Source organism: Pseudarthrobacter sp. TE9888 (assembly GCF_056279345.1).
Genome location: NZ_JBWBRD010000002.1, coordinates 3,685,858 through 3,743,528, shown reverse-complemented (window position 1 = coordinate 3,743,528; position 57,671 = coordinate 3,685,858). Strand labels below are relative to the sequence as shown.

At 67.0% G+C, this 57,671-nt stretch carries 51 protein-coding genes (2 of these 51 only partly in view); 40 read left to right on the top strand and 11 right to left on the bottom strand.

The window, feature by feature from the left end:
• The 6 genes from ruvA to ACZ9J7_RS17775 all read left to right on the top strand — a co-directional run.
• Window positions 1–509 carry the 3' portion of a Holliday junction branch migration protein RuvA gene (gene ruvA / locus ACZ9J7_RS17800; RefSeq protein WP_476211275.1) on the top strand. Its footprint begins 136 nt before the window's first position, so only the last 509 of its 645 coding nucleotides appear in the window; the start codon falls outside the window, past its left edge; the stop codon is at window positions 507–509.
• Entirely contained in the window at window positions 502–1,587 is a 1,086-nt protein-coding gene (gene ruvB, locus ACZ9J7_RS17795; RefSeq protein WP_476211274.1) for a Holliday junction branch migration DNA helicase RuvB, read from the top strand. Before ruvA ends, ruvB begins: the two co-directional genes overlap by 8 nt.
• A gap of 209 nt (window positions 1,588–1,796) precedes the next feature.
• The gene (gene yajC, locus ACZ9J7_RS17790) at window positions 1,797–2,204 is read left to right on the top strand and encodes a preprotein translocase subunit YajC (RefSeq protein ID WP_476211272.1); all 408 of its coding nucleotides are present in this window, start codon (window positions 1,797–1,799) and stop codon (window positions 2,202–2,204) included.
• Between the two features lie 99 nt (window positions 2,205–2,303).
• Window positions 2,304–4,058 carry a protein translocase subunit SecD gene (gene secD, locus ACZ9J7_RS17785; RefSeq protein ID WP_476211271.1) on the top strand — a complete coding sequence of 585 codons (1,755 nt, stop codon included), beginning with the start codon at window positions 2,304–2,306 and terminating at the stop codon, window positions 4,056–4,058.
• Complete coding sequence (gene secF / locus ACZ9J7_RS17780; protein ID WP_476211270.1) at window positions 4,058–5,065, top strand: protein translocase subunit SecF; 1,008 nt, start codon at window positions 4,058–4,060, stop codon at window positions 5,063–5,065. Before secD ends, secF begins: the two co-directional genes overlap by 1 nt.
• A 148-nt stretch (window positions 5,066–5,213) precedes the next feature.
• Window positions 5,214–7,604 (top strand): RelA/SpoT family protein, encoded by a 2,391-nt coding sequence (locus tag ACZ9J7_RS17775; RefSeq protein WP_476211269.1) that lies wholly within the window; start codon window positions 5,214–5,216, stop codon window positions 7,602–7,604.
• On the opposite strand, the gene ACZ9J7_RS17770 is transcribed toward ACZ9J7_RS17775, so the two are convergent.
• The 3 genes from ACZ9J7_RS17770 to ACZ9J7_RS17760 all read right to left on the bottom strand — a co-directional run bounded on the left by ACZ9J7_RS17770 (window position 7,485) and on the right by ACZ9J7_RS17760 (window position 10,831).
• Complete coding sequence (locus tag ACZ9J7_RS17770) at window positions 7,485–8,258, bottom strand: hypothetical protein (protein ID WP_476211268.1); 774 nt, start codon at window positions 8,256–8,258, stop codon at window positions 7,485–7,487. The genes ACZ9J7_RS17775 and ACZ9J7_RS17770 overlap by 120 nt on opposite strands.
• Before the next feature lie 100 nt (window positions 8,259–8,358).
• Window positions 8,359–9,948, bottom strand: coding sequence for a DUF349 domain-containing protein (locus ACZ9J7_RS17765; protein ID WP_476211267.1), 1,590 nt, complete (start codon window positions 9,946–9,948; stop codon window positions 8,359–8,361).
• Between the two features lie 64 nt (window positions 9,949–10,012).
• Window positions 10,013–10,831 (bottom strand): peptidylprolyl isomerase, encoded by an 819-nt coding sequence (locus ACZ9J7_RS17760; RefSeq protein ID WP_476211265.1) that lies wholly within the window; start codon window positions 10,829–10,831, stop codon window positions 10,013–10,015.
• Window positions 10,832–11,058: 227 nt separating this feature from the next.
• Between ACZ9J7_RS17760 and hisS the strand changes: the two genes are divergently transcribed.
• Window positions 11,059–12,429, top strand: coding sequence for a histidine--tRNA ligase (gene hisS, locus ACZ9J7_RS17755; RefSeq protein ID WP_476211263.1), 1,371 nt, complete (start codon window positions 11,059–11,061; stop codon window positions 12,427–12,429).
• Between the two features lie 24 nt (window positions 12,430–12,453).
• On the opposite strand, the gene ACZ9J7_RS17750 is transcribed toward hisS, so the two are convergent.
• A complete protein-coding gene (locus ACZ9J7_RS17750; RefSeq protein ID WP_476211261.1) occupies window positions 12,454–13,707 on the bottom strand; it encodes an APC family permease in 1,254 nt (417 codons plus the stop codon).
• A gap of 95 nt (window positions 13,708–13,802) precedes the next feature.
• On the opposite strand from ACZ9J7_RS17750, the gene aspS reads away from it, so the two are divergent.
• Window positions 13,803–15,599: an aspartate--tRNA ligase gene (gene aspS / locus ACZ9J7_RS17745; protein ID WP_476211259.1), complete on the top strand. Its 1,797-nt coding sequence runs from the start codon at window positions 13,803–13,805 to the stop codon at window positions 15,597–15,599.
• 123 nt (window positions 15,600–15,722) lie between these two features.
• Window positions 15,723–16,487, top strand: coding sequence for a GNAT family N-acetyltransferase (locus ACZ9J7_RS17740; protein WP_476211892.1), 765 nt, complete (start codon window positions 15,723–15,725; stop codon window positions 16,485–16,487).
• Between the two features lie 17 nt (window positions 16,488–16,504).
• Here the strand turns inward: ACZ9J7_RS17740 and ACZ9J7_RS17735 are convergent, their stop codons facing one another.
• Window positions 16,505–17,173 carry an acVLRF1 family peptidyl-tRNA hydrolase gene (locus ACZ9J7_RS17735; RefSeq protein ID WP_476211258.1) on the bottom strand — a complete coding sequence of 223 codons (669 nt, stop codon included), beginning with the start codon at window positions 17,171–17,173 and terminating at the stop codon, window positions 16,505–16,507.
• A 64-nt stretch (window positions 17,174–17,237) separates the two neighbouring features.
• Between ACZ9J7_RS17735 and ACZ9J7_RS17730 the strand changes: the two genes are divergently transcribed.
• From ACZ9J7_RS17730 to nusB, 14 genes are all read left to right on the top strand, one after another.
• Entirely contained in the window at window positions 17,238–18,692 is a 1,455-nt protein-coding gene (locus ACZ9J7_RS17730; protein ID WP_476211256.1) for a replication-associated recombination protein A, read from the top strand.
• 169 nt (window positions 18,693–18,861) lie between these two features.
• Window positions 18,862–19,488 carry a 30S ribosomal protein S4 gene (gene rpsD / locus ACZ9J7_RS17725; RefSeq protein ID WP_009357431.1) on the top strand — a complete coding sequence of 209 codons (627 nt, stop codon included), beginning with the start codon at window positions 18,862–18,864 and terminating at the stop codon, window positions 19,486–19,488.
• Between the two features lie 145 nt (window positions 19,489–19,633).
• Window positions 19,634–20,008 carry a DUF948 domain-containing protein gene (locus tag ACZ9J7_RS17720; protein WP_476211254.1) on the top strand — a complete coding sequence of 125 codons (375 nt, stop codon included), beginning with the start codon at window positions 19,634–19,636 and terminating at the stop codon, window positions 20,006–20,008.
• Window positions 20,009–20,025: 17 nt separating this feature from the next.
• A complete protein-coding gene (locus ACZ9J7_RS17715) occupies window positions 20,026–20,256 on the top strand; it encodes a DUF6167 family protein (protein ID WP_476211252.1) in 231 nt (76 codons plus the stop codon).
• Window positions 20,257–20,383: 127 nt separating this feature from the next.
• Window positions 20,384–23,062, top strand: a complete 2,679-nt coding sequence (alaS, locus tag ACZ9J7_RS17710; RefSeq protein WP_476211250.1) for an alanine--tRNA ligase — start codon at window positions 20,384–20,386, stop codon at window positions 23,060–23,062.
• 7 nt (window positions 23,063–23,069) lie between these two features.
• Window positions 23,070–23,669 carry a Holliday junction resolvase RuvX gene (gene ruvX / locus ACZ9J7_RS17705; RefSeq protein ID WP_476211248.1) on the top strand — a complete coding sequence of 200 codons (600 nt, stop codon included), beginning with the start codon at window positions 23,070–23,072 and terminating at the stop codon, window positions 23,667–23,669.
• Window positions 23,666–25,363: an endolytic transglycosylase MltG gene (mltG, locus tag ACZ9J7_RS17700; protein ID WP_476211246.1), complete on the top strand. Its 1,698-nt coding sequence runs from the start codon at window positions 23,666–23,668 to the stop codon at window positions 25,361–25,363. Before ruvX ends, mltG begins: the two co-directional genes overlap by 4 nt.
• The gene (locus ACZ9J7_RS17695; RefSeq protein ID WP_476211244.1) at window positions 25,360–26,220 is read left to right on the top strand and encodes a shikimate dehydrogenase; all 861 of its coding nucleotides are present in this window, start codon (window positions 25,360–25,362) and stop codon (window positions 26,218–26,220) included. The genes mltG and ACZ9J7_RS17695 overlap by 4 nt, the downstream gene beginning before the upstream one ends.
• 23 nt (window positions 26,221–26,243) lie before the next feature.
• Window positions 26,244–27,443, top strand: coding sequence for a chorismate synthase (aroC, locus tag ACZ9J7_RS17690; protein WP_476211891.1), 1,200 nt, complete (start codon window positions 26,244–26,246; stop codon window positions 27,441–27,443).
• Window positions 27,443–28,012, top strand: a complete 570-nt coding sequence (locus ACZ9J7_RS17685) for a shikimate kinase (protein WP_476211243.1) — start codon at window positions 27,443–27,445, stop codon at window positions 28,010–28,012. The genes aroC and ACZ9J7_RS17685 overlap by 1 nt, the downstream gene beginning before the upstream one ends.
• Window positions 28,009–29,100, top strand: a complete 1,092-nt coding sequence (aroB, locus tag ACZ9J7_RS17680; protein WP_476211241.1) for a 3-dehydroquinate synthase — start codon at window positions 28,009–28,011, stop codon at window positions 29,098–29,100. The genes ACZ9J7_RS17685 and aroB overlap by 4 nt, the downstream gene beginning before the upstream one ends.
• Window positions 29,100–29,618 carry a tetratricopeptide repeat protein gene (locus tag ACZ9J7_RS17675; protein WP_476211240.1) on the top strand — a complete coding sequence of 173 codons (519 nt, stop codon included), beginning with the start codon at window positions 29,100–29,102 and terminating at the stop codon, window positions 29,616–29,618. Before aroB ends, ACZ9J7_RS17675 begins: the two co-directional genes overlap by 1 nt.
• 171 nt (window positions 29,619–29,789) lie before the next feature.
• The gene (efp, locus tag ACZ9J7_RS17670) at window positions 29,790–30,353 is read left to right on the top strand and encodes an elongation factor P (protein ID WP_141160347.1); all 564 of its coding nucleotides are present in this window, start codon (window positions 29,790–29,792) and stop codon (window positions 30,351–30,353) included.
• Window positions 30,353–30,763: a transcription antitermination factor NusB gene (gene nusB / locus ACZ9J7_RS17665; RefSeq protein ID WP_141160348.1), complete on the top strand. Its 411-nt coding sequence runs from the start codon at window positions 30,353–30,355 to the stop codon at window positions 30,761–30,763. Before efp ends, nusB begins: the two co-directional genes overlap by 1 nt.
• A gap of 70 nt (window positions 30,764–30,833) precedes the next feature.
• Here nusB and ACZ9J7_RS17660 read toward each other — a convergent pair whose 3' ends face one another.
• Window positions 30,834–32,105: a PrsW family intramembrane metalloprotease gene (locus tag ACZ9J7_RS17660; protein ID WP_476211237.1), complete on the bottom strand. Its 1,272-nt coding sequence runs from the start codon at window positions 32,103–32,105 to the stop codon at window positions 30,834–30,836.
• Window positions 32,106–32,283: 178 nt separating this feature from the next.
• Here ACZ9J7_RS17660 and pyrR point away from each other — a divergent pair, with 178 nt between their 5' ends.
• From pyrR to ACZ9J7_RS17595, 13 genes are all read left to right on the top strand, one after another.
• On the top strand, window positions 32,284–32,871 hold the full coding sequence (gene pyrR / locus ACZ9J7_RS17655; RefSeq protein ID WP_141160350.1) for a bifunctional pyr operon transcriptional regulator/uracil phosphoribosyltransferase PyrR: 588 nt from the start codon (window positions 32,284–32,286) through the stop codon (window positions 32,869–32,871).
• A complete protein-coding gene (locus tag ACZ9J7_RS17650) occupies window positions 32,868–33,893 on the top strand; it encodes an aspartate carbamoyltransferase catalytic subunit (protein ID WP_476211235.1) in 1,026 nt (341 codons plus the stop codon). The genes pyrR and ACZ9J7_RS17650 overlap by 4 nt, the downstream gene beginning before the upstream one ends.
• Window positions 33,893–35,233, top strand: a complete 1,341-nt coding sequence (locus ACZ9J7_RS17645; RefSeq protein WP_476211234.1) for a dihydroorotase — start codon at window positions 33,893–33,895, stop codon at window positions 35,231–35,233. The genes ACZ9J7_RS17650 and ACZ9J7_RS17645 overlap by 1 nt, the downstream gene beginning before the upstream one ends.
• The gene (locus tag ACZ9J7_RS17640) at window positions 35,233–35,751 is read left to right on the top strand and encodes a PH-like domain-containing protein (RefSeq protein WP_476211232.1); all 519 of its coding nucleotides are present in this window, start codon (window positions 35,233–35,235) and stop codon (window positions 35,749–35,751) included. The genes ACZ9J7_RS17645 and ACZ9J7_RS17640 overlap by 1 nt, the downstream gene beginning before the upstream one ends.
• Window positions 35,732–36,973 (top strand): glutamine-hydrolyzing carbamoyl-phosphate synthase small subunit, encoded by a 1,242-nt coding sequence (carA, locus tag ACZ9J7_RS17635; RefSeq protein ID WP_476211230.1) that lies wholly within the window; start codon window positions 35,732–35,734, stop codon window positions 36,971–36,973. Before ACZ9J7_RS17640 ends, carA begins: the two co-directional genes overlap by 20 nt.
• Window positions 36,973–40,287 (top strand): carbamoyl-phosphate synthase large subunit, encoded by a 3,315-nt coding sequence (carB, locus tag ACZ9J7_RS17630; protein WP_476211228.1) that lies wholly within the window; start codon window positions 36,973–36,975, stop codon window positions 40,285–40,287. Before carA ends, carB begins: the two co-directional genes overlap by 1 nt.
• Window positions 40,280–41,158 carry an orotidine-5'-phosphate decarboxylase gene (gene pyrF, locus ACZ9J7_RS17625; protein ID WP_476211226.1) on the top strand — a complete coding sequence of 293 codons (879 nt, stop codon included), beginning with the start codon at window positions 40,280–40,282 and terminating at the stop codon, window positions 41,156–41,158. The genes carB and pyrF overlap by 8 nt, the downstream gene beginning before the upstream one ends.
• 111 nt (window positions 41,159–41,269) lie before the next feature.
• Window positions 41,270–41,587 carry an integration host factor, actinobacterial type gene (gene mihF, locus ACZ9J7_RS17620; RefSeq protein ID WP_210411227.1) on the top strand — a complete coding sequence of 106 codons (318 nt, stop codon included), beginning with the start codon at window positions 41,270–41,272 and terminating at the stop codon, window positions 41,585–41,587.
• A gap of 46 nt (window positions 41,588–41,633) precedes the next feature.
• On the top strand, window positions 41,634–42,227 hold the full coding sequence (gene gmk, locus ACZ9J7_RS17615; protein WP_476211224.1) for a guanylate kinase: 594 nt from the start codon (window positions 41,634–41,636) through the stop codon (window positions 42,225–42,227).
• 15 nt (window positions 42,228–42,242) lie between these two features.
• Complete coding sequence (gene rpoZ / locus ACZ9J7_RS17610) at window positions 42,243–42,503, top strand: DNA-directed RNA polymerase subunit omega (protein ID WP_003800778.1); 261 nt, start codon at window positions 42,243–42,245, stop codon at window positions 42,501–42,503.
• A 33-nt stretch (window positions 42,504–42,536) separates the two neighbouring features.
• Complete coding sequence (gene coaBC / locus ACZ9J7_RS17605; protein WP_476211218.1) at window positions 42,537–43,775, top strand: bifunctional phosphopantothenoylcysteine decarboxylase/phosphopantothenate--cysteine ligase CoaBC; 1,239 nt, start codon at window positions 42,537–42,539, stop codon at window positions 43,773–43,775.
• 76 nt (window positions 43,776–43,851) lie between these two features.
• Window positions 43,852–45,087, top strand: a complete 1,236-nt coding sequence (gene metK / locus ACZ9J7_RS17600) for a methionine adenosyltransferase (protein WP_476211216.1) — start codon at window positions 43,852–43,854, stop codon at window positions 45,085–45,087.
• Window positions 45,088–45,198: 111 nt separating this feature from the next.
• Complete coding sequence (locus ACZ9J7_RS17595; protein ID WP_476211214.1) at window positions 45,199–47,334, top strand: primosomal protein N'; 2,136 nt, start codon at window positions 45,199–45,201, stop codon at window positions 47,332–47,334.
• 24 nt (window positions 47,335–47,358) lie between these two features.
• Here ACZ9J7_RS17595 and ACZ9J7_RS17590 read toward each other — a convergent pair whose 3' ends face one another.
• Genes ACZ9J7_RS17590 through ACZ9J7_RS17575 form a run of 4 tightly spaced genes read right to left on the bottom strand, consistent with a single transcriptional unit; the run spans window position 47,359 to window position 51,227 of the window.
• Window positions 47,359–48,438, bottom strand: a complete 1,080-nt coding sequence (locus ACZ9J7_RS17590) for a glycosyltransferase family 4 protein (RefSeq protein ID WP_476211213.1) — start codon at window positions 48,436–48,438, stop codon at window positions 47,359–47,361.
• On the bottom strand, window positions 48,435–49,364 hold the full coding sequence (locus ACZ9J7_RS17585) for an alpha/beta fold hydrolase (RefSeq protein WP_476211212.1): 930 nt from the start codon (window positions 49,362–49,364) through the stop codon (window positions 48,435–48,437). Before ACZ9J7_RS17585 ends, ACZ9J7_RS17590 begins: the two co-directional genes overlap by 4 nt.
• An 8-nt stretch (window positions 49,365–49,372) precedes the next feature.
• Entirely contained in the window at window positions 49,373–50,242 is an 870-nt protein-coding gene (locus ACZ9J7_RS17580; RefSeq protein ID WP_476211211.1) for an aldo/keto reductase, read from the bottom strand.
• 19 nt (window positions 50,243–50,261) lie between these two features.
• Window positions 50,262–51,227, bottom strand: a complete 966-nt coding sequence (locus ACZ9J7_RS17575; RefSeq protein ID WP_141160366.1) for a sugar-binding transcriptional regulator — start codon at window positions 51,225–51,227, stop codon at window positions 50,262–50,264.
• A 125-nt stretch (window positions 51,228–51,352) separates the two neighbouring features.
• On the opposite strand from ACZ9J7_RS17575, the gene ACZ9J7_RS17570 reads away from it, so the two are divergent.
• The 3 genes from ACZ9J7_RS17570 to glpK all read left to right on the top strand — a co-directional run bounded on the left by ACZ9J7_RS17570 (window position 51,353) and on the right by glpK (window position 55,565).
• Complete coding sequence (locus ACZ9J7_RS17570; protein WP_476211209.1) at window positions 51,353–53,167, top strand: glycerol-3-phosphate dehydrogenase/oxidase; 1,815 nt, start codon at window positions 51,353–51,355, stop codon at window positions 53,165–53,167.
• A 91-nt stretch (window positions 53,168–53,258) separates the two neighbouring features.
• Window positions 53,259–54,008, top strand: coding sequence for an MIP/aquaporin family protein (locus ACZ9J7_RS17565; protein WP_476211207.1), 750 nt, complete (start codon window positions 53,259–53,261; stop codon window positions 54,006–54,008).
• Window positions 54,009–54,050: 42 nt separating this feature from the next.
• Window positions 54,051–55,565 (top strand): glycerol kinase GlpK, encoded by a 1,515-nt coding sequence (gene glpK, locus ACZ9J7_RS17560; protein WP_476211205.1) that lies wholly within the window; start codon window positions 54,051–54,053, stop codon window positions 55,563–55,565.
• Window positions 55,566–55,652: 87 nt separating this feature from the next.
• On the opposite strand, the gene ACZ9J7_RS17555 is transcribed toward glpK, so the two are convergent.
• Window positions 55,653–57,164 carry an FAD-dependent oxidoreductase gene (locus ACZ9J7_RS17555; RefSeq protein WP_476211203.1) on the bottom strand — a complete coding sequence of 504 codons (1,512 nt, stop codon included), beginning with the start codon at window positions 57,162–57,164 and terminating at the stop codon, window positions 55,653–55,655.
• A gap of 288 nt (window positions 57,165–57,452) precedes the next feature.
• Between ACZ9J7_RS17555 and leuS the strand changes: the two genes are divergently transcribed.
• Window positions 57,453–57,671, top strand: the 5' portion of a protein-coding gene (gene leuS, locus ACZ9J7_RS17550) for a leucine--tRNA ligase (RefSeq protein WP_476211202.1). 2,307 nt of this gene lie beyond the right edge of the window; only the first 219 of its 2,526 coding nucleotides appear in the window; its start codon is at window positions 57,453–57,455; its stop codon lies off the right edge, out of view.

Below are 57,671 nucleotides of genomic sequence, written 5' to 3'. Positions count from 1 at the left end.
TGTTCACGTCCTTGATTGTCCGGGAGGACTCGCTGACGCTCTTCGGCTTTTCTTCCGACGACGAACGGGAAGTCTTTGACGTCCTGCTCAGCGTCAGCGGGGTCGGCCCCCGGCTGGCACTCGCCGTGCTTGCCGTCCACGATCCTGAAGCGGTCCGGGTTGCCGCGCATACCGGGGACAGCAAGACCTTCACCAAGGTTCCCGGGATCGGGCCCAAGGTGGCCGGCCGAATCGTGCTGGAGCTGGCCGGGAAGCTCGTCCCGCACGGAACCCCCGCAGCTGCCGGCGTCGCCACCCCTGCCGAAGCTGCCTGGAAGCCCCAGGTGGTGGCCGCCATGACCAGCCTTGGCTGGTCCGAAAAAGACGCCTCAGCCAGCATCGACAAGGCCCTCGCCGATGATCCGGAAGTATCGTTCCGCGGCAACGTGCCGGAAATCCTGCGGACCACCCTCCGGTGGCTGGGCCAGGACGGGGCCCGGGCCGGCAACCGCGTAGGCACCCGTGGCTGAACCGTCACTGGTCGCAGCGGGGGAGGAGCCGGAGGAGCGGGCCATCGAAGCGGCCCTGCGGCCCAAGAACCTTGATGATTTCGTGGGCCAGCACCGGGTACGGAAGCAACTCTCGCTGGTGCTGCAGGCTTCCCGGATGCGTGGACGCACCGCGGACCACGTGCTGTTTTCTGGTCCGCCGGGCCTGGGCAAGACCACCCTCGCCATGATCGTGGCCGCGGAAATGAACGCTCCCTTGCGCCTCAGCAGCGGCCCTGCCATCCAGCATGCCGGAGACCTCGCCGCCATCCTGTCCTCGCTGTCAGAGGGCGAGGTCCTGTTCCTCGATGAGATCCACCGCATGTCGCGGCCCGCCGAGGAAATGCTGTACATGGCCATGGAGGACTTCCGCGTCGACATCGTGGTGGGCAAGGGCGCCGGTGCCACCGCCATTCCACTGGAGCTGCCGCCGTTCACCCTGGTAGGTGCCACCACCCGGGCCGGGCTGCTCCCGGGGCCGTTGCGCGACCGGTTCGGCTTCACCGGGCACCTCGAGTTCTACTCCGTCGCGGAGCTGGAGCTGGTCCTGCGCCGTTCAGCCGGACTGCTGGACCTCAAGGTCAACTCCGCAGGATTCGCCGAAATCGCCGGCCGTTCGCGCGGCACGCCGCGTATCGCCAACCGCCTGCTGCGCCGGGTCAGGGACTGGGCACTGGTGCACGGAGTCGAGCAAATCGACGCCCGGGCCGCCTCCGCCGCCCTCGACATGTACGAGGTGGACAAGAAGGGGCTGGACCGGCTGGACCGGGCCGTCCTCGACGCCCTGATTACCAAGTTCGGCGGCGGTCCCGTTGGCCTGTCCACGCTTGCCATCGCGGTGGGTGAGGAAACCGAAACGGTGGAAACCGTGGCCGAGCCTTTCCTGGTCCGCGAAGGCCTGCTGGGACGTACGCCCCGGGGCAGGATCGCGATGGCGCCGGCCTGGACCCACCTGGGGTACGCCATTCCGTCCGGCGTCTTCGCGCAGGAACAGCTGGACCTTTTCGAACCCGGCGGGGACGCCGAAGCAGCCGGGGACTGGGCCCCGGAGAGCCAATAGCAGGCTCCGTTCAGCTTTTCCCTTTAGACTGGTATGACGCCCGGCACGCTCGGGTCTTTGTTTCGCGGGTGGCCCTGACGCCCCCGTCGCTTGGGGAAGGACTTGTCAGGCGTCCTGCCTGCGCAGCCAACCACCCCGGCCGAAGCGAGGCCGACGTCGCTGGAAAACCAGCAGCACCACGCAAAAGAACGGAATTCCCCTTGGATCCAATGTCAATTCTCCTGTTCGTCATGCTCGGCGTGTTCATCTTCATGATGTTCCGCCGCAACAAGAAGACGCAGCAGCAGCAGGCAGAGCTCCAGTCGAAGTTTGGCCCGGGCGTGGAGGTCATGACCAGCTTTGGCCTTTTCGGCCGGATCGTAGACATCGACGACGCCGACAACAAGGTCACCCTTGAACTTTCCCCCGGCAACCTGGCCACCGTCCACCGCCAGGCAGTCACCAAGGTCGTCGAGCCTGCCGCGGAGGCCACTGTCGAACCTGCCGAGGCTGCGCCGGTAGTGCCGGATGACGCATCCTCACTGACCGCCCCGGAAGCCGGGAGCACCGCCACGGGTACCGAGATCCCGGAAGAAACCCTGAAGCGCCTCAACGATGAGGGCAAGAAGGACAGCTAGGCCTGCCGGCCCCTTCCACCCTCTACCGCTGCGGACCGCCGCCGGCGCAGGTAACAACCCGCGACGGCGGTTCTTCCGCGAATAAGAGAAAGATCGACAATGGCACGAACTGGCCGCAAGAAACCAGGGCTCCGCGTCCTGGTCTGGCTTGGCGTACTTCTCGCAGCGCTGACCGCAGTCCTGGCCGGCGGCACCGTCGCTGGGCAGGCCAGCTGGGCACCCAAACTGGCCCTGGACCTCGAGGGCGGCACCCAGATGATCCTGGCGCCCAAGGTGGAGGGCGGTTCGGACATCAACGAACAGCAGCTCAACCAGGCCGTGGCGATTATCCGGCAGCGCGTTGACGGCTCCGGCGTGTCCGAAGCCGAAATCAGCACCCAGTCAGGGCGCAACGTGGTGGTCAGCCTTCCCGGCACGCCCTCAGCGGAAACCCGGAACCTGATCCAGGCTTCCGCGGACATGAACTTCCGTCCGGTCCTCCTCAACGGCGACGGCGCAGCGGTGCCGCCGGAGAAGCAAACCCCCGACGACCAGCTGCCCAAGCCCACGGCCGAGCCGGCCAACAGCAGTGACACCAACTGGATCACTCCGGAGATCTACAAGCAGTTCGAAGCACTGGACTGCAACAGCGCTCCAGAGAAGTCCCAGCGCTCCGATCCCACCAAGCCCCTGGTGACCTGTGAGCCGGCCACTGACAAGTCCCCGGCCATCAAATACATCCTTGGCCCGGTCGAGGTAAAAGGGACGAACATTGTTACCTCGTCCTTCCAGCTGCAGCAGGGTGCGCAGGGCGCCGTTACCAACGACTGGGCTGTCAACATCCAGTTCGACGCCGACGGCACGGCCAAGTTCAAGGACGTTACCCAGCGCCTGAACCAGTTCTACGTGGCTGCCGGCGGCGAGTCCGGCACCGACCCCAAATCCCAGTTCGCCATTGTGCTGGACGACCAGGTCATTTCCGCCCCGCGTTCGCTGGCCGTCATCACTGACGGGCGCCCGCAGATCACCGGCGGCTTCACCGAGCAGACGGCCAAGGCGCTGTCCGACCAGTTGAAGTTCGGCGCCCTTCCCATCAGCTTCGACATCCAGAGCGAACAGCAGATCTCCGCGACGCTCGGTGGTGAACAGCTTCGCATGGGCCTGCTGGCCGGCCTCATCGGGCTCCTGCTCGTGGTGGTCTATTCACTGTTCCAGTACCGGGCCCTGGGCTTCGTCACCATTGCCTCGCTGGTAGTGGCCGGTGCCCTGACGTACCTGGCAATCGCGATCCTGGGCTGGACGGAGAATTACCGGCTGTCACTGGCAGGCGTTGCCGGCATCATCGTGGCCATCGGCCAGACCGCCGACTCCTTCATCGTCTACTTCGAGCGGATCCGCGACGAACTGCGCGAAGGGCGCGGACTGGTGTCCGCCGTCGAAAACGGCTGGAAGCGTGCCAAGCGCACGGTTCTTGCCTCCAAGGCCGTCAACCTCCTGGCCGCCCTCGTCCTGTACTTCGTGGCGGTAGGCAACGTCCGTGGCTTTGCGTTCACGCTGGGCCTGACGGCCATCGCCGACCTCATCGTGGTATTCATGTTCACCCACCCCACGCTGCAGCTGCTGGCCCGTACCCGGTTCTTCGGTGAAGGCCACAAGTTCTCCGGCCTGGACCCGGAGCGGCTGGGCGCCGTGCCGCTGTACCGCGGCGCAGGCCGTGTCCGCACTAGCGAGGACAAGCCCGTGGTGGTCCGCACCAAGAACACCGGCGCAGCGGCCGAAGCCGAGCGCCGCATGACCATCGCCGAACGGCGCCTTGCGGAGAAGCAGGAACAGCTTGCCGGCTCCTCCAAGACGTCCGCGAAGGAGGACAAGTAATGTCAGGCTTCGCTACATTCGGCAACCAACTCTACACCGGAAAGCGTTCCTACGACTTTGTAGGGGCCAAGAAGATCTGGTTCATCATCGCCCTGGTGGGAGTGGCACTGTCCATCATCATCCCGGTGGCCAAGGGCGGCTTCAACCTCGGCATCGAGTTCCGCGGAGGCTCCGAGTTCACGGTCTCGAACGTCAAGACAACGGACGCCACCATCGGCGAGAAGGCCGTGACCGACGTCGTGGCCGGCAGTGTTCCGCGCGTGGCCAACGTGGCCGGAAACACCATGCGCATCCAGACGGACAAGCTGACCGACGATGAAACCCTGCGGATCAAGCAGGGCCTCACCGGGGCCTACGGGGTGACTGACAACGAGGTGACCTCAACGTTCGTTGGCCCCACCTGGGGTGCCGACGTGACCAAGCAGGCGCTCATCGGCCTGGTGGTGTTCGTCCTCCTCGCGGCGCTGCTCATGGCCTTGTACTTCCGCACGTGGAAGATGTCCCTCTCGGCGCTTGCCGGCATGGCCGTGACCATGTTCATCACAGCGGGCGTTTATGCCCTCAGCGACTTTGAGGTCACGCCGTCAGCCATCATCGGGTTCCTGACCGTCCTCAGCTACTCGCTGTACGACACGGTGGTGGTCTTCGACAAGATCCGCGAGAACACCACCGGAATCGACGCCTCCACACGCCGGACATTCGGTGAGGAGGTCAACCTCGCCGTCAACCAGACCCTGGTGCGCTCCATCAACACCATGATGGTGGCAATCCTCCCCGTGGGCGCCATCCTGTTCATCGGGGCCGGGCTCCTCGGCGCCGGAACCCTCCGCGACCTGTCCCTGGCCTTGTTCGTCGGGATCCTGATCGGAACCGCGGCGACGATCTTCGTCGCCGCCCCGTTGTACGCGTGGCTCCGCCAGGGCGAACCGGACCTGGTCAAGCAGGCACGGCGTGTCCAGCAACGGCGTACGGAACGTTCAGTTCCGGCCTCGCCGGCCAAGGCCTGATCAGCGGCCGACGACAACCGTCGTTCCTTCAAAGCCGGGCAACGCGCACTCCGCGCTTGCCCGGCTTTTGTGCGTCAGCACCCGGTTATAAAAGTCGCTGCCCGGAGGAATAGACTGAGGTAATTAAACGGTGGTGAGGGGTACTTCATTGGAAGAGCGTTCGGCGTCGGTGCCAACGGCAGAGGAAGAAAAGAGTGCTGCCGGCGTGCAGGCCGGTGCACCATCCGCCGCGCGCCAGGGTTCCCTGGTTCCTGTTGACAACTCGGGTTCACGCGCCACGTTTCCGGGCCGCAGGGAGCGCACCCGGTCCCGGCTGGCCCGCCTGACCGGCCGCGGAACAGCCACCTATTCGCCCATCCTTGAACCGCTCCTGCGAACGGTCCGGGCCAATAATCCCAAAGAGGACTTCGACCTCATCCAGCGCGCCTTCGACGTTGCCGAGCGCAGCCACCGCGGGCAGAAGCGCAAGAGTGGCGACCCGTACATCACCCACCCGGTGGCGGTGGCCACCATCCTGGCCGAGCTCGGCCTCAGCGGCACAACCCTGGCTGCGGCACTGCTGCATGACACTGTCGAGGACACCCCCTATACCCTCGCTGACCTGAAGCGGGACTTCGGCCCGGAAGTGGCCATGCTGGTGGACGGCGTGACCAAGCTGGACAAGGTCAGCTTCGGCGAGGCTGCCCAGTCGGAGACTGTCCGCAAGATGGTCGTGGCCATGGCCAAGGACATCCGCGTCCTGATGATCAAGCTTGCGGACCGGTTGCACAACGCCCGCACCTGGCGCTTTGTGTCGGCAGAATCATCTGCCCGCAAGGCCCGCGAAACCCTGGAAATCTTCGCTCCGCTGGCGCACCGCCTGGGCATGAACACCATCAAGTGGGAGCTGGAGGACCTGTCCTTCGCCGCGCTCTATCCCAAGGTGTACGAAGAAATCGTCAGGATGGTGGGGGACCGGACCCCCGAGCGGGAAAAGAGCCTGGGCGTCATCCGTGACCAGATCACCGAGGACCTGCGCGCCGCCAAGATCAAGGCCACCATCACGGGCCGGCCCAAGCACTACTACTCCATCTACCAAAAGATGATTGTCCGCGACAAAGATTTTGACGACATCAACGACCTCATGGGTGTACGCGTCCTGGTCGATTCCGTCCGGGACTGCTACGCCGCCTTGGGCACCATGCATTCGCGCTGGAACCCCCTGCCGGGCAGGTTCAAGGACTACATCGCGATGCCCAAGTTCAACATGTACCAGTCCCTGCACACCACCGTGATCGGTCCGGGCGGGAAACCCGTGGAGATCCAGATCCGCACGCATGAAATGCACCGCCGCGCGGAGTATGGCGTGGCCGCCCACTGGAAGTACAAGGACCAGCCCAACCGCACCGCGGTGGGTCCCGGAAGCCCCCGGGATGGTGACATGGGGTGGCTGCGCTCCCTGGTGGACTGGCAGCAGGAAACGTCCGATCCCGGGGAGTTCCTGGACTCGCTGCGCTTTGAGATCAACGCCCGTGAAGTATTCGTCTTCACGCCCAAGGGGGAGGTCATGGCGCTGCCCGCCGGCTCAACCCCGGTGGACTTCGCCTACGCCGTGCACACCGAGGTGGGCCACCGCACCATCGGAGCACGGGTCAACGGCAAGCTGGTCCCGCTCAACAGCGAACTGAACCACGGCGACTGGGTGGAAATCTTCACCTCCAAGGCCGAAGGGGCCGGACCCAGCCAGGACTGGCAGCACTTCGTTAAGAGCGCCCGCGCCCGCAACAAGATCCGCCAGTGGTTCAGCAAGGAACGCCGCGAAGAAGCGATCGACCGCGGCAAGGAACTGTTGACCCGCGCCATGCGGAAACAGAACCTGCCGCTGCAGCGGTTGATGACGCACGAGGCCCTGGCCGTGGTGGCCGAGGAATTCAAATACGCGGACATCTCCGGCCTGTACGCCGGCGTCGGCGACGGGCACACATCCGCCCAGTCCGTCATGGAAAAGCTGATCGAAAGCCTGGGCGGCAACGAGAGTGCCGATGATGACGTCGAAGAGGTCAGCATCCCCAGCCAGGTCAGCAAGGCCCGCTTCTCCGACTCCGGTGTGGTGGTCCGCGGCGTTGGCGACGTGTGGGTGAAACTGGCCCGCTGCTGCACACCCGTTCCGCCCGACCCGATCCTGGGCTTCGTGACCAGGGGTTCGGGCGTCTCCGTGCACCGCACCGACTGCACCAACATCTCGGACCTGAAGGACCAGCCTGACCGGATCGTGGATGTGGACTGGGCGCCCACCCAGTCGAGCGTCTTCCTGGTGGAAATCCAGGTGGAGGCGCTGGACCGCAAGTCCTTGCTCTCGGATGTCACACGGGTCCTGTCGGACAACCACGTCAATATCCTGGCCGCCAGCGTCCACACCTCCACGGACAGGGTGGCCATCTCAAAGTTCGCTTTCGAGATGGGGGACCCCAAGTACCTCAGCCACGTCCTCAGCGCCGTCCGCAGGATCGACGGGGTGTTCGACGTCTACCGCACTACCGGAAACAAGCGCCGGAGCTAGCTGGGCGAGCTTCTCCAGGGCAGCCCGCTTGTGTGGGACCCGCGGTGTTGCCTCGATGGCAAGCACCAGGAGCCGCAGCCGCACATCCTGCTGGGGCCGGCCCAGCAAACCGGCGAGGGCGGGCACGGCGCGTTCCGGTTCCACATGCAGGGCGATGTCGAGGGCGGTCCGCAGGGGGCTGGAGACCATGAGTCCGCCCAGGCTGACCACATCGAATGGTCCGAGCTTTACTTCGTGCAGTGTGCAGCCGCGGGTATTCCGCAGGCTGGAGACGCGCCGCTTGGCGTCCACCAGCAGCGCCAGCCTGTCCGGTTCTGCCGCGCAGCCGTAGATCCAGGCGGCCGTCATCCGGCCGGCCACCACACGTTGCCGGATGGCCGCCGGTACGGCTCCCGCGGCCGCCCGTGCCCTTAGCTGCGGCGAGGCGGGGAGCCCGGGCAGGGTGTAGCCATTGTGGTGGAAGCGTGCCAGCAGTCCGTCGGCCGCCAGAGATTGGAGTTCAGGGCCGGCGAAGGGCTTCCCCGGCGCATAGAGTTCGGGAAACCGTGGCGGGGCGGCAGTTTCCGTCCCGCCGGCCGGGCATCCCTGCCGCGGCGCCGCAGCGGAGAGTTCCCGGCCCTGGCCGGCGGTGGATGAACCTGGAGGTGTGCCCATGGCTCCATCCTGCCCGGACCGCGATTAACGGGAACAGGCCCGCTCCGGGTTATGTGGATAACCGGGACCGGGCCTGTTCCGACAGCTCAGGGCTGGAAGGTCAGGACAGCTCGCTTGCCGACCGCTGGATCTGGTCAAGCCAGGCCTGGCGGGCTTCGAGAGCCTCCTGGGCGGCCTTGATCTTGCGCTGGTCCCCGGTCTTCTCGGCATCGGCGAGGTCTTCCTGGAGCCCGGCGATGGCCGATTCCAGCTGCGACAACGCGCTGTTGGTGCGTGCCTTCCGCTCCGGGTTGGACCGCTGCCACTGCTCTTCCTCGGCGTGGCGGACGGCGTCCTCCACCTTGCGGAGGCCGGCCTCGATCCGGCCCATGTCAGCGCGGGGCACCTTGCCGGCCTCTTCCCAGCGGTCGCGGACGGACTGGAGCGCCTTCTTGGCGGCTGCGAGGTCCTTGACCGGCAGGATGCCGTTGGCCTCGGCCAGCAGCGACTCCTTCACCGTAAGGTTCGCCGCGTACTCCTGGTCGATTTCGTCGTTGGCAGCCTGGCGGGAGCTGAAGAAGACGTCCTGGGCGGCGCGGAACCGTGCCCACAGGGCGTCGTCATCCTTCCGGCTGGCGCGCGGTGATGCCTTCCACTGGTCCATCAGCCGACGGTATTCGCCCGCGGCATAGCCCCAGTCGGTTGACGTGGAGAGGGCTTCAGCCTCGGCGATCAGCTTCTCCTTGGCAGCCTTGGCGGCGGAATTGTTGCTGTCCAGCTGGGAGAAGTAGGCGCGGCGGTGGCGGTCGAAGACCGTACGGGCCGCCCGGAAGCGCTTCCAGAGTGCGTCCTCGTTGCTGCGGCCAAGCCGTACGCCGCTCTTCTGGGCGGCCTTCCAGTTCTCGAAGAGCTCGTTCATGCGGGCGCTGGAGGTCTTCCACTGGGTCTGCGCGGGATCCTGGCCGGAAATCTGCTCAGCCTCGGAAACAATGGCTTCGCGGGCTGCAAGCTCGGAGGCGCGGACGGCATCGTGCTCGGCCTTCTCAGCCTGCTCCAGCTCGGTGATCTGCCCGGCCAGCTGGTCCAGGCGCGCTTCGGCGGCCCGCAGGTCGCCCACCATGTTGCGTTCGGCGAGCTGCTCACGCAGGTGCGTCACCGTCTTCTGCATGTCGGTGCTGGGCGCCTTGGAGCTGACGCGCTGTTCCAGGAGCACAATCTGGGCCACGACATCGTCGTATTTGCGGGCGAAGTAGATCAGCGCTTCATCGCCGCTCACGCCGGGGTACTGGCCCACGGGGTGTTCTCCGCCGTCGATGGTCAGGTAGACGTGGCCGTCGCCTTCCACGCGGCCCCACTTGGAGGCCTCGGCGACGGAGGTGCTGGGCGCGGCGGGAGCCGGTGCGGCAGCAGGGGCGGCGGCAGCGGGCTTGGGGCGCGAAGCAAAGGCAGCGGGCGAGGGCGCGGACGGCCGGGGCCCGGGAGCGGGTGCGGCCGTTTCAGCGGCGGTGGCCGTGCCGGCCTGGTCGTCGGGCTGCGCAGCGCCGTCCGCAGCGGCGTCCACGTCCGCGGTGCCTTCCTCCGAAGCCGTGGCTTCAGGTGTTACGGGTGCCTGCTCGGCAGCTGCAGCAGGAAGGTTAGCGTCGTCGGCGGCCGGTGCCGTGGTGTCGCTTGCGCCTGTTGCTGTTTCGTCGGATTTCTGACTGTCTGTCACCGCTAAAAGTCTTTCGCTTGGAGGGAAATACTCACGTACTGCACCGTAGCCATGCGGGCCCGGGCTACTTCAGAGAAAACGAGTCTATCGTGACTGGTTGTTTTGGCGCTCCGTCCGTGTCGCTCGCACCCGGCGTGATGCCGGCGGCAGCGATGCCCGTCACCACATCGAGCCCCGACGTCACCTTGCCCACCACGGTGTAGCCGCCCGCGGCATCGGCCGGAATGGCGGTGTCCTTGTAGACGATGAAGAACTGTGTCCCGTTGCCGTAAGCGTTGTTGCCGGTACGGGCAACGGCAATGGTCCCTGCGGGATACATGTTGTCCGCCGGGGTGTTTTCCAGCGGGCCCCACGTGTAATTGGGGTCTCCCTGGCCGTCGCCGTTGGGCGACCCGCACTGCAGCACGCCGAACTGGTCTGCGGTGGTGAGCCGGTGGCACGTCTTGCCGTTGAAATAGCCTTCGTCGCTGAGGGACTTGAAGACGGCGGCGGCCTGCGGAGCCTTGGTTCCGTCAACCTCCACGCCCAGGGGACTGCCGTTCAGCAGCAATTGCCCGGTGAAAGTCTTGCCGGCCGCCGTGTCCGCCGCCGGAATGTTAGGACCGTTGGTCGCCGGGGCCGATGGAGTGGCGGACGCACTGGCGGAGGCGGACGGCTCGGTCAGCCCCGCTTTCGCCGCGGCATATTCGTCCTCGGTGGGGTTTCCCGCGAACGCGGTGAGTTGAAGGACGACGGCGAGCACCACGGCGGCGGTTCCGGCGCCGGCGGCCACGAGGTTGTCGCGCCTCCGCCGCTTCTCCTGGTCGCGCCGAAGGTCACGCTTGGCTTCCATTTGCTGGATGCGCCGTTTCGTTTCGCGGGCACTGCGTGAACTGGCCGCCAAGGGTCCTCCTCATCGTCGGGCTCCTGCGCGCCGCGGGCAGCCGCGGGGCGCAGGAAGTAAAAGGCCAGGCTGTGCGCGCCCGCTGCATTAGAGATGCACACGGATGACGCATAAACTGGCTGCCGCACATAGTTTATGCATGGCTGGCTGTGCTGCCGCCGTACGCCGCCTGAGCGGTGTGGCCGCGAGTGCCGCCGCGCCTTCCATCCCTAAGGAGAACCTTCCCCATGGCACGCACCGCCTCCCTGTCCGGATTCCCCGAGTGGCTTCCCGAGGAGCGGCTGGTGGAGCTGCACGTGCTCGATACCCTGCGCAGGGTCTTTGAACTCCATGGTTTCGCCTCCATCGAAACCCGCGCCGTGGAAACCGTGGGCCAGCTGCTCCGCAAGGGGGAGATCGACAAGGAAGTCTATGGGCTGAGCAGGCTCCAGGAGGATGAAGGCGACAACCCGGTCAAAGCCGGCAAGGCCGACCCGAACGCGCTTGCCCTGCACTTTGACCTCACGGTGCCGTTTGCCCGCTACGTCGTCGAAAACGCGGGCTACCTCGCCTTCCCGTTCCGCCGGTACCAGATCCAGAAAGTGTGGCGCGGCGAGCGGCCCCAGGAAGGCCGGGCCCGCGAGTTCACGCAGGCGGACATCGACGTGGTGGGCGACGGCGACCTTCCGTTCCGTTACGACGTCGAAATTGCTCTCGTCATCGCCGAGGCCCTGAGCGCCCTGCCCATCCCGGACTTCCGCCTCCGCATCAACAACCGTAAGCTCGCCGAAGGCTTCTACCGCGGCATCGGCCTCGATGACACCGCAGGCGTGCTGCGCAGCATCGACAAGCTTGAAAAGATCGGTCCTGCCAAGGTGGCCGAACTGCTGAAGGCCGAACTGGGTGCTTCCGATGACCAGGCCGCCAAGGCGCTCCAGCTCGCTGCCATCCGCACCGAAGATACGTCCTTCGTGGCGCAGGTCCGGGCCCTCGGCGTCAGCAACGAACTCCTGGACGAGGGCCTGGACGAACTGGAACAGGTCATCGATGCCGCCGTGCAGCGGGCTCCCGGCAAGGTGCTGGCAGACCTCAGCATCGCCCGCGGCCTGGACTACTACACCGGTACCGTGGTGGAAACCGTGCTGGTGGGCCATGAGCAGCTGGGTTCCATCTGCTCCGGCGGCCGGTACGACGCCCTGGCGTCCAAGGGCGACCGCAAGTTCCCCGGCGTGGGCTTGTCCATCGGGGTGACCCGCCTGGTGTCCCGCATCCTGAGCCAGGACCTGGCCAAAGCTTCCCGTTCGGTTCCCACTGCCGTGCTGGTGGCCCTGAACCACGACGACAGCTGGGGCGCGGCCCAGGATGTCGCCGCCCTGCTGCGCAGCCGCGGCATTCCCACCGAAGTGGCGGCCAAAGCCGAGAAGTTCGGCAAACAGATCAAGTTCGCGGACCGCCGGGGGATCCCCTTCGTCTGGTTCACTGACGACGACGGCACCCACCAGGTCAAGGACATCCGCACCGGCGAGCAGGTGCTGGCCGCCCCCGAAACCTGGATGCCGCCCGTCGAGGACCTCACCGTGCAGGTTGAAACAACGGCGCCGGCTGCTGCTTCCGCCTAGACCGGGAACTCCAGCCCCGGGACGCTAAGGCTTGGGCTGGTGCTGCCGGAAACGCAGCACCAGCCAGCGTCCGGCTACGCCTGCGGCGAGGACCGCGGCCATGGTCAGGACAGCAGCCGGGGGCAGGGTGAAGGCCAGGACGACGCAGCCGAGGAAACCGACGATGTTCAGCCAGCGGGGAGCGTACCCGGGGTGCGCCGCCAGCGTAAAGGCGGAGGCGTTGGCCACGGCGTAATAAACCAGCACACCGAAGCTTGAAAAGCCCACCACCGTCATCACGTTGGTGGTCACCAGGAGCAGGATCACGACGCCGGCCACGGCGAGTTCGGCCACGTACGGAACGGTATGGGTGCCGCCCACCTTTGCCAGCGCGCCCGGAAGGTCGCGTTCCCGCGCCATGGCCAGGGTGGTCCGCCCCACGCCGGTAATAAGCGCGAGGAGGGCGCCCAGGCACGCGGCGGCAGCGCCGGCCTGTACCAGGGGCGCCGCAGGGGCAAGACGGGAATCGAGTACTGCGTCCAGCAGCGGCGTCCCGGATGTTCCGAGACGCTGTCCGAGGTGGGCCAGCAGGAGCAGTGCCAGCAGCAGGTAGATGGCGAATGCGGCCGACAACGCTGCCAGGATGGCCCGGGGGATGGCCCGGGTGGGGTCCTTGACTTCTTCACCCAGCGTGGCGATCCGGGCGTAGCCGGCAAAAGCAAAAAACATCAGGCCTGCCGCCGGCAGCACCCCCGCCGGCTTGTCCGACGGCGGCCCGGCCAGGTCCGCCCCGGCGTGCGGGCCCAGCCACGCAGCAACGGCGACGAACACCAGCGTCGCGAGGACCATGCACAGCAGGATGCGTGTCAGCAGGGCGGTCCGGGTGATGCCGAGCAGGTTGATTCCGGTGAGGGCCACGACGGCAGCCACAGCAACCGGGACTGCATAATCCCGCGCCGCGTAGCTGCCGAACGTCAATGCCATGGCTGCGCAGGAGGCTGTCTTGCCGGTGACGAAACCCCAGCCCGCCAGGAAGCCCGGCCATTCGCCCAGCTGGTTCCGGCCGTACACGTAGGTTCCGCCGCTGGTGGGGTACCTGGCGGCCAGGGCGGCAGACGCGACGGCATTGCAGTACGCCACCACCCCCGCGATGAGCACGGAGAGGACCAGCAGGTTTCCGGCCAGCGCGGCGGCCGGAGCGAAGACCACGAACACCCCGGCGCCCAGCATGGACCCGAGCCCGATCGCGGTGGCGTCAAAGGTCCCGAGCCTGCGCTGCAGCTGCTGCGGTTCGCTCATGCGGTGGCATTGCCTTTCCAGCGGGTAAACTCGGACGGGATCGTTCCGCAACGATCATATTGAATTCCCACTGTTTTCCCGCAGAAAGGCGTGCTGTGCTGCGCACACATGACCTCGGATCCCTTCGTTCCGAGCACATTGGACAAACCGTAACCCTGGCCGGCTGGGTGGGCCGCCGTCGTGATCACGGTGGTGTGGCATTCGTTGACCTGCGCGACGCTTCCGGCGTGGCCCAGGTGGTGGTCCGTGAGGAGGAAGTGTTCCACGGGCTGCGCAACGAGTACGTCCTGCAGGTCAAGGGCACCGTATCCAAGCGCCCGGAAGGCAACGAGAACCCGGCGCTTGCCACCGGTGAAATCGAGGTCATCGCCGAGGACGTCACCATCCTCAACACCTCCGACCCCCTGCCGTTCCAGATTGACGAGCACGTGGAAGTCGGCGAGGAAGCCCGCCTCAAGCACCGCTACCTGGACCTGCGCCGCCCCGGCCCCAGCCGTAACCTGCGCCTCCGCTCAGAGGCCAACCGGGTGGCGCGCGACCTGCTCCACCAGGAGGGCTTCGTGGAGATCGAGACTCCCACGCTGACGCGTTCGACGCCGGAAGGCGCCCGTGACTTCCTGGTTCCGGCACGCCTGGCCCCGGGTTCCTGGTACGCCCTCCCGCAGTCCCCGCAGCTTTTCAAGCAGCTGCTGCAGGTGGGCGGGTTCGAAAAGTACTACCAGATCGCCCGCTGCTACCGCGACGAGGACTTCCGCGCGGACCGGCAGCCGGAATTCACCCAGCTGGACATCGAGGCCAGCTTCGTTGACCAGGACGACATCATCCGGCTGGGCGAAAACATCGTCAAGGCAGTGTGGCAGCTCATCGGCGTGGAGATTCCCACGCCCATCCAGCGCATTACCTACGCCGACGCCATGGCACGGTACGGCTCCGACAAGCCGGACCTCCGCTTCGGGCTGGAGCTGACCGAGCTCACCGAATTCTTCAAGGACACCAACTTCGGCGTGTTCAAGGCACCCTACGTGGGCGCTGTTGTCATGCCCGGCGGTGCTTCCCAGGCCCGCCGCGCCCTGGACGCGTGGCAGGAATGGGCCAAGCAGCGCGGCGCCAAGGGCCTCGCCTACGTCCTGTACAAGGAGGACGGCGAGCTGGCGGGACCGGTGGCGAAGAACCTCACCGAGTTCGAGCGTGCGGGCCTGGCCGATGCCGTGGGCGCGAAGCCCGGCGACTGCATCTTCTTCGCCGCGGGCGAGAAGACCCCGTCGCGTGCCCTGCTGGGCGCGGCCCGCGTGGAGATCGGGCACCGCACCGGCCTGATCGATCCCACTGACTGGGCCTTCTGCTGGGTTGTGGACGCGCCCATGTTCGAACCCGCCGCCGCTGCCGTGGCGTCCGGTGACGTTGCCGTCGGCGGAGGCCAGTGGACTGCGGTGCACCACGCCTTCACCTCGCCCAAGCCGGAATTCCTTGACACGTTCGACAAGGATCCCGAGTCGGCGCTCTCCTACGCGTACGACATCGTCTGCAACGGCAACGAAATTGGTGGCGGCTCCATCCGTATCCACCAGCGCGAAGTGCAGGAGCGCGTCTTCGAACTGATGGGCCTGGACAAGGAGGACGCCCAGACCAAGTTCGGGTTCCTGCTGGAGGGCTTCAAGTACGGCGCGCCTCCGCACGGCGGCATCGCCTTCGGCTGGGACCGCGTGGTCTCGCTGCTGGCAGGAGTCGAGTCCATTCGCGACGTCATCGCCTTCCCGAAGTCCGGCGGTGGCCACGACCCCCTTACCGAGGCCCCGGCCCCCATCACGCCGCAGCAGCGCAAGGAAGCAGGCGTGGACTTCAAGCCCGAGGCCAAAAAGCCCGAAGTGAAGAAGACCGAAGACCAGAAGTAGTCAACGGCCGCACGGCAGGAGGTTCCCCGGTCCGCCCGGGGGACCTCCTGCCGTTAAGGAAGGAACAGCCCTGTGACCACAGCGAGCCCGGTCCAGCCCCTACCCCCGGGCCTCGAAGAAGCCATGGACGCGGCGTGGCCCGCCCTGGAACGCCATGACGCCGGCGGCTGGACCCTTCGGGCGGCCGCAGGCGTCACCCAGCGGGCCAACTCCATCTGGCCGCACAGGGCAGCGGGCAGTGGCGAAGAGGGCATTGATGGTCTCGCGGGCATGCTCAGGGAGGCCAGGGCCTGGTACCGCAGCCGCCGCCTCCCGATGATCTTCCAGCTCTTCGAAACCCCGGCAACGTCTGCGCTTCACAGGCTGCTGGACACGGAAGGCTTCACCCGCCAGTCCGAGACGCTGGTCATGGCCCGCGGCGCCATTGACGTCCGGCTTCCCGCAGGCGAAGCGCCGGCCGTGGAGTCTTCCACGGAACCGTCGGGGGAGTGGCTGCGGGTCTGGTGGGACGTGGACGGCCGCGGCGGCAACGATGCACTGGAGACTGCAAGGAAAATCCTCGAGGGCTGTCCCGCCGTGTATGCGCTGGTGCGGGACCACGGTGGCCGGCCCGCCGCCGTCGGGCGCCTTGCCCTCCCGGACGGCAGCGGCCAGGGCGGCCTGTACTGCATGGCCACCCTTCCGGAAGCCCGCCGCAAGGGCTTCGCGGCCGCCATCCTGCAGGCCCTGCTTCAGGCCGGCACGGAGCGCGGCGTGGACGGCTTCTGGCTGCTGGTCACGGCAGCGAACCACGGCGCGCAGGAGCTGTACGCGAAAGCCGGGTTCCGTGAAGCCGGCCGATACCTCTACCGGCAGGAGCGCCCCCGGCGCGCACCCACCGGTTGCTGACAATCCGGGACGGCCGGCTAACCCGCCGGATCCGCCACTGTGACCCGCACGGAGCAGGCATCAGCCGCGGCCTTCTTCAACACCGCGGCCCGGGGTTCGGCAACGTCCAGGTAGGCAAGGCGGGGCAGGCGTGCGTATTCGCGCAGCAGGGGCTCGGCCAGGACGAGGTCCGCGAGGGTCCTGTCGCCCCCAGGCACCACATACTCGAAGGCGGTTGAGCGGAACACCTCCGCGGCCTGCTGTGCCACGGCCCCCACCAGGGCGTCCGCCTGGTTGGAACGGCGACGGGCAAACCGCTGCTGGGACTGGCCGCCCGCCGCGGTGCGGGACTGGACGTACCTGGTGCCGGCCTTGGACGCGAGCAGGGTGCCTTCGCTTGCCACCCCAACGCCATAACCACCCCGCCTTACCAGCAGCAGTCCCAGCCGGCGTGGTTGCGAGGCCAATGCAGCCAGCCGCTCCAGCGGCCCGGCGCCGCGGCCCGGCCGCCCATCAGCCGGCCACGGAGCCTGCAGGAGCGCCTCGGCGCCGTCGGCCGCCACAAGGAGCAGGCCGTCGTCGCCATCCTGGAGCCGGTAACCCCCGTGGGAGGTGCCGAAGCGCTCCGCCCAGCCCGCCAGCCGGGGACCGGACACGAATGCTGTCCGCACGGAAGACTGGGCGCCTGAGTGGCCGGCGGCGGGCATGGCGGTTCCTTTGGGTTTGGGGGAGGGGGAAAAGCAGGTGCTGGACTGGAAGTAGCCTATCTATGTGGATGATCTCTTCGGGAACGGGCCAGAAAACGACGACGACGACCGTCCCGCCGCGGGGGAGAGCGCCGGTTCCCGGGGCAAGGGTTCGCCGCGCAGTCCGCTGGCCGTCCGCATGCGGCCCCGCACCCTGGACGAGGTAGTAGGCCAGCAGCACTTGCTCGGCCAAGGGTCGCCGCTGCGCCAGCTGGCGGCCGGGGCAGGCGCGGACGCCGCCGGTCCGGCCGGACCCAGCTCCCTGATCCTGTGGGGCCCTCCGGGTACCGGCAAGACCACGCTGGCGCACGTCATTGCGCGCGGACCGGGTCGGAAGTTCGTTGAGCTGTCCGCCATCACTGCCGGCGTCAAGGATGTCCGGCGCGTCATGGACGACGCCCTCACCGCCCGCGACCTGTACAAGACCACCACGGTGCTGTTCCTGGACGAGATCCACCGCTTCAACAAGGCCCAGCAGGACGCCCTGCTGCCCGGTGTCGAAAACCGGTGGGTGGTCCTGGTGGCTGCCACCACGGAAAACCCCTCCTTCTCGGTGGTCTCACCGCTGCTCTCCCGCTCCCTGCTCCTGACGCTTAAGCCCCTGACCGATGCGGACATCGAGGGCCTCCTGGTGCGGGCCGTGGAGGACCCGCGCGGGCTGGGCGGCAAGGTCCGGCTCAGTGACGAAGCCCTGGACCACCTGGTCCGGCTTTCCGGCGGTGACGCGCGGCGGGCGCTGACTGCCCTGGAAGCCGCGGCGGGCGTCGCTTTCGGTGACGCGGACGACGTCGAACGTTCCGTGGCGGAGGAAGGCGCACCTTCCGCGCCTGCCGCCGAAGAGCCGGTCACCGTGGAGCTGCGCCACACCGAGCGCGCCCTGGATGCGGCCGCCGTCCGCTACGACCGCGCCGGCGACCAGCACTACGACGTGGCCAGCGCCTTCATCAAATCCATCAGGGGATCCGACGTAGACGCGGCCCTGCACTACCTCGCCCGGATGCTCGAGGCGGGGGAGGACCCCCGGTTCGTGGCCCGGCGGATCGTCATCTCCGCGGCCGAGGACGTGGGCATGGCGGACCCCACCGCGCTGCAGACCGCCGTCGCAGCAGCACAGGCGGTCCAGCTGATCGGCATGCCCGAGGGCCGGATCATCCTTGCCGAGGCTGTGGTCCACCTCGCCACCGCCCCCAAGTCGAACGCCGCCTACATGGGCATCAACAAAGCAATCGCGGATGTCCGGGCCGGCCTCGGCGTCGGAATCCCCGCCCACCTGCGCGATGCCCATTACCCCGGCTCCAAGCAGCTGGGCCACGGTGTCGGCTACAAGTACGCCCACGACGCGCCGCACGCAGTGGCCACCCAGCAGTACCCGCCCGATGACCTGGTGGGCCGCGACTACTACCAGCCCACCGGCAATGGTGCCGAACGGGACATCGCCCAACGGCTGGAGCGCCTGCGGAGGATTGTCCGGGGCACGTAACGCCGTGGTAAGCTAAATCTTTGTCTGGCAAGGCACGGACGCACAATCTCCCCAATTCAGGTTGGCAAGGTTATGCCCTGTGCCCAGTAGCAAAAGGCAGCGGTTGGCCGATGCTCTCCATCGTGGAGGCCAGTAACACTGACACACCGCAGATATTGGAAGGACACAAGTGGCTAACAACACTCGTGCTCGCCGTCAGGCCCGCCTCTCGCGGTCCCTCGGCATTGCTCTGACCCCCAAGGCCGCCAAGTACATGGAGCGCCGCCCGTACGGCCCCGGTGAGCATGGCCGTGCCCGCAAGAAGCAGGACTCCGACTACGCCGTACGCCTGCGCGAAAAGCAGCGCCTGCGCGCCCAGTACGGCATCCGCGAAGCACAGATGACCCGTGCCTTCGAAGAAGCCCGCCGCACCAAGGGCCTGACCGGTGAAAACCTCATCGAACTGCTCGAAATGCGCCTCGACGCCCTGGTCCTGCGTGCCGGCTTCGCCCGCACCATCGCCCAGGCCCGCCAGCTGGTTGTGCACCGCCACATCATGGTTGACGGCGTCCGCGTTGACCGTCCGTCGTTCCGCGTCGGCGAGGGCCAGCTGGTCCACGTCCACAGCCGCAGCGAAACCATGGTTCCGCTCCAGGTTGCCGCAGCCGGCGCCCACCGCGACGTCCTGCCTGCCGTTCCGGCCTACCTGGACGTCAAGCTGGAAGCCCTGCAGGCCCGCCTGGTCCGCCGCCCCAAGCGTTCCGAGATCCCGGTGACCTGCGAAGAGCAGCTCGTCGTCGAATTCTACGCACGCTAAATCCCAGCAGCGTACCCAAAGAAGCCCGTGGCAAGCGCCGCGGGCTTCTTTGTATGTAAGGTACTTGGGGGACATCTGCGCGGCGCCGCTTACGGGCGCCGGCAGGATGGAACCCAACCACGGAATTTCGAGGAGATGAACGTCTATGTCTGGTGGCGATATTGCCGGCCTGATCGCTGCCGGGGTGTTCGCGCTCCTGGTCCTGCTGCTTGCGGTCCCCATCCTGAAGCTGGGAAAAGTCTTCGATGAGGTGCGGACCACCATCAGGTCCCTGAGCGACGGCGCCACGCCCCTCATGGACGAGGTCACGGCCACCGTCTCCACCACCAACCAGCAGCTGAAGAAGGTGGACGGCATCTCGTCGAACGTCTCGGATGCCACGGCCAACATCTCCGCGCTGTCCTCGCTGGTCGCCGCAACGGTCGGCTCCCCGCTGATCAAGGTTGCCGCCTTCAGCTACGGCGTCCGCAGCGCCTTCGCCAACCGCCGGAAGCCCGCCGCCGGGCGCCGCAGCCGCTAGATCCGAAGAGAATAATCATGAAAAGAATTGTCTGGATGGGAATCGGCGTGGCCATCGGCGTCATTGCCTTCCGAAAAGTGAGCCAGGCCCAGGCCAGCCTGGGGCCGGAAGGCCTCAACCGCTCGGTGGGCCGGCTGGCCGACGGGGTCTACGACTTTGCCGACGCCGTCCGCGCAGGAATGCGGGAACGGGAAACCGACCTGAAGTCCGCCCTGGGCATCGAGTCCGCTGAAGTGGTCCGCCGCTAAGCCCGGGAGGGCATACCACCGGCAGCCAGCCAACAACCGGCAGGATCCCGTATCCGGGGTCAGGCCACCTGAACGAAATACCCGTGCCACCCCTCGGTGCGGACCAAGAAGGGTAAGAAAACAGCTCATGAAGTCGCAGGAGATCACAAAGCGCTGGGTGGACTTTTTTGTCAGCAAGGGCCACACCGCGGTTCCCTCCGCATCGCTGGTCTCCAGCGACCCCTCGCTGCTGTTCACGGTGGCCGGCATGGTCCCGTTCATTCCCTACCTCACCGCCCGCGAGGAAGCGCCCTACTCCCGCGCCACCAGCGTCCAGAAGTGCATCCGCACCGGCGACATCGAGGAAGTGGGCAAGACTGCACGGCACGGCACCTTCTTCCAGATGTGCGGCAACTTCTCCTTCGGCGACTACTTCAAGGAAGACGCCATCAAGTTCGCCTGGGAGCTGCTCACCACCAGCGTTGACGACGGCGGCTACGGACTTCCGCCCGAGAAGCTGTGGGTGACGGTCTACGAGGAGGACGACGAAGCCGAGGAACTGTGGCTGAAGAACACCGGCGTCCCCGCCGAACGCATCCAGCGCATGGGCAAGTCGGACAACTACTGGTCAACGGGCCAGCCCGGCCCGGCAGGACCCTGCTCCGAGATCTATTACGACCGCGGACCGGCCTACGGCATCGAAGGCGGACCGCTGGCTGACGAGACCCGCTACATCGAAATCTGGAACCTTGTGTTCATGCAGTACCAGATCGAGAACGTCCGCTCCAAGGTCGACTTCGACATCGTCGGTGAGCTGCCGAAGAAGAACATCGATACCGGCCTGGGCATGGAACGCCTCGCGATGATCCTGCAGGGCGTCGAGAACATGTACGAGACCGACCAGGTCCGCCCCGTGATCGACAAGGCCGCCGAACTCTCCGGCAAGGAGTACACCTCCGCGGAAACCGAGGAGGACCCGCACCACATCGACGACGTCCGCATGCGCGTGGTGGCGGACCACATCCGGTCGGCCCTCATGCTGATCTCCGACGGCGTCACACCGTCCAACGAGGGACGTGGCTACGTCCTGCGCCGCCTTATCCGCCGCGCCGTGCGTTCCATGCGCCTCCTCGGCGTCGAACAGGCCTGCCTGCCGGACCTGCTGCCCGCTTCACGCGACGCCATGAAGGGTGTCTACCCCGTGGTGGAAACCGATTTCGACCGGATCAGCCGTATCGCCTACGCCGAGGAGAAGGCGTTCCTGCGGACCATCGCCTCCGGCACCGCCCGGCTCGAGGACGCCGTCAAGGAGTCGAAGGCCGCCAACAAGCCCCTGTCCGGCGAGGATGCCTTCACCCTCCACGACACCTACGGTTTCCCGATCGACCTCACCCTTGAGATGGCCGAAGAAGCCGGCCTGAAGGTTGATGAGGCGGCATTCCGCAGCCTCATGCAGGAGCAGCGCCAGCGCGCCCAGGCCGACGCCAAGGGCAAGAAGGGCGGCCACGCCGACGTCAGCGTCTTCCAGGAAATCCTGGGCCAGGGCGAGACCGTCTTCACCGGGTACACCGAACTCGACGGCGAATCCCGCGTCCGGGGGCTGCTCAGCGCGGGCCGCCAGGTCCAGCAGGCATCCACCGGTGACGAGATCGAACTCGTCCTTGCCGAGACGCCGTTCTACGCCGAGGCCGGCGGCCAGGCCGCGGACACGGGCCTGATCACCGGTGACGGGTTCGTCGTCGAGGTCCTGGACGTCCAGCGCCCCGTGAAGGGACTGAGCGTACACAAGGCGATTGTCCGCGAAGGTGAAATCGGTGCCGACTCCCTGGTGCGCGCCGCCGTCGACCGTGAACGCCGCCATGCCGCCGAGCAGGCGCACACCGGCACGCACATCGTCCACGCCGCCCTGCACCAGATCCTTGGCCCGGAAGCTACCCAGCGCGGATCCTTCAACAAGGCCGGATACCTGCGCTTCGACTTTGCCTGGGGCGAGGGGCTGAGCACTGCCACGCGGTCCGAGATCGAAGAGGTTTCCAACCTTGCCATCCGCAACAACTACGCGGTGGAAACCAAGATCATGGGGCTGGCCGAGGCCAAGGCCATGGGCGCCATGGCGCTCTTCGGCGAGAACTACGGCAGCGAAGTGCGTGTCGTGGAGATCGACGGCGCCTGGTCCCGCGAGCTGTGCGGCGGCACCCACGTCGCCAACACCTCGCTGATCGGCAGCCTGTCCCTCCTGGGCGAACAGTCCGTAGGTTCAGGCAACCGGCGCGTGGAAGCCTTTGTTGGCATGGAGGCGTTCCGCCACCTTGCGGCCGAACGCGCACTGGTGACCGAGCTGACGGACCTCCTCAAGGTGCCGTCCGGCCAGCTCGCCGACCGGATTTCCGCAACCCTGGCCAAGCTCAAGGCCACGGAGAAGGAATTGGACCGGCTCCGCAAGGAACAGCTTGCAGCGTCGGCCGCGCAGCTGGTCAACACCGCCCGTGACGCCGGTGGAGTGCAGGTACTGGCGCACGACGCAGGCTCGGTCAGCGGCGCTGACGACCTCCGCGGCCTGGCCCTCGACCTCCGCAACCGCCTGGGGTCCGGTGCGGCAGCCGTGGCCGTCGCCGGCGTCGCCAATGACCGTCCCCTGATCCTGGTGGCCACCAACGAGGCAGCCAGGGAGGCAGGCGTGAAGGCCGGCGCCCTGGTCCGGGTCGCCGCGGGCGTCCTCGGCGGTGGCGGCGGTGGCAAGGACGACGTCGCCCAGGGCGGCGGAACCGACGCCGGAAAGGTCGGCGCTGCCCTGGCAGCCGTCGTCGACGCCATCTCAAGGCGATAACCCAACCATGACCAGTGCTGTTGCCGCCGGCGGCTACCCCCAGGGCGTAAAGCTGGGGGTGGACGTCGGCACCGTCCGCGTAGGCGTGGCCATCTGCGACCGCGATTCGATCCTGGCCACGCCCTACAAGACCCTCGACCGGAACGCCAGGAAGAATTCGGACGTACGCGTCATCGCCAAGCTCGCGGAGGAGCTGGAAGCCGTGCAGGTCATCGTCGGCCTGCCCAGGACCATGAAGGGCGAGGAACACGCGTCCGCCCGGATGGCCATGGACTACGCGCTGCTCCTTGCGGGAGAACTTGCCACGCGCGGCCTGGCGGTGCCGGTGAACCTCGTGGACGAACGCCTCAGCAGTGTCTCGGCCCACCGGAACCTGCACGAAGCTGGCATGAGCAGCAGGGACCACCGTAAAGTAGTTGATCAGGTCGCGGCGGCGGGAATTCTTCAGCACGCCATCGACATGCAGAAAGCCAGGGGAGCGGATGTCGGCTCACGCGTGACAGCGCCATCCCCGTCCGTGGACCTGGGGGCCGGTGGGGCGGACCAGCCCGTCCGCGCCATCCCCGCGGACACGAACCAATCTTCAGATAATGGAAGGCAACAGTGAGCCCTGCCAACATTGACGACACCTCCGGTCCGCTGGACCCCGGGGCCGGGAGGCCACTGACCCGCAAGGAACTGCGGGCCCGGGAGAAAAGCCTCAACACCGGAGGCCACGACGCCGTGCCCGAGCAGGCCTACGAAACCGGTGACGTCCCGCCGCCGCCCGCAGCGCCTCCGGCAGCCGCGGCGGCCGCGCCCACCTTTGCCCCGCATCCCGGTACGGGAGATGTCCCGGCAGCACCGCAAGCGCCACCGTCCATCCAGGACGACCAGACCGTGCACGCCACTTCCGACGAAGGTGCCGCCGGCACGCCGTCGCCCCTCGGGCAACCCGACGACGCCGCCCATCATGGGGAAGCGACGCACCACGCTGACGTCCCGCACCACCAGGACGAGGTCCACTACGCCGACGCGCACCACGACGACGTCCCGCACGACCAGGACGAGGTCCACTACGCCGACGCGCACCACGACGACGTCCCGCACCAGGACGCCCACCTCCACCACGAGGAGGACGTGCACGGCCACTACGGGTATGAGTCGGCGGATTACCACCATGACACCCACCCGGAGCCCACGCACGTGGACCCGGTAGCCGGAATCCTCCCGGCAGGATCCGCTGAAGTGGTGAAGCGGCCGTCCAAGAAGGTCCGGCGCCGCCGCAGGCTGCTGGCCCTGTTCCTGACCCTTGCTGTCTTCGTGACTGCGGTCGCCGTGGGCGCCCAGTTCCTCAAACCCCTGCTGGGCGACGGCAAGCCCTCGGACTTTCCGGGTCCCGGAACCGGCGAGGTGCACGTGACGGTTGCCAGCGGCGAGGGGACGCGCTCTGTCGCCGCCGAGCTGGAAAACCAGCGCGTCGTAGCCAACGCGGACACCTTCATGCAGGCGTTCCATGCCTCAGGGGCCACCTTGTCGCCGGGCGACTACGTGTTCAAGAACGAAATGAAGAACGCGGATGCCGTTAACGTCCTGGCCGGCAAGGACAAGACCAAAGTCATCTACTTTGCCCTGAGTGCGGGCCTGCGGATCAGCGAGTCCCTGCAGGCGATCTCCGAGGGCTCCGGAACTTCCATGCAGCAACTGCAGGCGCTCAGCGACCAACCCGCCCAGTTCGGCCTGCCCGCCAACGCCAAGAACCTTGAAGGCTACCTGGCTCCCGGTGAGTACCGCTTCCCGCTGGGCACCCCTGCCAAGGACATCCTGCAGGCCTTGGTGAAGGCCACCACCGACGAACTGGTATCGCAGGGCATCACCGATCCGGCCAAGCAGTACGAGGCCGTCATTGTGGCAAGCATCGTCCAGGCCGAAGGCGGCCAGGCCGACTACGGTGACGTTGCCGGCGCCATCTACAACCGGCTCAAGCCCAACGACCAGACCGGCGGATTCCTCCAGGTTGACTCGGCCGTCACGTACGGCCTGGGCACCCGGAGCTTCAACTTCACCGATGAGCAACGGAAGGACAAGTCCAACCCGTACAACACCTACGCCAACCCTGGACTGCCGCCCGGGCCCATCGGCTCACCGGGCAAGACCGCCATCGACGCTGCCGCCCGGCCCAAGGCCAACGATTACCTGTACTGGGTGACCGTGAACCTGGACACCAAGGAGACCAAGTTCGCCAAGACGCTGGCCGAACATAACACCTACGTTGAGCAGTACAACGCGTGGTGCCAGGCCAACGCGGGCCGCTGCACATGAGCCTGCGGGCTGCCGTCCTTGGCCACCCGATCAGCCACTCGAAGTCCCCGGCGCTGCACCTCTCTGCCTACGGGCAGCTCGGGGCGGGCATCAGCTACACAGCCATCGACGTCACTGAGGCGCTGCTGCCCTCGTTCATGCGACAGATCCGGAACCAGCCGGGCTGGCGGGGCCTCTCGGTGACCATGCCTTTGAAGACGGCCATGCTGGGTGAGGTGGACGAAGTACGCGGAGTGGCGCGGACCCTCGGCGTGGTCAACACCGTCACGTTCGAGGAAACGGCGGGCAGCGTCAGGACCGTAGGCTCGAATACGGACGTCACAGGCATCGTCAATGCCCTGCGCCACGCTGGCACCAAGGCAGCGCCGTCCGCCGTCATCCTTGGCGGCGGCGGAACAGCGGCATCCGCCATCGCTGCCCTGCAGGACCTGGGTACCGGCGCCGTGCAGGTCTTTGTCCGTGATGCGTCGCGGACGGCGGACGTACGTTCCGCCGCTGACAGCCTGGGCGTGGCCCTCGAAGTCCTTCCGCTGGCCGCGGCCGCCCGCCCCACTGCGGAGGCCGACGTCGTCATTTCGACCCTGCCGCCCCGCGCGGCGGACGGACTCGCCGCGGAAATTGCGGCGTTGAAGACCAGGACCCCCGGCGTACTGCTGGACGTTGCCTACGATCCGTGGCCCAGCCTGATCGCCTCCGTCTGGCAGGCCGGCGGGGGCGCCGTAGTGCCCGGCCTGGAGATGCTGCTCTACCAGGCCGTGGAACAGGTGCGGCTCTTCACCCGGCACGGGGAAGACGTTAATGCAGCTGTCATAGATGTGATGTGTGACGCAGTCGGCCTTGCCCGGCGGGCGTTCTGACCGCCCTACGTGGCAGGATGGAAATTATGCGTTGGTTGACTGCCGGTGAATCCCATGGCCCGGCTCTGATGGGAATTATTGAAGGCGTCCCCGCCGGTGTGGAAATCACCAGCGGCCACATTGCAGACTCCCTGGCCCGCCGCCGGCTTGGCTATGGACGTGGCGCGCGGATGAAGTTCGAGCAGGACGCGGTCACTATCCTCGGCGGTGTCCGGCACGGCTTGACCCAGGGCGGTCCTGTTGCCATTCAGGTGGGGAACACCGAATGGCCCAAGTGGGAGCAGATCATGTCCGCCGACCCAGTGGACGCGGAACTCCTCGCCGACCAGGCGCGCAACGCGCCCCTGACGCGGCCTCGCCCGGGGCACGCAGATTTCACGGGGATGCAGAAGTACGGCTTCGACGAAGCCCGCCCCGTGCTGGAGCGCGCCAGCGCACGGGAGACCGCCACCCGTGTGGCGCTGGGGACCGTGGCGGCCCAGTTCCTCAAGCACCTCGGCATTGAGCTTGTCAGCCATACCGTGTCCATCGCCAGCGTGACGGTACCTGAAGGCCGCCCGCTCCCCGTGCCCGGTGACGTCATCGCCCTCGACACAGACCCCCTGCGCTGCTTCGACCGCGAAACTTCGGACGCCATGGTGGCCGAAGTGGATGCCGCGCACAAGGAAGGCGAAACCCTGGGTGGCGTGGTGGAGGTGCTGGCATACGGGCTCCCGCCCGGACTGGGCAGCTACGTGCACTGGGACCGCCGCCTCGACGCCAGGCTGGCCGCAGCCCTCATGGGCATCCAGGCCATTAAGGGGGTTGAGGTCGGCGACGGCTTCCTGACTGCTGCACGCCGTGGCTCCGCAGCCCACGACGAAATCGTCAGGGACGGCGACGGCCGCATCGTCCGCGCCAGCAACCGCGCCGGCGGCATCGAAGGCGGCATGAGCATCGGCGATGTCCTCCGCGTCCGCGCTGCCATGAAGCCCATCGCCACGGTCCCTCGCGCCCTGCGGACCATCGACGTCAGCACCGGCGAGCCGGCCAAGGCACACCACCAGCGCTCGGACGTCTGCGCAGTTCCGGCCGCCGGCGTGGTGGCCGAGGCCATGGTGGCCTTGGTCCTCGCGGAAGCAGTCATCGAAAAGTTCGGCGGTGACTCCGTGGCGGAAACCGCGCGCAACATCAAGGGTTACCTGGACAGCATCCCGGCATCCCTGGACTCGATCGGCCAGTAGTGCTCCACCGCAGCAGTCCCGGACCTTTCGGCGACCGGCCGATTGTGCTCATCGGCCCGATGGCGGTGGGCAAATCGGCCATCGGACAGCAGCTCGCCCAGCAGGTCGGCGCCCGGTTCATCGACACGGACGCGGTGATCGTTGCCGGCCACGGGTCCATCGCCGACATCTTCGCAGGACGCGGCGAACACGCGTTCCGGGAGATCGAGGCCAGGACCGTTGCCGACGCCGTGGAGGAAGCCGAAGGCACGCCCACGATCATCTCGCTGGGCGGCGGGGCGGTCCTTGACTCGGGGACGCAGCAACTGATTAGCCGCTGCACCGTTGTGTACCTGGAGTGCGACGCCGATACCGTGGCGGACCGGATAGCCCGGAACTCCGGCCGTCCCCTCCTCGCCGGCGATGCCATGGGCCGCTGGACGGCAATGTTCGCCACCCGCAGGCCGGTCTACGAGAGGCTGGCCGACATCACCCTGGACGTCCGCCACGGCTCAATACCTGAGCTCGGAGGACGGCTGGAAGCAGCACTGCGGAACCACGCAGCTGCCAAACAGGAAGTTGAAAAGTGAACACGCAATCAACAGTGATCAACGTCACCGGCGAAGGTGCCGGCAACAACTACGGCGTCGTCGTCGGGCGCGGCCTGCTTCGTGACCTTCCCGGGCTGCTCGGGGAGCGCGTCCGGCGGGTCCTGGTAATCCACCCCCGCGCCCTTCGCCTCACCGGAGACACCGTCCGGGACGAACTCGCCGCTGCCGGCTTCACCTCCCTCACTGCCGAAATCCCGGACGCGGAAGAAGGCAAGCACATCCAGGTGGCCGCTTTCTGCTGGCAGGTCCTCGGCCAGAACGATTTCACCCGTTCCGACGCCATTGTCGCCGTGGGCGGGGGAGCGGTGACCGACCTTGCCGGTTTCGTCGCCGCCACCTGGCTGCGCGGGGTCAAGGTCATCCACATGCCCACCAGCCTGCTGGGCATGGTGGACGCGTCCGTAGGCGGAAAGACCGGCATCAACACCGCCGAAGGCAAGAACCTGGTGGGTGCCTTCCACCCGCCCGCAGCCGTCCTGGCGGACCTGGACACCCTGGACACGCTGCCGAAGAACGAAATCATTTCCGGCCTGGCCGAGGTCATCAAGTGCGGCTTCATCGCCGATCCCGCCATCCTCGACCTGGTCGAAAAGGACCCGGCCGCCGTGGTGGACCCCCGATCCGAAGCGCTCCGCGAACTCATTGAACGGGCCATCGCAGTCAAGGCGAAGGTGGTCTCCGAGGACCTCAAGGAGTCCGGCCTGCGGGAGATCCTGAACTACGGCCACACGCTGGGCCACGCCATCGAACTGGTGGAACGCTATTCCTGGCGGCACGGGGCCGCCGTGTCCGTCGGCATGATGTTCGCCGCGGAACTCGCCCGCAGCGTCGGGCGGCTCAGCGATGCCGACGCCGACCGGCACCGCAGCATCCTTGACGGGCTTGGGCTTCCGGTCACCTACCGCCGGGACCGGTGGCAGGGCCTGCTCGACGGCATGCGCCGTGACAAGAAATCCCGGGGGGACCTGCTGCGCTTCGTCGTCCTGGACGGCGTCGCCAAGCCTGGAATCCTCGACGTCCCGGACACGTCGCTGCTCTTCGCCGCCTACCAGGAGATTGCTTCCTGATGCAGGGCGACATGAGTGGGACCGCTGACTGGCCCGAGGCCGGGTTCCCTGGAATCAGGATCAACCCGGATACCCTCCGCCCGCAGATCATCAACGAGGACGCGGTCAGGGAAGCCCTGGCCACCTCCACCGACCCTGCAGACCCGATCTTCGTGCTGCTGGTGGAGGGCCATGCCTCCGACGCCGCCGAACTGCTCGCCGAAGCACGGTTCAAGGACCCGGAATCATTCCGGCTGCGCCTATTCGAGGCCGAAGTGCTGAGCGTCTCGCACCGAATGGACCGCGCCATCGAGCTGTTCCGCCAACTTGTAGCCGAGGTCCACGGGACATCCCGCGAAGCGCCTGCACTGCAATACCTGGGACGCACGCAATACGCGGCCGGACAGACCTCGGCAGCCGTTGAGTCCTTTTCCAAGGCCCTGGACCTCCGGGTGGCACAGTCGGCGGATGCGGCCCAGATTTACTCCTCCACCGTTGCCTTGCAGCGGGCCCGGGACGTCCTGGACCTGGCCTGCTGAGCCCCGTCCTGGAGCCGCGGAAAGGCTGCCGGGTATTTACCGGTACAATGGTTGTGGAATTTTTGCATCCACGCGATTTTTGACAAACACGTGCAGGCGGGCCGTTGCGGCGTGCCCGCCCGGTATACAGCATCTGACCACGCGGCCAGACAAAGAAACCAGAGGAAACCAGTGGCAACCACTAACGACATTAAGAACGGAACGGTCCTGAAGCTCGAGGGCCAGCTCTGGAACGTCATCGAATTCCAGCACGTCAAGCCCGGCAAGGGTGGCGCCTTTGTGCGGACCAAGATGCGCAACGTGATGTCCGGCAAGGTTGTTGACAAGACGTTCAACGCCGGGCTCAAGATCGAGACGGCCACCGTGGACCGCCGTGACTACCAGTACCTGTACCAGGACGGTGCGGATTTCGTGTTCATGGACACCTCCGACTACGACCAGATCACGGTTTCCGGCGCCACGGTCGGCGACGCCACCAACTTCATGCTCGAAAACCAGATGGTCAACATTGCCATCCATGACGGCAACCCCCTCTACATCGAACTGCCGCCGAGCGTCGTCCTCGAAATCACCTACACGGAGCCGGGCCTGCAGGGCGACCGTTCCTCCGCAGGCACCAAGCCCGCCACCCTGGAGACCGGCTACGAAATCCAGGTCCCGCTGTTCATCGAGAACAACACCAAGGTCAAGGTGGACACCCGCGACGGCAGCTACCTGGGCCGGGTTTCTGAGTAGTGAGCGCCCGCGGTAAAGCCCGCAGCAGGGCACTGGATGTTCTTTTCGAAGCGGAGCAGCGCTCTGTTTCAGCGTTCGACGTGCTTCGCGCACGCCGGGAAAAGACCGACCAGGTGGTCAACCCCTACACCCTGGAAATCGTTGAAGGCGTAGTCTCCCAGCAGGCGGCCATCGACGAGTTCCTGGAGACTTACTCGCAGGGCTGGACCCTGGAGCGCATGCCTTCCGTGGACCGCATCATCCTGCGCATCGGCACCTGGGAGCTCCTATACAACGACGACGTCCCTGACGGAGTGGCGGTCAGCGAGGCAGTTGCGCTGGCCAAGACGTTGTCCACCGACGAGTCTCCGCAGTTCATCAACGGACTGCTGGGCCGGCTGCAGCAGTTGAAGCCCTCACTGCTCGCCTGACCCGCAGGACAACGCACCTCACGCAGAAGGCCCCGCCACCGGCGGGGCCTTCTGCGTTTCCCGGTGACCGTCAGCCGGCCACCGCCGCGCGCAGGGAAAGGATGTGCTGGAGCTGCTGCCGCTCCTCGGCCTGGTGCAGCGGTACGTCGCGTCCGCTGAGGATGCGCTGCCGGGTGTTGGCCAGCTGGGTGGCTGCCTTCAGGAACTGCTTCATCTGTCGCTTCCGTCCCGACCTGGCAGCCCATGCCAGGGCTGTGCGCCGGCCACCCCGCGTAGCCAGCAACTGGACTTCGGTCGGGGTGAACCAGCCCGCGGCCGAGTACTCCAACAGGCGCTGGCGGGTCAGCCGTTTCTCGGCCACCCGCAGGAAGATGATGCCACCCACCGCGAGCAGGAAGATCGGTACCTGGACCACGATGTAGTCCAGCAGGAACCCCTGGCCCATGCTGTTCCATCTGTTGTGCAGGAACATGGCCGGCAGCAGTCCCACGAAGAATGCACCGATCGATGCGCCGGTATGCCACCGTCGGGCGGCGAAACCCATCACAAGTCCTGTGGTGCCGGTGAAGATCGCATGGGCAAACGGGGACATGACGCCGCGGAGGAAGAAGACCTGGGCCAGGCCGCTGGCAGGGGATGCGGACTCTGCAATGGCACGGCCGAAGTAGAGGATGTTTTCGGTGAACGCGAATCCGCCGGCGATGGTGAAGGCAAACACCACGCCGTCCACGGGGCCGTCGAATTGCCGGCGCGCCGCAAGGAGGAGGATCAGCAACCCAAGCGATTTGGCGAATTCCTCAACGATGGGCGCCTGCACGGTTGCCATGTAGGTCCGCAGGTCCGGTTCGCCCGTGAACTGGAACGCGAAGACGAAGAACGGCTGGATCAGGAGCGTCACGGCAACGGACACCGCCGCACCCCACGTGAAAGCGAAGAACAGCAGGCGCTTGGGCTCCGGCTCCCACCTGTCGATGATGTGGACGGCAGCCAGGACCACGGCCAGGGGGACCAGGGACGCCAGGAAGCCGATCAGGAAGCCTGCGGCGCCGGTGTTGGACAGCAGAAACGGCACCACCAGGAACAGGCTGAGGAAAGCCAGTATGCCGCCGGCCACCGAGAGCCCCACCAGGCCGCCGCGGGTTCGGGACGCCTGCAGCCCCGTTGCCTGGGCAGGGGCCATCACAGCCAGCGGCTGGCCCTGGTGGCCCGGGGCCGTCCGGTAATGCTCCGGGTGCACGTGGCCCATCCAGCTCGGATTGGCCTGCTGCGGGAGGGGGCCGGGAGCGCCGCGGTAGGGGTCGTCGGGAAGCCCGGAAGGGGGTTGCTGCGGGTACATCGCCATATCCGAAAGCCTAGGCGCGTACCTCCGCACCACAAAGGACCCCGGCATCGGGCCCCGGGAATGTGACCAGCGCCGCGTTCCCACGGCACCGGACCGGGATAGTCCGTGTGGTAATTTTGAACAGCAAACATTCCTTTTTTAATTCCGTCCTGTGAGGCGGGGAAAGGGGAGACGAGCGTTGACATCTGTCACCAGCGCACCGGTTCCAGCCAGGGTTGTCCTCAGCCAGGCGGACATTGACCGGGCCCTCACTCGTATCGCCCATGAGATCCTCGAAGCCAACAAGGGATCCCGGGACCTGGTCCTGTTGGGCATTCCCCGCCGCGGTTACCCGCTGGCCGTCAGGCTGGCCGAGAAAATCGCTGCCGCGGACAACACCGTTGATGCCGCCGCCATCGTGGGCCAGCTCGACGTCACCATGTTCCGGGACGACCTCTCCCACCAGGGCACCCGGCCGCCGTACCCCACCAGGCTGCCCCGGACCGGCATCGACAACAAAGTCGTGGTGCTCATCGACGACGTCCTTTACTCAGGCCGTACCATCCGCGCCGCCCTGGACGCCCTCGTTGACCTCGGCCGCCCCCGCATCGTCCGGCTCGCCGTCCTGATCGACCGCGGCCACCGCGAACTCCCCATCCGAGCAGACCATGTTGGCAAGAACCTGCCCACCTCCTCCGCCGAAAAGGTCCGGGTCCGGCTGGAAGAGACGGACACCTCCGACGCCGGAGCGCCGGTCAACGAAGTCGTGATCGAGGGCGGCGCATGAAACACCTCCTGTCCACCGGGGACCTCAGCCTCTCGAACGCCATCCGCATCCTTGACACTGCCGAGGAAATGTCGGCCGTGGGGGAGCGGGAAGTGAAGAAACTTCCGGCGCTGCGCGGCCGCACCGTGGTCAACCTCTTCTTCGAGGATTCCACCCGCACCCGCATTTCCTTCGAAGCCGCGGCCAAGCGGCTCTCCGCCGACGTCATCAACTTCGCCGCCAAGGGATCCTCTGTCTCCAAGGGAGAGTCGCTCAAGGACACGGCCCAGACCCTGTCCGCCATGGGGGCTGACGCCGTCGTCATCCGTCACTGGGCCTCCGGGGCGCCCCACCGCCTGGCCGCCACGGACTGGATCGACGCAGCCGTGATCAACGCCGGTGACGGCACCCATGAGCACCCCACCCAGGCCCTCCTGGACGCGTTCACCATGCGCCGGCACTGGGCCCGCCTGGCCGGCACGGGCTCCGAAGGAACGGACCTCAAAGGCATGCGGGTAGCCATCGCCGGTGACGTCCTGCACTCCCGGGTGGCCCGCTCCAATGTCTGGCTGCTCCAGACCCTGGGCGCGGAAGTCACGCTGGTGGCCCCGCCCACCCTGCTGCCGGTGGGCGTCGACAAGTGGCCCTGCAGCGTCAGCTACGACCTGGACCAAACCCTCGCAAACGGCGTGGACGCCGTCATGATGCTCCGCGTCCAGGGCGAACGCATGAACGCGTCATTCTTCCCAAGCACCCGCGAATACTCCCGCCGCTGGGGCTTCGACGACAACCGGCTCCGGGCCCTCGATGACCTGGGCATGACGGACACCATCATCATGCACCCGGGACCCATGAACCGCGGCCTGGAGATCAGCGCCGCCGCCGCGGACTCACCCCGCTCCACGGTCCTGGCCCAGGTCCGCAACGGCGTGTCCGTGCGGATGGCCGCACTGTACCTGCTGCTCTCCGGGGACACCCGGGAACCAGCAGCAACCCGGGCACCGGCCTACGCCGCGGCCCCGTTCACCAAGGAGAGCAACTGATGGCAGGCAACACCGGAACGTACCTCATCCAGGGCGCCGCCATCCTGGGCGGCGACCCCACCGACCTGCTGGTCCGCGACGGCATCATCGCCGAGATCGGCCACGGCCTGTCCGCTGACGGCGCCACCGTCATCGACGCCGCCGGCCTGGTGGCACTCCCCGGCATGGTGGACGTCCACACGCACCTCCGCGAACCCGGCCGTGAAGATGCCGAAACCGTGGAAACCGGAACGCGTGCCGCGGCGCTGGGCGGTTACACCGCGGTCCACGCGATGGCCAACAGCACGCCCGTCGCCGACACCGCGGGCGTCGTGGAACAGGTCTACACGCTGGGCCGCGCCGCCGGATGGGTGGACGTCCGCCCGGTGGGCGCCGTCACCGTTGGCCTGGCGGGGGAGCAGCTCGCCGAGCTGGGCGCCATGGCCGATTCCCGAGCCCGGGTGCGCATGTTCTCCGACGACGGCATTTGCGTCCACGACCCCGTGTTGATGCGCCGGGCGCTGGAGTACGTCAAGGCGTTCGACGGCGTGGTGGCCCAGCATGCCCAGGAACCGCGGCTTACCGCCGGTGCCCAGATGAACGAGGGCGACGTCTCGGCCGTCCTGGGCCTCACCGGCTGGCCCGCCGTGGCCGAGGAAAGCATCATTGCCCGTGATGTCCTCCTCGCCCAGCACGTCGGCTCGCGCCTGCACGTCTGCCACGTATCCACGGCAGGTTCGGTGGAGATCATCCGCTGGGCCAAGGAACGCGGCATCGACGTCACGGCAGAGGTCACCCCGCACCACCTGCTGCTGACCGACGACCTGGTCCGCAGCTACGACCCCGTCTTCAAGGTCAACCCGCCGCTGCGCACCGACGCCGACGTCCAGGCATTGCGCGCCGGCCTGGCAGACGGCACGATCGACGTTGTGGGTACCGACCACGCACCGCACCCCAGCGAGCACAAGGAATGCGAGTGGGCGCAGGCCGCCATGGGCATGACCGGACTGGAAACGGCCCTGTCGGTGGTCCAGCACGCCATGATCGAGACCGGCCTGATGACGTGGGCGGACTTCGCCCGGGTCACCTCCACCGCGGCCGCGAAGATCGGGCGGCTGGCCGACCAGGGCCGGCCCATCGAAGCCGGGGAACCCGCCAACCTCATCCTGGTGGATCCGGCCGCGCGCTGGACGGTGGACCCCTTCAAGATGGCCACCATGGGCCGCAACTCGCCCTTCAAGGGAAGGGAACTCCCGGGCAAGGTGGTGGCAACCTTCTTCAGGGGCCACCCGACGGTCCTCGGCGGTGCCCTCAACACGCCCCACCCGGACGCCGCCGCAACCCCGGCAGGGGCTGCCTGATGGACAAGATCCTTCCCGGCCTTGCCATGCTGGCGGTGGTCGCCGTCGTGTTTGTCCTCCTCGCAATGGGGTGGCGCAACCGCCTGAAGCGCCAGTCCGACGTCGCACAACTGCCCCCGGTGCCCGCCGCCCCGGGCGAGCCCACCGCCGCCGCCGACGGGCAGTACGTGGCCACCACAACGGCCGGTGACTGGCTTGACCGGATCGCGGTGCACGGGCTGGGCATCCGCACCAACTCCACCCTTGAGGTGTACCCGCACGGCGTCCTGTACGGGCGGTCCGGAGCACCCGCGCTGTACATCCCCGCAGCCTCCCTCACTGAAGTCCGCCAGGACAGCGGCATGGCAGGGAAGTTCGTGGAGAAGGACGGCCTCCTGGTGCTCGGATGGACGCACGGCACGCATGAACTGGATACCGGCTTCCGAACCCGCCGCGCCGCGGACAAGGACGCGCTGTACCAGGCCCTTCAGGATTTGATTTCGTCAGCCCCAGCGGCTGGTGCCACCAGTGGAAAGTAAGACAGTGAAAGCGAATACATTGACAGCAACCACCTCCGCTCCGGCAGCCCTGGTCCTCGAAGACGGACGCATTTTCCGCGGCACCAGCTACGGTGCCACCGGCACTGCCCTGGGCGAGGCCGTCTTCGCCACCGGCATGACCGGTTACCAGGAAACCATCACCGATCCCTCGTACGCCCGCCAGCTGGTGGTGCAGACCGCCCCGCACATCGGCAACACCGGCGTGAATGATGACGACGCCGAATCCCGGCGCATCTGGGTGGCCGGCTACATTGTCCGCGATGCCGCGCGCCGTCCCTCCAACTGGCGTTCCGAGCGGTCGCTGGATGAGGAGCTGGTGGCCCAGGGCATCGTCGGCATCCAGGGTGTGGACACCCGCGCCATCACCCGGCACCTGCGTGAGCATAAGACCATGCGGGCCGGCATCTTCTCCGGCGAGTCGGCGCAGGGCACCGACAAGGAACTGCTTGACGCCGTCCTGGCCAGCGCCCCCATGGAGGGTTCGCGCCTGGCCGAGGAAGTCAGCGTCGACGAAGCCTACGTGGTGGAACCCAAGGACCACGGGTGGGAGGGCGAACCCCGCTTCAGCATTGCGGCGATCGACCTCGGCATCAAGGCCATGACGCCGGTCCGGTTCGCCGAGCGCGGCGTCCGCGTCCACGTACTGCCTGCCACCGCCACCCTCGAGGACGTCAAGGCCGTCAACCCGGACGGCTTCTTCATGTCCAACGGCCCGGGCGACCCCGCCACCGCCGACGCCCAGGTCAAGCTCCTGCGCTCCGTCCTGGATGAGAAGCTGCCCTACTTTGGCATCTGCTTCGGCAACCAGATCCTGGGCCGGGCCCTGGGCTTCGGTACCTACAAGCTCCGCTACGGCCACCGCGGCATCAACCAGCCCGTGATGGACCGCCGCACCGGCAAGGTGGAAATCACCTCCCAGAACCACGGTTTCGCCGTGGACGCACCGCTCGACGGAGCCACCCAGGCTCCGGAGGCACGCTACGGCCGGGTGGAAGTCAGCCACATCAGCCTGAACGACGACGTCGTGGAAGGCCTCGCCTGCCTGGACATCCCGGCCTTCTCCGTCCAGTACCACCCCGAGGCTGCTGCCGGCCCGCACGACGCCGCGTACCTTTTCGACCGGTTCATCGACCTCATGGGCGACGCCAAAAACGCTGACACCAAGACCGCCACCGACAACAAGACTGAGGACAAGAAGTAATGCCGAAACGTACAGACCTCAAAAGCGTCCTCGTCATTGGTTCCGGCCCGATCGTCATCGGCCAGGCCGCCGAGTTCGACTACTCCGGCACCCAGGCACTGCGGGTCCTCAAGGAGGAAGGCCTCCGCGTCATCCTCGTGAACTCCAACCCGGCCACCATCATGACCGACCCCGAGTTCGCCGACGCCACCTACGTTGAGCCCATCACCCCCGAGGTGGTGGAGAAGATCATCGCCAAGGAACGTCCCGACGCCGTGTTGCCCACCCTGGGTGGACAGACCGCGCTGAACACCGCCATCGCCCTGGACAAGAACGGTGTGCTGGAGAAATACAACGTGGAGCTGATCGGTGCCAACATCGCCGCGATCGAGCTCGGCGAGGACCGCGAGAAGTTCAAGGGCGTCGTTGAGCGCTGCGGCGCCGAATCCGCCCGCAGCCACATCATCCACACCATGGATGAGGCGTTCGCGGCAGCACAGGACCTGGGCTACCCGATGGTGGTCCGCCCGTCCTTCACCATGGGCGGCCTGGGCTCCGGCCTGGCCTACAACGAGGATGACCTGCGCCGCATCGTCGGCCAGGGCCTGCAGTACAGCCCCACCAGCGAGGTCCTGCTCGAAGAGAGCATCCTGGGCTGGAAGGAATACGAGCTCGAAATGATGCGGGACAAGAACGACAACGTGGTTGTCGTCTGCTCCATCGAGAACTTCGACCCCGTCGGCGTGCACACCGGCGACTCCATCACCGTGGCTCCTGCGCTGACCCTCACCGACCGTGAGTACCAGAAGCTGCGCGACGTAGCCATCGCCGTCATCCGCGAAGTGGGCGTTGACACCGGCGGCTGCAACATCCAGTTCGCCATCGACCCCGCCACCGGCCGCGTGGTGGTCATCGAAATGAACCCCCGCGTCTCCCGCTCGTCGGCACTGGCGTCCAAGGCCACCGGCTTCGCCATCGCCAAGATCGCCACCAAGCTCTCCCTGGGCTACACCCTGGATGAGATCCCCAACGACATCACCCAGAAGACCCCCGCGTCGTTCGAACCCACCCTTGACTACGTGGTGGTCAAGGTTCCGCGGTTCGCCTTCGAGAAGTTCCCGGCCGCGGACAACACACTGACCACCACCATGAAGTCCGTGGGCGAAGCCATGGCCATGGGCCGCAACTTCACCGAGGCCCTGCAGAAGGCCCTCCGCTCCCTTGAGCAGAAGGGCTCGCAGCTGGACTTCAGCTCCGTCCCCGAATACGAAGTGGCAGAGCTCATCGAGAAGGCCAAGCGTCCCACCACCGAACGCCTGCACCAGGTCCAGCGCGCCCTCCTGGGCGGCGCCACCGTCGAACAGCTCTTCGAAGCCACCAAGATCGACCCCTGGTTCCTGGACCAGCTGCAGCTGCTCAACGAGATCTCGCACGAGATCCGCCAGGCCGGAGCCCTCACCAAGGAGATGCTGCAGCGCGCCAAGCGCCACGGCTTCTCCGATGAGCAGATCGGTGCCCTGACCCACAACTCCGAGGCCGTAGTCCGCGGAGTCCGGCAGGCCCTGGGCATCCGCCCCGTCTACAAGACCGTTGACACCTGCGCCGCCGAATTCGCCGCGTACACCCCGTACCACTACTCGGCCTATGACGAGGAGGACGAGGTTGCGCTGCACTCCAAGCCGTCCATCCTGATCCTCGGTTCCGGCCCCAACCGCATCGGCCAGGGCATCGAGTTCGACTACTCCTGCGTCCACGCCTCCATGGCGCTGCGCAAGGCCGGCTACGAGACCGTCATGGTCAACTGCAACCCGGAAACCGTCTCAACCGACTACGACGTCTCCACCCGCCTGTACTTCGAGCCGCTCACGCTCGAGGACGTGCTGGAGGTCATCGCGGCAGAGGAACGCACCGGCGGCGTCATGGGCGTCTTCGTCCAGCTCGGCGGCCAGACCCCGCTGAAGCTGGCGCAGCAGCTGGCCGACGCCGGCGTGCCGATCCTGGGCACTTCACCGGAGGCCATCGACCTCGCGGAGCACCGTGGCGCCTTCTCCCGCGTGCTGGACAAGGCCGGCCTGGTGTCGCCCAAGAACGGCACCGCCGTCTCCTTCGAGGACGCAAAGACCATCGCGGACGAGATCGGCTACCCGGTCCTTGTCCGCCCGTCCTACGTGCTGGGCGGCCGCGGCATGGAAATCGTCTACGACGAGCCCAACCTTTCCCGCTACATTGCCAACGCCACCGAGATCACCCCGGACCACCCGGTGCTGATCGACCGGTTCCTGGAAGACGCCGTCGAGATTGACGTCGACGCCCTCTTCGACGGCACCGACATGTACCTGGGCGGCATCATGGAGCACATCGAGGAAGCCGGCATCCACTCCGGCGACTCCGCCTGTGTCCTGCCGCCGATCACTTTGGGGGGCAACGTCATCGAGCGCGTCCGCGTAGCCACCCGCGCCATCGCCGAAGGCGTGGGCGTCCGGGGCCTGATCAACATCCAGTTCGCGCTGGCCTCCGACGTGCTGTACGTCCTGGAAGCCAACCCCCGCGCCTCGCGCACCGTGCCCTTCGTGTCCAAGGCCACGGGCGTCCAGATGGCCAAGGCCGCGGCCCTGATCGGCACAGGCGTCACCATCAACCAGCTCCGCAGCGCCTACAAGATGCTGCCGGAGTCCGGCGACGGTTCAACCCTGCCCCTGGACGCGCCCGTGGCCGTCAAGGAAGCGGTGCTCCCGTTCAGCCGGTTCCGCACCCTCGAAGGCAAGGTGGTGGACTCCCTGCTCGGACCTGAAATGCGCTCCACCGGCGAGGTCATGGGCATCGACAAGCACTTCGACACCGCCTTCGCCAAGAGCCAGGCAGGGGCCAACAACGCCCTGCCCACCGAGGGCAAGGTCTTTGTCTCCGTGGCCAACCGGGACAAGCGCTCCGTGATCATGGCGGTCAAGCGGCTCTCGGACCTTGGCTTCGAGATCGTCTCCACCGGCGGCACCGCCGACGTGCTCCGCCGCAACGGCATCCAGGCCACTCCGGTCCGCAAGGTCGCCGAGGGCAGCAGCGCCGAAGGGGAGGGGACCATCGCCGACCTCATCGTGGCGGGGGAGATCGACATGGTCTTCAACACCCCCTCCGGTGGCGAAGCGCGCAGCGACGGCTACGAGATCCGTGCCGCGGCAACCTCCATTGGCATCCCGTGCATCACCACCGTGGCCGAATTCAACGCCGCGGTACAGGCCATCGAAGCCATGCGCACCTACCAGTGGTCCGTTACCAGCCTGCAGGAGCACGCGGCAGCCCTCGCGGAATCGCAGAAGGCGGCCCTGCAGCATGCCTGAGCAGGTATCGGGCACCAACCCGGTGCCAGGCGCCGGCCGGGAGTCCTTCGGCTCCCGGCTCGGCGCGGCCATGGCCGCCCGCGGCCCGCTCTGCGTCGGCATCGACCCACACCCCTCCCTGCTGAAGGCCTGGGGGCTGGACGACGACGCCACCGGACTGCGTCGGTTCTCGCTGACGGCTTTGGAGGCGGTGGCTTCGCTCGCTGCCGCGGTCAAGCCGCAGGTGGCCCTCTACGAACGCCACGGATCCGCCGGCCTGGCCGTCCTGGAAGAGGTCCTGGCTGAAGCCCGCAACCAGTCGGTACTCACCATCGCCGACGCCAAGCGCGGCGACATCGGCTCCACCATGGCCGCCTACGCGGACGCCTGGCTTCGGGACGGCTCCCCGCTGGCAGCCGATTCCGTCACCCTCAGCCCCTACCTCGGCTTCGAGTCACTGCGCCCCGCGCTGGATCTCGCGGCGGAAACCGGGCGCGGTGTGTTCGTGCTGGCACTGACATCCAACCCCGAGGGCGCCTCGGTCCAGCACGTCGGCGGAAAGGATTCCGTGGCCCGCCGGATCACGGAGTCCGCGGCCGCGGAGAACTCACGGTACGCCGGAAGCCTTGGCTCTGTCGGCCTTGTGGTCGGCGCCACCGTGGGGAGCGCCCTGGCAGAACTGGAACTGGACCTCGCCGCCGTCCGTGGACCCATCCTGGCACCCGGGCTCGGGGCCCAGGGGGCAACCCCGGCCGGGCTCAGGACCACGTTCGGCGACGCCTACCCGCTGGTCCTGGGAACATCGAGCCGCGACATCCTCGCGGCGGGCCCGGAAACCCGCGGACTGCGTGAGGCGGCCCTGCGGACACTGGAGGGGCTGCGGGGCGAATAGGCCGGCAATTGTCCGGATGCATTGATTCGGGCTGAACCAGAGGGTAGTTTCAGGACAGGTCCAAGGGCGGCCGCCCTTGGATGAAATCCGCCGACTCCGGGGGTGTCCGTGATGGTCCTGCGACCTTTATCCGCGTCTGAACGGGCCGAGGCCCTGGGCAAGGCGGCTGCGGCCAGGGCTACCCGTGCTGCTGCCAAGGAGAGCCTCCGGAACGGGGACAGGTCGGCCGCCGACATCATCAGTTCCGCACTGGAGGATGACGCGCTGGCCCGCATGCGGGTTTCGGAGCTGCTCGAGGCCCTCCCGGGCATCGGGAAGGTCCGGGCCGCCGCCATAATGCAGCAGCTGGGCATAGCGGCGTCCCGCAGGGTCCGTGGGCTGGGCGTCCACCAGCGCCGGGCGCTGGTAGATTTTATAGACGAGCACTGAGGCACAGGCGGCGCCTGTCCTCCCCCAACCGTGGCAAAAGGAATACGTGAGCAAGAAACCGGGACTGACAGTCCTCGCAGGTCCGACGGCTGTTGGCAAAGGCACCGTGTCCACCTACATCCGGGACAACTACCCCGAGGTCTGGCTTTCCGTTTCAGCCACCACCCGGGCGCCCCGGCCCGGCGAAGTGGACGGCGTCCACTACTTCTTCAAGTCCAAGGAGGAGTTCGAGCAGCTCATCGCCGATGGTGAACTCCTCGAGTGGGCAGTCGTCCACGGACAGAACACCTACGGCACGCTCAAAAGTACCGTGAACGGGGCCATCGAGGAGGGCCGTTCGGTGCTGCTGGAAATCGACCTCCAGGGCGCCCGGCAGGTGAAAGCGGCCGTTCCGGACGCCCAGTTCGTCTTCCTGGCTCCCCCCACCTGGGACGAGATGGTCCGCCGGCTGGTGGGCCGGGGCACCGAAACCCCCGAAGAACAGCAGCGGCGCCTGGAAACCGCTAAACTGGAACTTGCTGCTGAACCGGAGTTCGACCACACCGTCATCAATGACGACGTCCGCCGGGCAGCGGACGAGCTTGTTTCACTCATGGGGCTGACACCGCATCCACACCTGCCGGAACCGTCAGCCCGCTAGGAATTTGGAGAATTCGTGTCCACGAACCTTGAAGGCATCATCAACCCGCCGATCGACTCGCTGCTCGAAGCGGCCGACTCCAAGTACGGCCTGGTGATCTTCGGTGCCAAGCGCGCTCGTCAGATCAACGCCTACTACGCCCAGCTGCACGAGGGCCTCTTCGAATACGTCGGACCCCTGGTTGACACCAAGCTGAACGAGAAGTCGCTGTCCATCGCCCTGCGCGAGATCAACGAAGGCAAGCTGGTCTCCACGCCGATCGAAGCCGCAGAGTAACCTGCCGCCAACTGACATGCTGACGGAGATCACGTGCGCATAGTCCTCGGAGTCGGGGGAGGGATTGCCGCCTATAAGGTGGCATCGCTCCTCCGGCTTTTTACTGAAGCCGGCCATGACGTCACGGTGATCCCCACGGAGGCGTCCACCCGCTTCATCGGCACCGCCACCTGGGAGGCGTTGTCCGGAAACCCCGTCAGCAACAGCGTCTTTGACGACGTCCACCTGGTGAACCACGTCCGGCTCGGCCACGAGGCCGACCTCGTTGTTGTTGCACCCGCGACCGCTGACCTCCTGGCCAAAGCCGCCACCGGCCAGGCCGGTGACCTGCTGACCAACACGCTCCTGATGGCGCACGGCCCAGTGCTGTTCGCGCCCGCTATGCACACCGAAATGTGGCAGCACGCCGCCACCCGCGCCAACGTTGAAACGCTCCGCGGCCGGGGCGCCGCTGTCCTCGAACCCGCCTCCGGCAGGTTGACGGGCGCTGACTCCGGACCGGGAAGGCTCCCGGAACCGCAGGCGATTTTTGACGCCGCCATGGCGCTGGTCCAGGGACAGTCCGACTTCCAGTTGCCCCTTGCCGGCCGTACCGTAACCATCAGCGCAGGCGGCACCCGTGAGCCGCTGGACCCCGTCCGTTTCCTCGGCAACCGGTCCTCCGGCAAGCAGGGCGTGGCGCTGGCCGTCGCCGCCCGGAATGCCGGTGCCACCGTCCGGCTGCTGGCGGCGCACATGGACGTCCAGCCGCCTGCAGGGGTGGAGGTGGTTCGCGTGGAGACTGCGTTGGAGCTCCGGACCGCCGCGCTGGATGCCGCTGCCGGGTCCGACGTCATCATTATGTCGGCCGCCGTGGCCGACTTCCGCCCGGCCGATGTCTCCGACACCAAGATCAAGAAACGCGACGACACCGCAGACCCCGTCATCACCCTGGTCCGCAACCCGGACATCCTGCAGGAACTCGTGGAGCAACGCAACGAGGGACCTTCCGGGGCCGGCCAGCTCATCGTCGGCTTCGCGGCGGAAACCGGTGACAGCCAGGGCGACGTCCTCGCCTACGCCGAAGCGAAGCTGCAGCGAAAAGGCTGCGACCTGCTGGTGGTCAACCATGTGGGCACGGACAAAGTCTTCGGGCAGGACTCCAATTCGGTGGTCATCCTCTCGCGCGCCGGCTCCGAACCACAGGCAGCGGCCGGAACCAAGACTGAGGTTTCGGAAGCCATCATTGCCCGCATCGGCTTTGAACTTAACCGGGTTTCGCCCCGGACCTGAGTGTTCCGCACCACGTTTGCTTCTCGGGAGGACATCTCCCGCGGGGCCGGCGCCTTCCAACCAGTAAGGTAGTTGAGTGACTTTACCGCTGCACCTTCCCCAGACCCATGGGGCCACGCCCTCCGCGCTCCGGCTCTTCACGTCCGAGTCGGTCACCGAAGGCCATCCGGACAAGATCTGCGACCAGATCAGCGACGCCATCCTGGATGCGCTGCTGTCCGCGGACCCCGAGTCCCGCGTGGCCGTGGAGACGATGGCGACCACCGGGCTCGTGCACGTGGCGGGCGAAGTCACCACCGACGCCTACGTCGAGATCCCGCAGATCGTCCGCGAGACCATCCTTGGCATCGGCTATGACTCCTCAGCGAACGGTTTTGACGGTGCCCGCTGCGGCGTGTCCGTTTCCATTGGCCAGCAGTCCAACGACATCGCCGGTGGAGTGTTCAATTCGCTGGAAGCCCGCGAGGGCCGCCAGGAGGACGACTACGACCTCCAGGGTGCTGGCGACCAGGGCCTGATGTTCGGCTACGCCAGCGACGAGACTCCTTCCTATATGCCCACACCCATCTGGCTGGCCCACCGGCTCTCCGAACGCCTCACCGACGTCCGCAAGACAGGCCAGCTGGCCTACCTCCGCCCGGACGGCAAGACCCAGGTCACGGTGGGGTACGACAAGGACGTTCCCGTGTCGATTGAAACCGTGGTGATTTCGAGCCAGCACGCAGAGGGTGCAAGCCTGGAGCAGTTGCGCGCGGACCTCGCCGCCGTCGTTATCGAACCCGTCCTGGCCGCGGCCAACCTCGACATTTCCCGGACCGCTAACATCCTCAATCCGGCCGGCGAATTCGTCATTGGCGGCCCCGTGGGTGACGCCGGCCTCACCGGCCGCAAGATCATTGTCGATACCTACGGCGGCATGGCGCGCCACGGCGGCGGTGCTTTCTCCGGCAAGGATCCATCCAAGGTGGACCGTTCTGCCGCCTACGCCATGCGCTGGGTTGCCAAGAACGTGGTGGCCGCGGGACTTGCCAGGCGTGCAGAGATCCAGATCGCGTACGCCATCGGCCAGGCCCGCCCCGTAGGAACGTATGTCGAGACGTTCGGCACCGAAACCGTGGATCCCGCCCGGATCAGCGACGCCATTGCGGAAATCTTCGACCTCCGTCCCCGGGCCATCATCGATGCCCTCGACCTGAAGCGCCCCATTTACGCCAAGACTGCTGCCCACGGCCACTTTGGCCGCGACGATCCCGACTTCACGTGGGAACGCCTGGACCGGGTAGATGATTTGAAGGCGTTCTTCAACGCTTAGGTGACTTCCTGCCCGGACCCGGAATCTTCGGGCCGGGACGGGAAGCGCACTGTCAGTGGCCTATGCTTGGCTGTTCATGTCCAACCTGGCAGCTGAACGGAGGGAGCCCCAGTGGTCGCTGACAGTTCCGTCCAGCCGTCCCTGCTGCAGGGGTTTCCAGCCCGCGCACTGCCTGTCGGCGCGGACCTGGCCAAGCAGCTTCCCGTGGCTCGGATCCTCGTGGAATCGTCCCTGCCGCACCTGGACCGCCCCTTCGATTACGCGGTCCCGGTTGCGCTGGACCAGGACGCCCAGCCCGGAGTAAGGGTCAAGGTCAAGTTCAATGGCCAGGATCTCAGCGGTTTCCTTTTGGAGCGCCGGGCGGAGTCCGACGCCGGACACACCCTGGTGCCGCTGTCGAAAGTAGTCTCACCGGTTCCGGTCCTTACCCCCGCCGCCAGGGACCTTGCCGGGGCCGTCGCTGCACGCTACGCCGGCACGCTCAGCGACGTCCTCCGCCTTGCCGTACCGCCCCGTGTCGCCCGGCTCGAAAAGGATTACCCGGCATCCCTGGACCCTGCAGACCAGGGCGACCCCGCAGGTCCGGATGGCACAGCAGGACCACATACTGCGGAAGCCGAAGACACCCAGGGCGTTCCGGCTGTTCCAGGCGTTTCTGCGTGGACCGCCTACCGCACCGGAGCTGCCTTCCTGCGCCACCTGGCAGCCGGCGGATCCCCGCGTGCGGTCATCAATCCTCTCCAGGGCTACGGGGCCGCCGGTTGGCCGGCGCTCCTTGCCCAGGCCGCTGCCGCTGCTTACGCCTCAGGCAGGGGCGCGCTGCTGGTGGTGCCCGACTACCGCGACCTGGACCGGCTGGAGCAGGCGCTGATGGAGCTGCTGCCGGAGGAGGCCGTGGCCAGGCTCACGGCGGACGACGGCCCCACGCCGCGGTACCGGAACTTCCTGCGCCTCCTCGCGGGCCGGGCCAGGATCGCCATCGGCACCAGGTCCGCCGCCTTCGCGCCGGTGCAGGACCTGGGCCTGGTTGCCTGCTGGGACGACGGCGACGACCTCCACATCGAGCAGCGCGCACCCTACGCCCACGCCCGGGAAGTCCTCCTCCTGCGGGCAGAACAGGAGGGCACAGCCTGCCTCCTGGCAGGGCACGCCCGCAGCACCGAAGTCCAGCGGCTGGTGGAGGCCGGCTGGGCCGTCCCCGTTGAAGCCGAGCGTTCCACGGTCCGCACGACCGTCCCGCGCGTGGTCAACACGGCTGACAGCTTCGAGCAGGAACGTGATCCCCTGGCCACCATCGCGCGGCTGCCCCATGCCGCCTGGCAGGCAGCCAAGCAGGGACTGGATCGTGGCCCCGTCCTGGTCCAGGTGGCCAGGGCCGGCTACGCGCCCTCCCTCGTGTGCGAAACCTGCCGCGAACCCGCCCGGTGCGGCCACTGCCAGGGACCCTTGGCCCTGGCCGGAACAGCCGTCTTGCCCCAATGCCGCTGGTGTTCCACCCCGGCTCCGGACTGGAAGTGCTCCCACTGCGGCGGGCGGCGGCTCCGGAAAGGGGCCACGGGAGTCCTGCGCACCGCTGAAGAGCTGGGCCGCGCTTTTCCCGGCACCACCGTCATCACGTCCTCCGGCGACCAGGTGAAGGCCACAGTGGGGGCGGGCAAGGCACTGGTGGTGGCAACGGTAGGCGCCGAGCCCGTCGCGGAGGGCGGTTATGCCGCCGCCTTGCTGCTGGACGGGGATTCGCTGCTGCGCCGGGAAAGCCTCCGCGCAGGCGAGGACACCCTGCGCCGCTGGTTCAACGCAGCCGCCCTGGTCCGCCCCGCGGCGGCGGAAGGCCTGGTGGTGGTCACTGCCACGGATACCGCCGCCACCGGTGCGCTGCTGCGGTGGGACCCCGCCGGCTATGCCCGGCGCGAGCTGTCCCTGCGGATGGAACTCCAGCTTCCACCGGCGGTGCGCATCGCCTCCGTGACGGGGCCGCGCGCCGCCGTCGAACACTACACGGGTGCCGTGGAAGCGGACCTGGCCGGCGCGGGCATCGCCCTGCGAACAGCAGGCCCGGCGCCGCTCCTGCCCACCGCTCCGCCCACCGGCAGGCGCTCGGCCGAGGACGTCCGGACCCTGCTGTTCTTCCCGTATGGCCAGGCCGCCGCCGTCGTCCGCGTCCTCCGGGTCACCCGCGCCGCCGTGGCCGCCAAACGGACCATGGACCCCGTGCAGCTGCGGCTGGACGGCGTCGACGTGCTCTAGGTTCGTCCGGCAACCGAACCTGCGTCAGGCCCGCCGCCTCTTCGCCACTACCTCATGGGCCGCGTCCACCAGCTGGCGCGCCGATTCGTCCCAGCTGAACTTGGCCGCGCGGGCCATGGAGCGGCGGGACAGGTCCTGCCAGCGTTCGTCGTCGCGCAGCTGACCCACCGCGTCAGCGAACTGTCCGGGTGACTCGGGATCCACATAGATTGCGGCATCCGACCCCACCTCCCGGAAGATCGGAATGTCACTGGCGATCACCGGGGTACCCACCGCCATCGCCTCCACCAGGGGCAGCCCGTACCCTTCGGCGCGGGACAGGCTCACCAGCGCCGTGGCCCGGCGCAGGAGTCCGTCGTACTCGGCATCCGTGACTCCGTTATGAAACACGACGGAGGCGCCCCGGGGGACGATGCGCTCCAGCTCCGCCCGCCGCTGCGGCGTGATCCGGCTGAGCAGGTGCAGGGTGTAGCCGGGCAGCCCGGCCATGCCGGCCACCATGGTTTCCACGTTTTTGTACGGCATGAAGGAGCCCATGTAGATGATCGTCTTGTCCGCCCCGGCGGCGGGCTCCCGCGGTTCCTGGGCCGGCTGCGGGGCGTTGGCGATGATGCGTACGGGCCGGCGCGTCAGCCGGTACTTGGCCATCAGTGCCTCCGTGGTCCGGCTGATGGTGGCAACAATGTCGGCCCGGTCCAGGAGCAGGCGCTGCGGCCAGAACGCCTTATGGTACAGCCGCCACAGGAGGCGGACGGGGGCCGGCAGGAAACCCGGGGGAGTGGGGTGCTCGTAGTAGATCAGGTCGTGCAGGGTCAGGATCAGTCCGTACTTCCGGCCCCAGGTGCCCATGGTCTGCATGGGGCAGACCACCACATCCGCTCCAAGCGCGTTGACCTTCCGGGCAACGAACAGTTCCAGGGGCGAGAGCGGGCTGCTGATGAGCGTGTAGGGCACGTCAGGCAGCAGCGCCAGCTGCCGCTCGTCGGAAACCAGCATGGACACGTCCGCGATCTTGGCCGTTGCGGCGATCAGGCTGGCCCCGTAGCGGCTGATGCCGTCGTGGTGGTCGGTACGGGTGAAACGTGCATCGATGACGATCTTCACGCGGGATGGTCCTTTAGGAAGCTGCGGATGTAACGGGCGGCCGGTTCAGGCGTTTCGTAGTGGATCAGGTGCCCGACGCCGGGAATCACCTTGAGTTCGCCGTCCGGGAGCATGTCCAGGAGGCGGTGCTGGCTGGGGAGGGTGGCGATTTCATCCTTCTCGCCGGCGACCAGCAGCACGGGCAGCCGCAGCCGGCGGGCGACCTCGGCCACGTGGTGGCTGACGGAGGCGGTAAAGGACTCCAGGAGGCTGTCCCTGTCGGCGAAGGAACTGAAGTAGGCATGGTGCTGGCCGTGGATGTAGGCCCTCAGCCCGTGATCGCGGGTTTTCGCCATGGTCTCGCTCATCACCCTGACAATCAGGGGGTTCCGCAGCAGTGCCAGGCCGGGCCTGCGGGGAAGCCGCGCAGCAAGCTTGTAGTACAGCACCGCCAGCCGGGTCATGACTCCCTTGGGTCCCTCCAGCGCCGGCGCTGCAATGGGGTTGATGAGGATGAGGGGACGCACTGCGTCCGGGTTGTTGGCCACGAAGTGGGCCGCCACGATGGATCCGAACGAGTGTCCCAGCAGTACTGTGTCTTGGCCCAGGCCCAGTGCCGCCATGAAATCGGTGATGAACTGCCCATAGCGTTCCACTGAGTGCGGGCCGTGGGTAAAGGCGTCCGAGCTGCCGAAGCCGGGGAGGTCCGGCATGATGATGCGCATGTCCGGGAGCTGGTCCGCCACGCGCAGGAGCCCGTGGTGGTCGCCGCGGAATCCATGGACCACCAGGATGGTTCGGGTGTCCGGGGTGGCCTCCAGCGGCTCATAGGTCCAGTAAGCCACGGTGCCGCCGTCGAGGGTGACGGCGGAGGCCCGGGTGCGGCCGGAAAGGCCGGCGCTGACGTATGCGGGCGCAGGGGAGGGCGCTGGGTTCACGGTATCCATGGCCTGCCCTAGTTGACGTTGTCCGGGTGGGACCCGGTCCGCTGCCCGCGGTCCAGCGCGTTGATCGCCGCCATGTCGCGTGCTGAGAGTTCGAAGTTGAAGACATCGAGGTTCTCCCGGATGCGCGCCTCCGAACTCGCCTTGGGAATGGCGATGTTGCCCAGTTGCATATGCCAGCGGAGGATCACCTGGGCGGGCGTCCGGCCGTGTTCGGCAGCGCAGGCCTGGATGACGGGGTCTGCCAGCACCTGGCCGCGGCCCAGCGGGCTCCAGGCTTCGGTACGGATGCCCAGGTCCGCGTGCTTGCTGCGCAGTTCCTCCTGTTGCAGCCAGGGGTGGAGTTCGATCTGGTTGACTGCGGGGACCACCTCGGCGCCGGCGAGCAGGCGGTCAAGGTGGGCCGGTTGGAAATTGCTGACGCCGATGGCACGCACCCTGCCCTCCCGGTACAGGGTTTCCAGGGCGCGGTAGGTCTCGGTGAAGAGCCCGCGGCGGGGGCATGGCCAGTGGATAAGGTACATGTCCACATAGTCCAGGCCCAGGTTGACCATGGAATCGTCAAAGGCGCGCAGCGTGGCGTCAAAGCCATGGTGGTCGTTCCACACCTTCGTGGTGACGAACACGTCTTCACGGGCCAGGGGCGGGAACAGTTCGCCCGAGCCGCCACTGCCCGATCCCGCCTCCAGCTGGGAACTGATGCCGCGCGCGACGCCGGTCTCGTTCCCGTACATGGCAGCGGTGTCGAAGTGGCGGTACCCGGCGGCGAGCGCCGTGGCGACCAGGCCTTCGGCGTCGGCTGCCGGCACCTTGTACAGCCCAAAGCCGAGCTGGTCTATCAGCACGCCGTTGTTCAGGCTGAGCCGGGGTGAGGTTCTCATGGCAACGACTCTACCTACTTCAGCTGGTCAGGCCCTCGTAATCGACGAGGCGGCGTGCGGTGGCTTCGTCCAGGATCAGGTCGGTGGCGAGCCTGGCGGCCAGGGCCCCGCGCAGGCCATTGATCTTGGAAACCCCGGATACTACGCAGATCCTGCGGCGTACCTGCCGGAGCTGTGCCAGTGACGGGCCTGTGGAGCGTTCGTTGAGGACGATCCCGTCAGAGGACCCGTCGTCCCGGAAGAACACGGTGGCAACGTCTCCGACGACGTCGGAGTTGGCCAGGGCGTTGAGGTCCTCTTCATCGAGGTAGCCGCCGGCGTAGACGTGGCTTGGGTAGTCGGCGTGGACCGAGCCGACACCGAAGATGGCGATGCTCATCTTCGCCTGCAGTTCCAGGACGCGCTGCACGCTGCGCTCGTTCCACATGGCCGTCTTGGTGGCGGCGTGGTCGAAGAAGGCCGGGACGGGGAACTGTTCGACCCGTGCTCCGTAGGCGCTGCCGAACCGGCGCATGATGTCACTTGCGTAGGTGATGCCGGTGGTGTGCATGTTACCGGCGCCGTTGAGCTGGACGATCACGCTGTCGTGGGTAATCTTCCTGGTCAGGTGCCTGCTGACCGCGCTGAGCGTGGATCCCCAGGCCACGCCGATGATCGCGTTCGAGTCCACCAGGGGCCCGATGGTGCGGGCGGCCTGCATGGCCACGCGGTCCAGGGTCTCGGCTTCATTGAGCGTCCCGAGGATGGGAACCACATGGACGTCCAGGTTGTACCGGCGCCGGATCATGCCCTCCAGTTCCGGTCCGGTATCCAGGGGGTTGCGGATCTGGATCTGCACCAGGCCGGACTCCCGCGCCGATGACAAGAGCCGGGAAACGGTGGACCGGGACGTTCGCAGCTCGCGTGCGATCGCGTCCATGGTGAGGTCCTGCAGGTAATACATTTGTGCAGCTCGGAGGGCATCCTGGTCGCGGGAAAGTGCCATCTCACTTCCGTTCTGCACGTTTGTGCATAGTGCTTGACTCCATTTTCCATTTCTCCAAACAATAGAGCAGAACGGCGGTGCCGCACAGTGGCGACCGCAACACACAAAGCCCCAAGGGAGTCGTTTTGGGACCCAAGGATTCAACTGTCCAACCATCTGTTAATACGCCCCGGCCAGGAGGCGAACGCGCATCCGTCCACGGCCTGCGGCGCCGTCCGCACGCGAAGGTGCTGGTGGTTGGCGGCGGCATCAACGGAGTGGGAACGTTCCGTGACCTGGCCCTGCAGGGCGTCGATGTGGCGCTGGTCGAACGCGGTGATTACTGCCAGGGCGCAAGCGGTGCATCCTCGCACATGATCCACGGCGGCATCCGGTACCTGGAAAACGGTGAGTTCCGCCTGGTCCGCGAATCAGTGGTGGAGCGGAACCGCCTGCTGAAAATCGCCCCGCACTACGTCAAGCCGCTGCAGACCACCATCCCCATCTTCAGCACCTTCTCCGGGATCCTCTCTGCACCCCTGCGCTTCCTTACCCATAAACAGCAGGGCAAGCCCAAGGAGCGCGGCGCATTCCTCATCAAGGTGGGCCTTAGCCTTTACGATTCATTCTCCCGCGATGGCGGCACGGTGCCCCGGCACCAGTTCCGGACCCACAAGGCAGCCCTGCAGGAACTGCCCGCGCTCCGGTCGGACGTCAAATACACCGCCACCTACTTCGATGCCTCGGTGCACAACCCGGAGCGGCTGACCCTTGACGTCCTCCAGGACGGCGAAAAGGCCGGCCGTTCCCAGGGCGCCGGCGCGCAGGGTGACACCGCCCGGGCCAGCAACTACCTCTCGCTGCAATCCATGTCCCCGGAGCCCAACCCGGGGACCGGCCGGGGCAGCACCGTCCGGCTGCGCGACGAACTCAGCGGGGAGGAATTTGACTTCACCGCGGACATTATCGTGAACACCACCGGCGCGTGGGTGGACCTGACCAATGAGTCCATGGGTGCAGCCTCCGCCTTCATGGGCGGCACCAAGGGTTCGCACATCGTGCTGGACCACCCGGGCCTGCTCGCCGCCTGCCGCGGCCGGGAAATCTTCTTCGAACACACCGACGGCCGGATTGTCCTCATCTACCCCATGGGCGACCGGGTGCTGGTGGGCACTACGGACGTCGACGCGGACATGGCGGAAGACGCCGTCTGCACCGACGAGGAAATCCAGTACTTCTTCGACCTGATCCGCCACGTCTTCCCGTCCGTCGAGGTGACCCCCGACGACATCGTCTACACGTTCTCGGGGGTGCGCCCCCTGCCGAGCCACGACGCGACCCAGCCCGGCTTCGTGTCCCGCGACTACCGCATTGAACGGCGCGCGTCGGGCACAAACGGAACCGGCGCCGTCGTGCTGAGCCTGGTGGGCGGCAAGTGGACCACCTTCCGGGCCCTCGCCGAGCACCTGACCAATGACGTCCTCACCGAGCTCGGGGTCCAGCGCAAGGTGTCGACGGCGCAGCTCCCCATCGGCGGTGGCGCCGGCTTCCCGGCCGACGAGGCGGGCGTGCAGAAATGGATCAAGGCGCACATGGGTGCCGGCCGCGACGCGGACCGCACTGCAGGGCTGCTGACCCGGTACGGTACCCGGGCGGACGCCGTGATCGAGTACCTCGACGCTGCCCCTGACCAGCCGCTGCGGTCCACCCGGGAGCTCACCGTCCGGGAGCTGGAGTTCATGGCGGCCAACGAGCAGGTGGGGCACCTGGTGGATGTCCTCATCCGCCGTACCTCCCTGGCCTTCCGGGGGCTGGTCACCGGGGAACTCCTCAACGAAGTGGCGGAGGTTTTGTCAGTGCCGCTCAAGTGGGACGCTGCAGCCCGCGCCGCTGAGATCAAGCAGGCACAGGACGTGCTGCAGCGATTCCACCGCGTGGAAACGCACAGCCTGGTCTCCTGAGGCCGGGCGGCCGGCCGGGGCGCGCCAGCGTCCCGGCCCAACGGTCCTTCACCAGCGGAGGACCGACAACTAAACAAAGAAGGAGTCAAAGATGTCTCTAGGAATAGTCTTCCTCTCCGAAGTCTTTGGCACGGGCATGCTGACCCTGTTGGGTTGCGGCGTCGTTGCCAACGTGGCTTTGCGGGGAACGAAGGGCAACAACGGCGGATTCCTGATGGTCACATGGGGATGGGGTATCGCCGTCTTCTGTGGCGTCTTCGTCGCCGCCAAGTCCGGTGCCCACCTGAATCCGGCCGTGACCTTGGGCCTGCTGCTCAACGGCAAGGCCGAGTACGCCCCGGGAGTCGCTGTTGATTTCGGGACGACCCTTACCTACCTCGGCGGAGAGATGGTGGGCGCCTTCCTCGGTGCCGTGGTTTGCTGGCTGGCCTACAAGCAGCATTTTGATGACGAGCCCGAGCCCGCAGGCAAGCTGGGCACGTTTTCCACCGGCCCGGCCATCCGTTCCACCACATGGAACCTGATCACCGAGATCATCGGCACGTTCGTCCTGGTCTTCGTGATCCTGACCCTCGGCGGCACCCCCTCGGGCCTTGGCCCGCTCGCCGTGGCGCTGCTCGTGGTCGGCATCGGTGTTTCGCTCGGCGGCCCCACCGGATACGCCATCAACCCGGCACGTGACCTCGGACCCCGCATTGCCCACGCAGTGCTTCCCATCAAGGGCAAGGGCTCCAGTGACTGGAGCTATGCCTGGATCCCGGTGGTTGGCCCGCTCGTCGGCGGCGCCCTCGCCGGCATCGTTGCAAGGATCGTTCCGATCATCATCACCGCCGCCTCTTAAGCCCCCGGCAAACAGTTCGAACAACCAGACAAGGACGTCATTATGAACCAGTACGTAATCGCCATTGACCAGGGCACCACCAGCACCCGCGCCATCATCTTTGACCACAGCGGCGCCATTGTGTCCTCGGGCCAGATGGAACACGAGCAGATCTTCCCGCAGGCAGGCTGGGTGGAGCATGACGCCTCGGAGATTTGGAACAACACCCGCGAGGTGATCGGCTCGGCCCTCTCGAAGGCGAACCTGACGCGGCACGATATTGCCGCCGTCGGCATCACCAACCAGCGTGAAACCGCGGTGGTGTGGGACAAGACCACTGGCAAGCCGGTTTACAACGCGATTGTGTGGCAGGACACCCGCACGCAGGACATCGTGGACCAGCTGGCCAAGGACGGCGGAGCGGACCGCTTCAAACAGAAGGTGGGCCTGCCGCTGGCCACCTACTTCTCCGGTACCAAGATCAAGTGGATCCTGGACAACGTTGACGGCGCGAGGGAAAAGGCAGAGGCCGGTGACCTGGTGTTCGGCAACACGGATGCCTGGGTCCTGTGGAACCTGACGGGCGGCGTCGACGGCGGCGTCCACGTCACCGACGTCACCAACGCCTCCCGCACCCTGTTCATGGACCTGGAGACGCTGCAGTGGGACGACGAGATCCTGGGCATTTTTGGCGTTCCGCGCAGCATGATGCCGGAGATCAAGTCCTCCTCCGAGGTATACGGCACCGTCCACAGCTCACAGCTGCTCCGCGAAACACCGGTTGCAGGCATCCTGGGCGACCAGCAGGCAGCCACCTTCGGCCAGGCAGCCTTTGAAACCGGCGAAGCCAAGAACACCTACGGCACCGGCTGCTTCCTGATCTTCAACACGGGCGAGGAAATCGTCCACTCGAAGAACGGCTTGCTGACCACCGTGGGCTACAAGCTGGGCGACGCCAAACCCCACTACGCGCTGGAGGGATCCATCGCGGTGACCGGTTCGCTGGTCCAGTGGCTGCGGGACAACCTGGGCATGATCAGCAGCGCCCCCGAGGTGGAAACCCTCGCCGCATCAGTCAAGGACAACGGCGGTGTTTACATCGTTCCGGCATTCTCCGGCCTGTTCGCCCCGTACTGGCGTTCGGATGCCCGCGGCGCGATCGTTGGCCTGACCCGGTTCGTCAACAAGAACCACATCGCCCGGGCAGCACTGGAAGCCACCGCATTCCAGACCCGCGAGGTGCTGGACGCGGTCAACGCGGACTCCGGCGTGCCGCTGAGCGAGCTGAAGGTCGACGGCGGCATGGTGGCCAATGACGCCCTGATGCAGTTCCAGGCGGACATCCTGGGCGTCCCGGTGATCCGCCCGAAGGTCATCGAGACCACGGCGCTGGGTGCTGCCTACGCGGCAGGCCTCGCCGTTGGTTTCTGGAAGGACCTGGGCGAGTGCTCGGCCAACTGGTCCGAGGACAAGCGCTGGGAACCGCAGATGGACAAGGCCGAACAGGAACGCCAGATGCGGCTCTGGAAGAAGGCGGTCACCAAGTCCATGGAGTGGGTGGACGAGGACGTCAGGTAGGTTCTCCAACCCAGGGGCCGTCCTGCCTTTCCGGCGGGACGGCCCCTTGCCGTGTCCGGGAATTTTCCCGGCGGACGCATGCGGACGTCAGGGAACGGGCCGCGGGGGCAGATCTTCAGTGGCCGGACCCTGGATGACTTTGCCGTCCACATCGAACCGGGAGCCATGGCAGGGGCAGTCCCACGTCCGGTCTGCCCGGTTGAAGCCCACCGTGCAGCCCAGGTGGGTACAGACTGCCGACACTGCGTGGACGTGGCCGGCCTCGTCCCGGTAGCAGGCCGTGCTGGATCCTTCTGCCTCAAGCACCGTTCCATCGCCCGGCGCGAGGTCCGCCGCCTGCGCTGCGGGGCCCGTGCGGGATTGGCTGTCTCCGCTCCCCGGGGCTGCCTGCGCCGTGGGCCCCCGGGGCGCGCGGTTGCTGTCGAACAGGGCGGCCCACTCGTTGGGAGTGCCATTGAGGAGATCCGCAAGCGCCAGTGCCGCGGCCGTACCGTTGGTCAGGCCCCACTTGCGCAGGCCGGTGATCACGAACGCGTGCCGGCTGTCAGGGTTCAGCGGCCCGGCATAAGGCAGCCCGTCCTGCGGCAAAGCATCCTGGGTGGACCAGCGGTAGGACACGCTGCCGGCCCCGAAATGGCTGCGCGCGTAGCGGGCCAACCCGGCGTGGCGCGGTGCCGGATCAACCTGCTCAGCGGCGGGATGGCCGCCGCCGCCAACCAAGAGGTACGTTGTCCCGTCCAGCTGCACGGTCAGCAGCGAATGCATAGGTTCATCGGCGCTGATGAAGGTCGCGTCCAGGGGAGGGGCATCAACCGGCGCGGCGACGATGTACGAACGGTGCGGCCGGCACAGGGCCTCAAACCGGCCATGGTCTCCGAAGGGAACGTTCGTGGCCACGATTGCGTCCCGGGCCAGCACCGTTCCCGTCCCGGCGGCAACGGTGACGGGCGTGCCCTCGCGAAGGTCCACCGCGCGTGTCCGTTCGAAGACAAAGCTGCCACCGCCGTCCACCTTTCCTGCCAGCCCCTGTAGATACTGGACCGCGTGGATCTGGGCCTGGCCGTCAAACCGGACGGCGCCGGCCACCGGAAACGGCAGGGGCACGTCGGCAGTAAAGGTCGACGGAAGGCCGAGCGCGGCCGCAAGTCCGGCTTCCGCCCGCACTTCCGGCAGCGCATCAGGACCTGACGCGAAGGTGTAGTTGACAACCCGCCGGAATCCGCAGGATAGGTCTTCTGCCGCCACTACGCCGCCGATATGTTCCAGGGCGGCCTGGTTCGCCTGCCCGTAAACCCGGGCAGCGGACGTGCCATGGATGCGCTGCAATTCCGAGTAAGCGAGGCGGTGCAGGGATGTCACCTTGCCGGTGGTGTGGCCAGTGACGCCGGTTCCGACCCGGCCGGCTTCGAGGACAGCCACCGAGCGCCCCGAGCGTTTCAGGGCCAGCGCTGCGGTGAGCCCGGCGATGCCTCCGCCGATGACTGCCACGTCCACTTCCACGGTGCCGTGAAGTTGAGGGAAATCGGTAGCGCCGGCGGTTGCCAGCCACAGGGAGAGGGGCTGTCCTTCAGCAGGGCCGGCAGTGGTTGCCTCTGACATGGTGTGCCGCCTCCCAACGTTGTGGGATGATCATGCGCGCTTGCCCCGGCCAAAGCAACGGGCCGTTCGGCCTGGCTGAGGCGGGGGACGTGCCGGTGCGCTAAAGTAGATCCATGCGTGCGATCCTTCTGCTTAGTTAGCCGCCGGCTCCGACTATCGGACAGCTGAGCGGCAGCCCCTCCATGGAGAGGGGCTTTTGTGTGTCCGGGGCATGGCGCCGGGCCGGCAGCAGGAGGATCAGGCCGTTATGGCAGCACAGATGCCGTAACAGAACAGAAGAGGGCAGCAGTGGGCGTTCAGCCGGAGACAGAGACCGGAACAGCAACAACAGTATCGGCGGAGCCTGAAGAGGGCACCTACAGTTTCGCCGCCATGGAGGCCAAATGGCCCCAGGTGTGGGAAGACCTCAAGGTCTTCACCCCGGCGGACGACGGGTCGCGGGAGCGCCGCTACGTGCTTGACATGTTCCCGTACCCGTCCGGCGACCTGCACATGGGCCACGCCGAG

Excerpts from the sequence above, each read along its gene's own strand:
- yajC (WP_476211272.1), top strand. The coding sequence starts at position 1,797 with ATGTCAATTCTCCTGTTCGTCATGCTCGGCGTGTTCATCTTCATGATG.
- secD (WP_476211271.1), top strand. The coding sequence starts at position 2,304 with ATGGCACGAACTGGCCGCAAGAAACCAGGGCTCCGCGTCCTGGTCTGG.
- secF (WP_476211270.1), top strand. The coding sequence starts at position 4,058 with ATGTCAGGCTTCGCTACATTCGGCAACCAACTCTACACCGGAAAGCGT.
- ACZ9J7_RS17770 (WP_476211268.1), bottom strand. The coding sequence starts at position 8,258 with ATGGGCACACCTCCAGGTTCATCCACCGCCGGCCAGGGCCGGGAACTC.
- hisS (WP_476211263.1), top strand. The coding sequence starts at position 11,059 with ATGGCACGCACCGCCTCCCTGTCCGGATTCCCCGAGTGGCTTCCCGAG.
- ACZ9J7_RS17750 (WP_476211261.1), bottom strand. The coding sequence starts at position 13,707 with ATGAGCGAACCGCAGCAGCTGCAGCGCAGGCTCGGGACCTTTGACGCC.
- ACZ9J7_RS17740 (WP_476211892.1), top strand. The coding sequence starts at position 15,723 with ATGGACGCGGCGTGGCCCGCCCTGGAACGCCATGACGCCGGCGGCTGG.
- ACZ9J7_RS17735 (WP_476211258.1), bottom strand. The coding sequence starts at position 17,173 with ATGCCCGCCGCCGGCCACTCAGGCGCCCAGTCTTCCGTGCGGACAGCA.
- ACZ9J7_RS17720 (WP_476211254.1), top strand. The coding sequence starts at position 19,634 with ATGTCTGGTGGCGATATTGCCGGCCTGATCGCTGCCGGGGTGTTCGCG.
- ACZ9J7_RS17715 (WP_476211252.1), top strand. The coding sequence starts at position 20,026 with ATGAAAAGAATTGTCTGGATGGGAATCGGCGTGGCCATCGGCGTCATT.
- alaS (WP_476211250.1), top strand. The coding sequence starts at position 20,384 with ATGAAGTCGCAGGAGATCACAAAGCGCTGGGTGGACTTTTTTGTCAGC.
- ruvX (WP_476211248.1), top strand. The coding sequence starts at position 23,070 with ATGACCAGTGCTGTTGCCGCCGGCGGCTACCCCCAGGGCGTAAAGCTG.
- ACZ9J7_RS17695 (WP_476211244.1), top strand. The coding sequence starts at position 25,360 with ATGAGCCTGCGGGCTGCCGTCCTTGGCCACCCGATCAGCCACTCGAAG.
- ACZ9J7_RS17675 (WP_476211240.1), top strand. The coding sequence starts at position 29,100 with ATGCAGGGCGACATGAGTGGGACCGCTGACTGGCCCGAGGCCGGGTTC.
- ACZ9J7_RS17660 (WP_476211237.1), bottom strand. The coding sequence starts at position 32,105 with ATGGCGATGTACCCGCAGCAACCCCCTTCCGGGCTTCCCGACGACCCC.
- ACZ9J7_RS17650 (WP_476211235.1), top strand. The coding sequence starts at position 32,868 with ATGAAACACCTCCTGTCCACCGGGGACCTCAGCCTCTCGAACGCCATC.
- ACZ9J7_RS17645 (WP_476211234.1), top strand. The coding sequence starts at position 33,893 with ATGGCAGGCAACACCGGAACGTACCTCATCCAGGGCGCCGCCATCCTG.
- ACZ9J7_RS17640 (WP_476211232.1), top strand. The coding sequence starts at position 35,233 with ATGGACAAGATCCTTCCCGGCCTTGCCATGCTGGCGGTGGTCGCCGTC.
- carB (WP_476211228.1), top strand. The coding sequence starts at position 36,973 with ATGCCGAAACGTACAGACCTCAAAAGCGTCCTCGTCATTGGTTCCGGC.
- pyrF (WP_476211226.1), top strand. The coding sequence starts at position 40,280 with ATGCCTGAGCAGGTATCGGGCACCAACCCGGTGCCAGGCGCCGGCCGG.
- mihF (WP_210411227.1), top strand. The coding sequence starts at position 41,270 with ATGGTCCTGCGACCTTTATCCGCGTCTGAACGGGCCGAGGCCCTGGGC.
- ACZ9J7_RS17585 (WP_476211212.1), bottom strand. The coding sequence starts at position 49,364 with ATGGATACCGTGAACCCAGCGCCCTCCCCTGCGCCCGCATACGTCAGC.
- ACZ9J7_RS17580 (WP_476211211.1), bottom strand. The coding sequence starts at position 50,242 with ATGAGAACCTCACCCCGGCTCAGCCTGAACAACGGCGTGCTGATAGAC.
- ACZ9J7_RS17575 (WP_141160366.1), bottom strand. The coding sequence starts at position 51,227 with ATGGCACTTTCCCGCGACCAGGATGCCCTCCGAGCTGCACAAATGTAT.
- ACZ9J7_RS17565 (WP_476211207.1), top strand. The coding sequence starts at position 53,259 with ATGTCTCTAGGAATAGTCTTCCTCTCCGAAGTCTTTGGCACGGGCATG.
- glpK (WP_476211205.1), top strand. The coding sequence starts at position 54,051 with ATGAACCAGTACGTAATCGCCATTGACCAGGGCACCACCAGCACCCGC.
- ACZ9J7_RS17555 (WP_476211203.1), bottom strand. The coding sequence starts at position 57,164 with ATGTCAGAGGCAACCACTGCCGGCCCTGCTGAAGGACAGCCCCTCTCC.